The organism is Variovorax sp. MPBD4-3, assembly GCF_058809745.1.
In genome coordinates this window covers 1-54686 of the sequence record NZ_JBXASW010000037.1, presented here as the reverse complement: position 1 = coordinate 54686, position 54686 = coordinate 1, and the positions used below count along the sequence as shown (strand labels likewise).

56 protein-coding genes and 1 tRNA gene (1 of these 57 running past the window's edge) are annotated in these 54686 nt (G+C 67.4%); 32 read left to right on the top strand and 25 right to left on the bottom strand.

What is annotated here, in order from left to right; all coding sequences use genetic code 11:
- The 3 genes from fdxH to AC1RVW_RS20270 all read right to left on the bottom strand — a co-directional run.
- Positions 1-64, bottom strand: the 5' portion of a protein-coding gene (gene fdxH / locus AC1RVW_RS20280; protein WP_409196114.1) for a formate dehydrogenase subunit beta. The gene continues 896 nt to the left of window position 1, outside the view; only the first 64 of its 960 coding nucleotides appear in the window; its start codon is at positions 62-64; its stop codon lies beyond the left edge, outside the window.
- A 165-nt stretch (positions 65-229) separates the two neighbouring features.
- Positions 230-3307, bottom strand: coding sequence for a formate dehydrogenase-N subunit alpha (gene fdnG / locus AC1RVW_RS20275; protein WP_493202080.1), 3078 nt, complete (start codon positions 3305-3307; stop codon positions 230-232).
- A gap of 91 nt (positions 3308-3398) precedes the next feature.
- Positions 3399-3707, bottom strand: coding sequence for a hypothetical protein (locus tag AC1RVW_RS20270; RefSeq protein ID WP_081265942.1), 309 nt, complete (start codon positions 3705-3707; stop codon positions 3399-3401).
- Positions 3708-3907: 200 nt separating this feature from the next.
- Here AC1RVW_RS20270 and AC1RVW_RS20265 point away from each other — a divergent pair, with 200 nt between their 5' ends.
- Positions 3908-6424: an ABC transporter permease gene (locus AC1RVW_RS20265; RefSeq protein WP_493202078.1), complete on the top strand. Its 2517-nt coding sequence runs from the start codon at positions 3908-3910 to the stop codon at positions 6422-6424.
- Positions 6425-6515: 91 nt separating this feature from the next.
- Positions 6516-8120, top strand: a complete 1605-nt coding sequence (locus tag AC1RVW_RS20260; protein ID WP_493202076.1) for an AAA family ATPase — start codon at positions 6516-6518, stop codon at positions 8118-8120.
- A gap of 25 nt (positions 8121-8145) precedes the next feature.
- Here AC1RVW_RS20260 and AC1RVW_RS20255 read toward each other — a convergent pair whose 3' ends face one another.
- From AC1RVW_RS20255 to AC1RVW_RS20245, 3 genes are read right to left on the bottom strand one after another with little or no spacing between them, the layout of a single operon-like run.
- The gene (locus AC1RVW_RS20255; RefSeq protein ID WP_493202074.1) at positions 8146-8469 is read right to left on the bottom strand and encodes a type II toxin-antitoxin system RelE/ParE family toxin; all 324 of its coding nucleotides are present in this window, start codon (positions 8467-8469) and stop codon (positions 8146-8148) included.
- Positions 8466-8738: a type II toxin-antitoxin system Phd/YefM family antitoxin gene (locus AC1RVW_RS20250; protein WP_081265938.1), complete on the bottom strand. Its 273-nt coding sequence runs from the start codon at positions 8736-8738 to the stop codon at positions 8466-8468. The genes AC1RVW_RS20255 and AC1RVW_RS20250 overlap by 4 nt, the downstream gene beginning before the upstream one ends.
- Before the next feature lie 34 nt (positions 8739-8772).
- Positions 8773-9663 carry a LysR family transcriptional regulator gene (locus tag AC1RVW_RS20245; RefSeq protein WP_493202071.1) on the bottom strand — a complete coding sequence of 297 codons (891 nt, stop codon included), beginning with the start codon at positions 9661-9663 and terminating at the stop codon, positions 8773-8775.
- Positions 9664-9776: 113 nt separating this feature from the next.
- Here AC1RVW_RS20245 and AC1RVW_RS20240 point away from each other — a divergent pair, with 113 nt between their 5' ends.
- On the top strand, positions 9777-11288 hold the full coding sequence (locus tag AC1RVW_RS20240; RefSeq protein ID WP_493202069.1) for an MFS transporter: 1512 nt from the start codon (positions 9777-9779) through the stop codon (positions 11286-11288).
- Positions 11289-11527: 239 nt separating this feature from the next.
- The gene (locus AC1RVW_RS20235; protein WP_493202067.1) at positions 11528-11752 is read left to right on the top strand and encodes a SlyX family protein; all 225 of its coding nucleotides are present in this window, start codon (positions 11528-11530) and stop codon (positions 11750-11752) included.
- A 10-nt stretch (positions 11753-11762) separates the two neighbouring features.
- Here the strand turns inward: AC1RVW_RS20235 and trhA are convergent, their stop codons facing one another.
- The 8 genes from trhA to cyoA all read right to left on the bottom strand — a co-directional run bounded on the left by trhA (position 11763) and on the right by cyoA (position 19339).
- The gene (gene trhA, locus AC1RVW_RS20230; RefSeq protein ID WP_106937095.1) at positions 11763-12449 is read right to left on the bottom strand and encodes a PAQR family membrane homeostasis protein TrhA; all 687 of its coding nucleotides are present in this window, start codon (positions 12447-12449) and stop codon (positions 11763-11765) included.
- 69 nt (positions 12450-12518) lie between these two features.
- Positions 12519-13064, bottom strand: a complete 546-nt coding sequence (locus tag AC1RVW_RS20225) for a response regulator transcription factor (protein ID WP_493202065.1) — start codon at positions 13062-13064, stop codon at positions 12519-12521.
- Positions 13045-14469: an ATP-binding protein gene (locus tag AC1RVW_RS20220; protein WP_253819721.1), complete on the bottom strand. Its 1425-nt coding sequence runs from the start codon at positions 14467-14469 to the stop codon at positions 13045-13047. The genes AC1RVW_RS20225 and AC1RVW_RS20220 overlap by 20 nt, the downstream gene beginning before the upstream one ends.
- The gene (locus tag AC1RVW_RS20215) at positions 14453-15250 is read right to left on the bottom strand and encodes an SURF1 family protein (protein ID WP_493202063.1); all 798 of its coding nucleotides are present in this window, start codon (positions 15248-15250) and stop codon (positions 14453-14455) included. Before AC1RVW_RS20215 ends, AC1RVW_RS20220 begins: the two co-directional genes overlap by 17 nt.
- Positions 15250-15657 carry a cytochrome o ubiquinol oxidase subunit IV gene (gene cyoD, locus AC1RVW_RS20210; RefSeq protein WP_081265931.1) on the bottom strand — a complete coding sequence of 136 codons (408 nt, stop codon included), beginning with the start codon at positions 15655-15657 and terminating at the stop codon, positions 15250-15252. The genes AC1RVW_RS20215 and cyoD overlap by 1 nt, the downstream gene beginning before the upstream one ends.
- A complete protein-coding gene (cyoC, locus tag AC1RVW_RS20205; protein ID WP_081265930.1) occupies positions 15654-16316 on the bottom strand; it encodes a cytochrome o ubiquinol oxidase subunit III in 663 nt (220 codons plus the stop codon). Before cyoC ends, cyoD begins: the two co-directional genes overlap by 4 nt.
- Positions 16309-18312 carry a cytochrome o ubiquinol oxidase subunit I gene (gene cyoB, locus AC1RVW_RS20200; RefSeq protein ID WP_081265929.1) on the bottom strand — a complete coding sequence of 668 codons (2004 nt, stop codon included), beginning with the start codon at positions 18310-18312 and terminating at the stop codon, positions 16309-16311. The genes cyoC and cyoB overlap by 8 nt, the downstream gene beginning before the upstream one ends.
- 1 nt (position 18313) lies before the next feature.
- A complete protein-coding gene (gene cyoA, locus AC1RVW_RS20195; RefSeq protein WP_081265928.1) occupies positions 18314-19339 on the bottom strand; it encodes a ubiquinol oxidase subunit II in 1026 nt (341 codons plus the stop codon).
- 177 nt (positions 19340-19516) lie between these two features.
- Here cyoA and AC1RVW_RS20190 point away from each other — a divergent pair, with 177 nt between their 5' ends.
- The 3 genes from AC1RVW_RS20190 (at position 19517) to AC1RVW_RS20180 (ending at position 21952) form a co-directional block, all read left to right on the top strand.
- Positions 19517-20854: an MFS transporter gene (locus tag AC1RVW_RS20190; protein ID WP_081265927.1), complete on the top strand. Its 1338-nt coding sequence runs from the start codon at positions 19517-19519 to the stop codon at positions 20852-20854.
- Positions 20855-20936: 82 nt separating this feature from the next.
- Entirely contained in the window at positions 20937-21632 is a 696-nt protein-coding gene (locus tag AC1RVW_RS20185; protein ID WP_493202059.1) for an HAD family hydrolase, read from the top strand.
- Positions 21629-21952 carry a hypothetical protein gene (locus AC1RVW_RS20180; protein ID WP_285412792.1) on the top strand — a complete coding sequence of 108 codons (324 nt, stop codon included), beginning with the start codon at positions 21629-21631 and terminating at the stop codon, positions 21950-21952. Before AC1RVW_RS20185 ends, AC1RVW_RS20180 begins: the two co-directional genes overlap by 4 nt.
- Here AC1RVW_RS20180 and AC1RVW_RS20175 read toward each other — a convergent pair.
- The 5 genes from AC1RVW_RS20175 to AC1RVW_RS20155 all read right to left on the bottom strand — a co-directional run bounded on the left by AC1RVW_RS20175 (position 21895) and on the right by AC1RVW_RS20155 (position 26113).
- Positions 21895-22896, bottom strand: coding sequence for an isopenicillin N synthase family dioxygenase (locus AC1RVW_RS20175; protein WP_493202057.1), 1002 nt, complete (start codon positions 22894-22896; stop codon positions 21895-21897). The genes AC1RVW_RS20180 and AC1RVW_RS20175 overlap by 58 nt on opposite strands.
- Positions 22893-23636, bottom strand: a complete 744-nt coding sequence (locus AC1RVW_RS20170) for an amino acid ABC transporter ATP-binding protein (protein WP_409196105.1) — start codon at positions 23634-23636, stop codon at positions 22893-22895. The genes AC1RVW_RS20175 and AC1RVW_RS20170 overlap by 4 nt, the downstream gene beginning before the upstream one ends.
- Positions 23633-24343: an amino acid ABC transporter permease gene (locus AC1RVW_RS20165; RefSeq protein ID WP_081265922.1), complete on the bottom strand. Its 711-nt coding sequence runs from the start codon at positions 24341-24343 to the stop codon at positions 23633-23635. The genes AC1RVW_RS20170 and AC1RVW_RS20165 overlap by 4 nt, the downstream gene beginning before the upstream one ends.
- 157 nt (positions 24344-24500) lie before the next feature.
- Positions 24501-25196 (bottom strand): amino acid ABC transporter permease, encoded by a 696-nt coding sequence (locus AC1RVW_RS20160; RefSeq protein ID WP_081265921.1) that lies wholly within the window; start codon positions 25194-25196, stop codon positions 24501-24503.
- Between the two features lie 89 nt (positions 25197-25285).
- Positions 25286-26113, bottom strand: coding sequence for an ABC transporter substrate-binding protein (locus tag AC1RVW_RS20155; protein ID WP_106937103.1), 828 nt, complete (start codon positions 26111-26113; stop codon positions 25286-25288).
- A 258-nt stretch (positions 26114-26371) separates the two neighbouring features.
- On the opposite strand from AC1RVW_RS20155, the gene fabV reads away from it, so the two are divergent.
- From fabV to AC1RVW_RS20135, 4 genes are all read left to right on the top strand, one after another.
- Positions 26372-27568 carry an enoyl-ACP reductase FabV gene (fabV, locus tag AC1RVW_RS20150; protein ID WP_493202053.1) on the top strand — a complete coding sequence of 399 codons (1197 nt, stop codon included), beginning with the start codon at positions 26372-26374 and terminating at the stop codon, positions 27566-27568.
- A 27-nt stretch (positions 27569-27595) separates the two neighbouring features.
- The gene (locus AC1RVW_RS20145; RefSeq protein WP_007839268.1) at positions 27596-28015 is read left to right on the top strand and encodes a group II truncated hemoglobin; all 420 of its coding nucleotides are present in this window, start codon (positions 27596-27598) and stop codon (positions 28013-28015) included.
- A gap of 151 nt (positions 28016-28166) precedes the next feature.
- Positions 28167-29396, top strand: coding sequence for an NAD(P)/FAD-dependent oxidoreductase (locus AC1RVW_RS20140; protein WP_493202051.1), 1230 nt, complete (start codon positions 28167-28169; stop codon positions 29394-29396).
- A 130-nt stretch (positions 29397-29526) separates the two neighbouring features.
- Positions 29527-31593: a bifunctional 2',3'-cyclic-nucleotide 2'-phosphodiesterase/3'-nucleotidase gene (locus tag AC1RVW_RS20135; RefSeq protein WP_493202090.1), complete on the top strand. Its 2067-nt coding sequence runs from the start codon at positions 29527-29529 to the stop codon at positions 31591-31593.
- A 27-nt stretch (positions 31594-31620) separates the two neighbouring features.
- On the opposite strand, the gene AC1RVW_RS20130 is transcribed toward AC1RVW_RS20135, so the two are convergent.
- Positions 31621-32277: a Smr/MutS family protein gene (locus AC1RVW_RS20130; protein ID WP_081265916.1), complete on the bottom strand. Its 657-nt coding sequence runs from the start codon at positions 32275-32277 to the stop codon at positions 31621-31623.
- Positions 32277-32954 carry a RadC family protein gene (gene radC, locus AC1RVW_RS20125; protein WP_106937107.1) on the bottom strand — a complete coding sequence of 226 codons (678 nt, stop codon included), beginning with the start codon at positions 32952-32954 and terminating at the stop codon, positions 32277-32279. The genes AC1RVW_RS20130 and radC overlap by 1 nt, the downstream gene beginning before the upstream one ends.
- A 108-nt stretch (positions 32955-33062) precedes the next feature.
- Here radC and AC1RVW_RS20120 point away from each other — a divergent pair, with 108 nt between their 5' ends.
- The 5 genes from AC1RVW_RS20120 (at position 33063) to AC1RVW_RS20100 (ending at position 36937) form a co-directional block, all read left to right on the top strand.
- Positions 33063-33506 (top strand): FKBP-type peptidyl-prolyl cis-trans isomerase, encoded by a 444-nt coding sequence (locus tag AC1RVW_RS20120; RefSeq protein WP_081265914.1) that lies wholly within the window; start codon positions 33063-33065, stop codon positions 33504-33506.
- A complete protein-coding gene (gene ispH, locus AC1RVW_RS20115; RefSeq protein ID WP_081265913.1) occupies positions 33503-34471 on the top strand; it encodes a 4-hydroxy-3-methylbut-2-enyl diphosphate reductase in 969 nt (322 codons plus the stop codon). Before AC1RVW_RS20120 ends, ispH begins: the two co-directional genes overlap by 4 nt.
- The gene (locus AC1RVW_RS20110; protein ID WP_493202047.1) at positions 34468-35433 is read left to right on the top strand and encodes a threonine/serine dehydratase; all 966 of its coding nucleotides are present in this window, start codon (positions 34468-34470) and stop codon (positions 35431-35433) included. The genes ispH and AC1RVW_RS20110 overlap by 4 nt, the downstream gene beginning before the upstream one ends.
- A 24-nt stretch (positions 35434-35457) precedes the next feature.
- Positions 35458-36789, top strand: a complete 1332-nt coding sequence (gene serS / locus AC1RVW_RS20105; protein WP_493202045.1) for a serine--tRNA ligase — start codon at positions 35458-35460, stop codon at positions 36787-36789.
- A gap of 58 nt (positions 36790-36847) precedes the next feature.
- Positions 36848-36937: transfer RNA gene (locus AC1RVW_RS20100), tRNA-Ser, on the top strand.
- Between the two features lie 551 nt (positions 36938-37488).
- Here the strand turns inward: AC1RVW_RS20100 and AC1RVW_RS20095 are convergent.
- From AC1RVW_RS20095 to flgA, 4 genes are all read right to left on the bottom strand, one after another.
- On the bottom strand, positions 37489-38307 hold the full coding sequence (locus AC1RVW_RS20095) for a winged helix-turn-helix domain-containing protein (RefSeq protein WP_493202043.1): 819 nt from the start codon (positions 38305-38307) through the stop codon (positions 37489-37491).
- Positions 38308-38353: 46 nt separating this feature from the next.
- A complete protein-coding gene (locus tag AC1RVW_RS20090) occupies positions 38354-38818 on the bottom strand; it encodes a flagella synthesis protein FlgN (RefSeq protein ID WP_493202041.1) in 465 nt (154 codons plus the stop codon).
- Positions 38815-39123, bottom strand: coding sequence for a flagellar biosynthesis anti-sigma factor FlgM (gene flgM / locus AC1RVW_RS20085; RefSeq protein ID WP_493202039.1), 309 nt, complete (start codon positions 39121-39123; stop codon positions 38815-38817). Before flgM ends, AC1RVW_RS20090 begins: the two co-directional genes overlap by 4 nt.
- A gap of 90 nt (positions 39124-39213) precedes the next feature.
- A complete protein-coding gene (gene flgA, locus AC1RVW_RS20080; RefSeq protein WP_493202038.1) occupies positions 39214-39930 on the bottom strand; it encodes a flagellar basal body P-ring formation chaperone FlgA in 717 nt (238 codons plus the stop codon).
- A gap of 220 nt (positions 39931-40150) precedes the next feature.
- Between flgA and flgB the strand changes: the two genes are divergently transcribed.
- The 16 genes from flgB to AC1RVW_RS20000 form a co-directional block, all read left to right on the top strand.
- Positions 40151-40558, top strand: a complete 408-nt coding sequence (flgB, locus tag AC1RVW_RS20075; RefSeq protein WP_081266019.1) for a flagellar basal body rod protein FlgB — start codon at positions 40151-40153, stop codon at positions 40556-40558.
- Positions 40559-40561: 3 nt separating this feature from the next.
- Complete coding sequence (gene flgC / locus AC1RVW_RS20070; RefSeq protein WP_493202036.1) at positions 40562-40978, top strand: flagellar basal body rod protein FlgC; 417 nt, start codon at positions 40562-40564, stop codon at positions 40976-40978.
- A 22-nt stretch (positions 40979-41000) separates the two neighbouring features.
- On the top strand, positions 41001-41681 hold the full coding sequence (locus tag AC1RVW_RS20065; protein WP_081265903.1) for a flagellar hook assembly protein FlgD: 681 nt from the start codon (positions 41001-41003) through the stop codon (positions 41679-41681).
- Positions 41682-41740: 59 nt separating this feature from the next.
- Positions 41741-42961 carry a flagellar hook protein FlgE gene (flgE, locus tag AC1RVW_RS20060; protein ID WP_081265902.1) on the top strand — a complete coding sequence of 407 codons (1221 nt, stop codon included), beginning with the start codon at positions 41741-41743 and terminating at the stop codon, positions 42959-42961.
- A 46-nt stretch (positions 42962-43007) separates the two neighbouring features.
- Positions 43008-43754 (top strand): flagellar basal body rod protein FlgF, encoded by a 747-nt coding sequence (locus AC1RVW_RS20055; protein ID WP_081265901.1) that lies wholly within the window; start codon positions 43008-43010, stop codon positions 43752-43754.
- Between the two features lie 67 nt (positions 43755-43821).
- Positions 43822-44604, top strand: coding sequence for a flagellar basal-body rod protein FlgG (flgG, locus tag AC1RVW_RS20050; RefSeq protein ID WP_081265900.1), 783 nt, complete (start codon positions 43822-43824; stop codon positions 44602-44604).
- On the top strand, positions 44604-45311 hold the full coding sequence (locus AC1RVW_RS20045) for a flagellar basal body L-ring protein FlgH (protein WP_081265899.1): 708 nt from the start codon (positions 44604-44606) through the stop codon (positions 45309-45311). Before flgG ends, AC1RVW_RS20045 begins: the two co-directional genes overlap by 1 nt.
- Positions 45312-45430: 119 nt before the next feature.
- Positions 45431-46528, top strand: a complete 1098-nt coding sequence (locus AC1RVW_RS20040; protein ID WP_493202032.1) for a flagellar basal body P-ring protein FlgI — start codon at positions 45431-45433, stop codon at positions 46526-46528.
- 10 nt (positions 46529-46538) lie between these two features.
- Positions 46539-47555: a flagellar assembly peptidoglycan hydrolase FlgJ gene (gene flgJ / locus AC1RVW_RS20035; RefSeq protein ID WP_285412771.1), complete on the top strand. Its 1017-nt coding sequence runs from the start codon at positions 46539-46541 to the stop codon at positions 47553-47555.
- Positions 47556-47640: 85 nt separating this feature from the next.
- On the top strand, positions 47641-48156 hold the full coding sequence (locus tag AC1RVW_RS20030; RefSeq protein WP_234382378.1) for a chemotaxis protein CheW: 516 nt from the start codon (positions 47641-47643) through the stop codon (positions 48154-48156).
- Positions 48157-48214: 58 nt separating this feature from the next.
- Complete coding sequence (locus tag AC1RVW_RS20025; protein ID WP_493202030.1) at positions 48215-49780, top strand: methyl-accepting chemotaxis protein; 1566 nt, start codon at positions 48215-48217, stop codon at positions 49778-49780.
- A gap of 7 nt (positions 49781-49787) precedes the next feature.
- On the top strand, positions 49788-50072 hold the full coding sequence (locus AC1RVW_RS20020; RefSeq protein WP_081265897.1) for a hypothetical protein: 285 nt from the start codon (positions 49788-49790) through the stop codon (positions 50070-50072).
- A gap of 7 nt (positions 50073-50079) precedes the next feature.
- Entirely contained in the window at positions 50080-51648 is a 1569-nt protein-coding gene (locus tag AC1RVW_RS20015) for a methyl-accepting chemotaxis protein (protein WP_493202028.1), read from the top strand.
- 16 nt (positions 51649-51664) lie between these two features.
- A complete protein-coding gene (locus AC1RVW_RS20010; protein WP_493202026.1) occupies positions 51665-53269 on the top strand; it encodes a methyl-accepting chemotaxis protein in 1605 nt (534 codons plus the stop codon).
- Positions 53270-53289: 20 nt separating this feature from the next.
- Complete coding sequence (locus AC1RVW_RS20005) at positions 53290-53811, top strand: chemotaxis protein CheW (protein ID WP_493202024.1); 522 nt, start codon at positions 53290-53292, stop codon at positions 53809-53811.
- A 39-nt stretch (positions 53812-53850) separates the two neighbouring features.
- The coding region (locus AC1RVW_RS20000) for an MCP four helix bundle domain-containing protein (RefSeq protein WP_493202022.1) at positions 53851-54686 on the top strand (836 nt) is incomplete at its 3' end.

Below are 54686 nucleotides of genomic sequence, written 5' to 3'. Positions count from 1 at the left end.
TCTCGGGCGAGGGCGTGGTCGTGGCCGAGCGGGCGGCGATGTCCAGGGTTTGAAGGGAGGACATCAGTGGCTCCGGTCTTCTGTATTGCTCCTTCCCCTTCCGGGGGAAGGCTGGGATGGGGGCAGGCCTTCGGACAGGCGCCGCGCATGAGATGAGGCCGCTGTGCCCCCACCCCTGCCCTCCCCCGGAAGGGGAGGGAGAAAGTCGTCGAGTACGTGCTTCTTCATGTCACGCCTTCTCGATGTTCACGGTGAAGGACTTGTACTCCGGCGTCTGCGTGTTCGCATCCCCGACGAAAGGCGTGAGCGTGTTCACCAGATAGCCCGGCTTGGCCACGCCGACGAAGCCCCAGTGGTTCGGCAGCCCCACCGTGTGCACCGTGCGGCCATCGACCTGGAGCCCGACGATGCGCTTGGTCACCACGGCCACCGCCTTGATGAAGCCGCGCTTGCTCGACACCTTCACCATGTCGCCGTGGCCGATGCCCTTTTCCTTTGCCAGCTCTTCGCCGATCTCGACGAACTGCTGCGGCTGGATGATGGCCGAGGTGCGCACGTTCTTGGTCCAGTAGTGGAAGTGCTCGGTGAGCCGGTAGCTGGTTGCCACGTACGGGAAGTCCTTCGGCACGCCGAGCCGCTCGAGGTCGCCCTTGAAGATGCGTGCCGCAGGGTTGGCGCGCGCCTTCTCGTTGTTCGGGTGCATCAGGTTGTTGACCAGCGGCGACTCGAAGGGCTCGTAGTGCTCCGGCAGCGGCCCTTCGGCCATGCCCGTGGGCGCGAACAGCCGCGCCACGCCCTCGGCCGTCATGATGAACGGGCGCACCGCGTCGGCTTCCATCGGATTGGCGTCGGGCCGGATGTCGGGAATGTCCGAGCCGGTCCATTGCTTGCCGTTCCACGCGATGAGGCTGCGTTTGGCGATCCACGGCTTGCCGGTGGTGGGATCGGTGGAGGCGCCGTTGTAGAGGATGCGCCGGTTCGCGGGCCAGGCCCACGCCCAGTTCTGCACCATGCCGATGCCGTACGGGTCGGCGTTGTCGCGCCGCGCCATCTGGTTGCCGGCCTGCGTCCAGGCGCCGCTGTAGATCCAGCAGCCGCTGGCGGTGGTGCCGTCGTCGCGCAAGAGACCGAAGCCGGAGAGCTGTTCGCCCGCCTTGGCTGTCGGCGGCTTGCTCGGGTCCTTCGGATCGACCAGGTCGACCAGCGCGCGGCCGTTGTATTCCATCGCCAGTTCCTGCGCGGAAGGCGAGTGCGGAATCTTGTAGGGCCAGGTCAGCTTGACGATCGGGTCGGGGAAGGCGCCGCCGTCCTTGATGTAGGCCTGGCGCATTCGGTTGAAGATGCCCGCCACGATCTCGATGTCGCCCTTGGCCTCGCCCGGCGGCTCCGCGCCCTTCCAGTGCCACTGCAGCCAGCGGCTGGAGTTGGTGAGCGAGCCGTCTTCCTCCGCGAAGCAGGTGGAAGGCAGGCGAAACACCGTGGTCTGGATGTCGGTGGTCTTGACGTCGTTGAACTCGCCGAAGTTGCGCCAGAACTCGCTGGTCTCCGTCACCAGCGGATCGATGGTGACGAGGAACTTGAGCTTGGAGAGCCCGTCGACGATCTTCTTCTTGTCCGGGAACGAGCCCACCGGGTTGAAGCCCTGGCAGATGTAGCCGTTGAGCTTGCCCTGGTTCATGAGCTCGAAGGCCTGCAGCACGTCGTAGAGCTTGTCGATCTTGGGCAGGTAGTGGAAGCCCCACTCGTTGTCGGCCGTGGCCGCGTCGCCCCACCACGACTTCTGCATGCTGACGAAGAACTTCGGGTAGTTCTGCCAGTAGCTCATCTGGTTGGGCCGCAGCGGCTTCAGCGCGCGGGTCTTGTAGTAGTCCTCCAGCGTCTGCTCGCTGTCACGCGCGAGCGACATGTAGCCCGGCAGCGAGTTCGACAGCAGCCCCAGGTCGGTCAGGCCCTGGATGTTGCTGTGCCCGCGCAGCGCGTTCATGCCGCCGCCCGCCACGCCGATGTTGCCCAGCAGCAGCTGCACGATGGCGCCGGTGCGGATCATCTGCGAGCCCTGGCTGTGCTGCGTCCAGCCCAGCGCATACATGATGGTCATGGTGCGCGTGGACGTGCTGGTGCTCGCGATGTACTCGCACACTTTCAGGAACTTGTCCTGCGGCGTGCCGGTGATGCGGCTCACCATCTCCGGCGTGTAGCGCGAATAGTGCCGCTTCATGACCTGCAGCACGCATTGCGGGTCCTGCATGGTCATGTCGACCTTGGCCATGCCCTGCTCGTCGAGCGCGTAGTTCCACGACTTGGGGTCGTAGTTGCGCTTCTCGGCGTTGTAGCCGCTGAAGATGCCGTCCTCGAACTTGTAGTCGGGCCCGACGATGAACGGCGCGTTGGTGTAGTTGCGCACGTACTCCGTCTGGATCTTCTCGTTGCTCAGCAGGTAGTTGATGACCCCCGAGAGGAACGCGATGTCCGAGCCCGCGCGCACCGGGGCGTAGTAGTCGGCCATGGCGGCCGAGCGCGTGAAGCGCGGGTCGACCACGACCAGGCGCGCCTTGTTCTGCTTCTTGGCCTCGATGACCCACTTGAAGCCGCACGGATGCGCCTCCGCCGCGTTGCCGCCCATGATCAGCACGACATCCGCGTTCTGGATGTCCTGCCAGTGGTTGGTCATCGCGCCTCTGCCGAACGTCGGGGCCAGACTGGCCACCGTGGGTCCGTGTCAGACGCGTGCCTGGTTGTCGAACACCAGCATTCCGGTCGAGCGGAATGCCTTGTGCGTGATGTACCCGGTTTCGTTGGACGATGCCGAAGCGCAGAGCATGCCGCTGCTGGTCCAGCGGTTCACGGTCTTGCCGTCGGCGTTGGTGGTCTGGAAGTTGGCGTCGCGGTCGGCCTTCAGCAGCTTGGCGATGCGGTCGAGCGCGTCGTCCCAGCCGATGCGCTTCCACTCGGTGCTGCCGGCCTCGCGCACCTCGGGGTACTTCAGGCGGTTGGGGCTGTGCACGAAGTCGAGCAGGCCAGCGCCCTTGGGGCAGAGCGTGCCGCGGTTCACGGGGTGGTCGGCATCGCCCTCGATGTGGAGGATGTCGGACACCACGTTCTTCGCCTTGTCGCCCAGGCTGTACATGATGAGCCCGCATCCCACCGAGCAGTACGGGCAGGTGTTGCGGGTCTCGGTGGTGCGCGCGAGCTTGAAGTTGCGGGCCTCGGCCAGCGCGGCGGTCGGCGAGAAGCCGAGCGCCACGATGCTGGAGCCGACCAGCCCCGCGCTGCTCACGCGGAAGAATTGGCGGCGGTTCATGTCCATGACACGACCTCCTGCCTCGCTGAAGTGGGGTGTTTCATCGTGGGCTCTTCTTCTTTGCTTTGCGTGGGAAATCTGTTTCGGGCCGGCCGCGCTACTTGGGCGCGGAGCCGTCGCCGCCGCTCGGCGCGGGTGCCGCGCCGCCGGAAGTGCCGCCGCCGTTCGGGCCGCTCATGCCGCCGATGGCCGAGCCGCCCTCGGACGGGCCCTTGTGGGCGGCGGACTCTTCGACCTTGTCGCCGGAATCGGCGGGCTTGATGCCGCTCGGGCTCGCGCCGGAAGTGCCCGAGGCACCGGCAGACGGTGCGGCGGGGCTGGCCGAAGGCTTGGGATCGCAGGCACTCAACAGCATGCCGAGGGCCAGGCACAGGCCCAGGGTTTGCAGGCGCTGACATTGCAGCATTGACACTCCTTCGGGGGAAAGGACGGCCAGATAGTGGAATGTTTTTATTTCACCCGCCGCGACCCGCAATAAATGCCTGATCGGCGCGGTGGGGTGTTTGTCACATCATGCGACAGCGCAAAGACGCGGGCAAGTAGGCCAAAACCGGCAATAACCCTTGAATCCGGCCGTGCGCGGGCCTCTGGGCTATCGTCGCGGCCATGAATGCCTCCCTCCGCCTGGGTTGGCGCACGCTCTGGCGCGACCTGCGCGCCGGCGAGCTGCGCCTGTTGATCGTCGCCGTGCTGCTGGCCGTGGCCGCGCTCACCGCCGTCGGCTTCTTCGCCGACCGCCTGCAGGGCGGGCTGCAGCGCGATGCGCGCCAGCTGCTGGGCGGCGACGCCGTGGTGGTCAGCGACAACCCGACGCCCGAGGCCTTCGTGGCCCAGGCGAAATCGCTGGGCCTGGAGGGCACCGGCACCTACGGCTTCCCCACCATGGCCCGGGCCGAAGACGCACAGGGCGGCGCCAGCAAGCTGGTGGCGCTGAAGGCGGTGACGGCGGGCTACCCGCTGCGCGGCAGCCTGCAGACGTCGGCCACGCTGGACGGCCCGGGCGCCGTCACCCGCGACATCCCGCCGCCGGGCGAAGTCTGGGTCGATGCCTCGCTGCTCGACTCGCTGGGCCTGAAGATCGGCGACACCCTGCTGCTGGGCGACGCCGGCCTGCGCGTGGGCCGCGTCATCACGCTGGAGCCCGACCGCGGCGCCGGCTTCATGAGCTTTTCTCCGCGCGTCATGCTCAACCAGGCCGACGTGGCGCGCACCGCGCTCGTGCAGCCGGCCAGCCGCGTGGGCTACCGCTATGCCGTGGCGGGCGACGACGCGGCCGTCAAGCGCTTCACCGACTGGGCCGACGCCACGCTCAAGAAGGGCGAACTGCGCGGCGTGCGGCTCGATTCCTTCGAAAGCGGCCGGCCCGAGATGCGCCAGACGCTCGACCGCGCCGAGAAATTCCTGAGCCTGGTCGCGCTGCTCGCGGCGCTGCTGTCGGCGGTCGCCGTGGCGCTGGCTGCACGCGGATTCGCTGCCAGCCACCTCGACGACTGCGCCATGCTGCGGGTGCTGGGCCAGAGCCAGCGCACCATCGCGGCGGCCTATACCTTCGAGTTCGCGGTGATCGGCGTGGTCGCCAGCGGGCTGGGCGTGGCCATCGGCTTCGCGGTGCACTACGTGTTCGTGCTGCTGCTGTCGGGCCTGGTCGAGACCGCGCTGCCGGCCGCCACGCTGTGGCCCGTGGCCTTCGGCCTGGGCATGGGGCTCACGCTGCTGTTCGCCTTCGGCCTGCCGCCGGTGTTGCAGCTGGCCCGCGTGCCGCCGCTGCGCGTGATCCGGCGCGACGTGGGCGGGCTCAAGCCGGCCTCGCTGGCGGTGCTGGGCGTGGGCGTGGCCGGCTTCGCGGCGCTGCTCATGGCGGCCAGCAGCGACATCAAGCTGGGCCTGATCGCCGTCGGCGGCTTCGCGGGCGCGGTGGCGGTGTTCGCGCTGCTGAGCTGGCTTGCGGTGAAGGTGCTGCGCCGCAGCGTGAATGAAACCACCGCGCCGCGCTGGCTGGTGCTGGCCACGCGGCAGATTTCGGCGCGGCCGGCCTATGCGGTGGTGCAGGTCAGCGCGCTGGCCGTGGGCCTGCTGGCGCTGGTGCTGCTGGTGCTGCTGCGCACCGACCTGGTGGCGAGCTGGCGCCAGGCCACGCCGCCGGACGCGCCCAACCGCTTCGTCATCAACGTCATGCCCGACCAGAGCGAGGCCTTCCAGAAATCGCTGCGCGACGCGGGCGTGAGCAAGTTCGACTGGTACCCGATGATCCGCGGCCGCCTCGTGGCCATCAACGACAAGCCGGTCACGCCCGACGACTACGCCGAAGACCGCGCCAAGCGCCTCGTCGACCGCGAGTTCAACCTCAGCAACAGCGCGGAGGCGCCCGCGCACAACAGCATCACCGCCGGCAAGTGGACGCCCGGCGCGAAGAAGGAGGTGAGCGTGGAAGAGGGCCTGGCCGAGACGCTCGGCCTGAAGCTGGGCGACACGCTGCGCTTCGACATCGGCGGCATGCAGAACGACGCGCGCATCACCTCGCTGCGCAAGGTCGACTGGGGTTCGCTGCATGCCAACTTCTTCGTGATGTACACGGTGGCCTCGCTGGCCGACGTGCCCACCACCTACATGGGCGCCTTCCGCGCGCCCGAGACGCGCGGCTTCGACAACGCGCTGGTGCGCAGCTACCCCAACGTGACCAACGTCGACATGAGCGCCACCATCAACCAGGTGCAGCGCGTGCTCGACCAGGTGATCCGCGCGGTCGAGTTCCTGTTCGGTTTCACGCTGGCGGCCGGGCTGGTGGTGCTGTTCGCGGCCGTGACGGCCACGCGCGAGGAGCGTGCGCGCGAGTTCGCGGTGATGCGCGCGGTGGGCGCGCGGGCCAGCCTGCTGCGCCAGGTGCAGCGCGCCGAGCTGGCGGGCGTCGGGCTGCTCGCGGGTTTTCTCGCGAGCATCGTGGCCTCGGTGATCGGCTGGGCGCTGGCGCGCTACGTGTTCGAATTCAGCTGGACTGCTTCGCCGGTGGTCCCGCTCGCGGGCGCGCTGGCGGGCGCGGTGCTGGCGCTGGGCGCGGGATGGTGGGGCCTGCGCGACGTGCTGCGCCGCCCGGTGGTGGACACCCTGCGCCGCGCGGCCGAGTAGCAATCTTTTTCTTCGGCAGGGGGCCGGACGGGGCCGGGGAATGCAATACATTCCCCGGCCCCGTATTCAATTCCGAAGTGAACCCCCTTACATGCGCTTGGCGTCATTCCAGATCACCAACTTTCGCTCGATCAACGACAGCGGTTCCATCGACTCCACACAGATCACGGCGATCCTCGGTCGAAATGACAGCGGCAAATCGAATCTGCTGCGTGCGCTCCACAGCCTGAACCCGGCCGACGGCCTGGTCGAACTCAGCCCCATCAAGGACTTTCCGCGGCATCGCCGCTTGGAGGAGTGCAGCGGCGACACGCCCGTGGTCTCCACCCGCTGGGCGCTCGACGAGAGCGAGCAGGCGGACCTGGCCGAGATCCTGCCGCGCGCCGCGGGCGTGCGCCACGTCACCGCCGGCCGCGGCTATGCCGCCGTGCGCTGGGCCGGGCTCGAAGGCCTGAACGCGCTGTCGCTCGATGTCGGCGACATCAAGGCCAAGGTCCGCAAGATCGTGCCGGCGGTCAAGGCCGCCGCCGAGAAGGTGTCCGAAGAACAGCGCGCCCTGCTCGAGCAGGAGTCCGACACCTTCGACGCCGCGATGATCATGAGCCCCGACTACGTCAAGTGGTCGGAAGGCGCGGTGAAGGCCATGCAAGCGCTGCGCAAGGCACTGGCCGCGGCCGATGCCGAGCTCAGCGACAAGCAGGACCAGATGCTCGCCGAGCTGGAAGACATGGCACGCGCCATTGCCAACGACGAGCCCGCGCTGGCCCGCGCCCGCGCCTGGGTGCTGGAGAAGCTGCCGCGCTTCGTGTACGTGGACGAATACCCGGCGCTGCCGGGCCGCCAGAACATCGCCGAATACCTGGGCCGCGAGGGCTGGGGCCAGCTCACGCCCGAGCAGCAGAGCTTCGGCAAGCTGTGCAAGGTGGCGGGGCTCGATCCGCGCAAGCTGCAGGAACTGCTCGACAGGAACGACCAGGCCACGCGCAACCAGCTCGCCAACCGCGCCGGATCGGTGGTGACGGCCGAGATCCGCCGGCTCTGGAAAGACCGCCCGCTCAAGGTGCGCTTCAACCTCGACGGCCAGTACCTCGACACGCTGGTGTCCGACCCGAACGGCGCCTACGAAGTCGAGGTGAACCTGGAGGAGCGCAGCCGCGGCTTCCAGTGGTTCTTCTCGTTCTACATCGCCTTCTTCGCCGACACCCAGGGCGGCCGCGCGCAAGACGCCATCCTGCTGCTGGACGAACCCGGCCTGCACCTGCACGCCCATTCGCAGGCCGACCTGCTGGCGCACTTCGAGAAAGACTTCGGCAACCAGATCATCTACACCACGCATTCACCGTTCATGGTGCCCGTGCACCGGCTCGACGCCGTGCGCACGGCCAGCCTGGACGAGACCAGCGGCACCACGGTGAGCAACGCCGCCGAGGGCGACGAGCGCACGCTGTTCCCGCTGAATGCCGCGCTGGCGCTGAGCCGCATGGCGAGCGAACCGGTGAAGGTGGAGGCTGTGAAGCCGGTGGCTGCGAAGGCTGTGACCGGAGAGGTGACCAAGCCTGCCAAGGTGGCGAAGCCCGTGGATGCGGTGGTGGCTGTTGCGGCGGCACCTGCAGTTGCAGCCGAGGCTGCCGTGGAGCCGGCACCTGTCGGCGCTGTCGTCGGACCGGCGGACAGCGAACTGGCTCAAGCCGCCTGAGACCTGCGCCGGCGAACCACCCGGCTCATGCGGCACCGACCATGCGCCGCATGAGCAGGCCTTTGAGGTCTCTGCGCGTGTCGCAGACGAGGTGGATGTAGGCGGTGTCCGCCCGTACTTCGTAGATGACCCGATTCATGCCCGAAATGAGCTGGCGGTACTGGGCCGTGTTCAGGTTCTCGAGCTCATCGGGAACCCGTCCTGAATGAGGGTGTGCTTCGATCATCGCCACGGTTTCCTTGATCTTTCCGTAGCTGCCGGCCCAGGCCGCGGGGCCGACGTTCTTGATGATGTAGCGGCGCAGGTCCTTCAGGTCGGCTTCTGCAGACCGCAGGAACACGACCTTCATTGACCGTCTTCTTTGTCCAGGTCGGCGAACACATCCGTGGCGGAGCGGAAGTGGCCCTGTTCGATTTCACGATTGCCGAGCGCAAGAACCTTGAGCAGCGCTAGCGTGGCTTCGTGTTCCTCGTAGGACTGGACGTCCATCACCACGAGCTTGGCTTCGCCGTTCTGCGTGATGACCAGCGGTTCACGGGTCTCTGCAAGCGTCTTCACGATGTCCGCGGCGTGGCTCTTGAGATAGCTGATGGGCTTGACCTGCGTGGAGAAATTCATGCGTTCACCCTGAGGGAATCGGTTGTCGGACTGATTATGGTCTGAATTCGGTCTGAAACATCCGCGCGCTCGCGAAGTCCACGAACCCCCGCACCTTCGGCGACAGCTGCCGGCTCGACGGCCACAGCGCCGAGAACTGGCCCTGCCGCGCGACGTGTCCGGCCAGCACGCAGCGCAGCTCGCCGCGCCCCAGCGAGTCGCGCGCGAGGAAGTCGGGCATGTAGGCCACGCCCAGCCCGGCGACGGCCGCGCCGAGCATGGCTTCCATGTTGTTGCACAGCAGGGCGGCGGGCAGTTGCTCGGGCAGGCCGGGCAGGTCCCATTCCTCGATCTTTCCGCCGGTGACGAACTTGTAGCGCAGGCATGCATGCTGCGCGAGCTCGGCCGGCACGCGTGGTTCGCCGTGACGCGCCAGGTACGCGGGCGAGGCGACCAGCACGAACTGGAACGGCCCCAGCCGCCGCGCCACCAGCTGCGAATCGACCAGTTCGCCGCTGCGGATGGCGACATCGACGTCCTCGGCGATCACGTCGACCAGCCGGTCGTTGAAGTCGAGGTCGAGTTCGATCTCGGGGTAGGTGGCCTTGAACTCCGGCAGGATCGGCAGCAGGAAGCGATAGCCGATGGTCGGCAGGCTCACGCGCAGCCGGCCGCGCGGCGCGGCGACGGCGTCCTGCATCATGGCCCGCGCGTCGTCCAGTTCGTCGAGGATGCGCCGGCAGCGCTCGTGGAACAGCACGCCTTCCTGGGTGAGCCGCGTGTGGCGCGTGGTGCGGTTGAAGAGCCGCACGCCGAGCTGCTGTTCGAGCCGCGCCACGTTCTTGCCCACCGCCGAGGCCGAAATGCCGAGCAGGCGGCCGGCCTTGGCAAAGCTGAGCTGGTCCGCCGCCCGTACGAAAGATTCGAGCCCGCTGAAACTGTCCATCGATTGGCAACCTGTGGTTGGGAGTGATAGGACCAATGGTGCCATTTCCATTCCATTGGTTCCTTTCTATCTTCTCTTCATCGTCTTCCTTCGTGCGAAAGCACCTTTTTCCGATGTCTTCTTCGTCATCCTCCAGGAACTGGCTGCTGGCTGCCGTGTGCCTCGCGGCGCTTGGCATGCCGCTGAGCTTCACCGGCCCGGCGGTAGTGCTGCCCGCGATCCGCGACGCGCTCGGCGGCAGCCCGGTGCAGCTCAACTGGGTGACCAACGCCTTCATGCTGAGCTTCGGCGCGACGCTGATGGCGGCCGGTGCGCTGGCCGACGCGTATGGCCGCAAGCGCGTGTTCCTGCTGGGGCTTGCCGTCGTGGCGTCGAGCAGTTCGCTGCTCACGCTGGCGCCCGGCATCGTTTCGTTCGATCTGGCGCGTGCCCTGCAGGGGCTCGGCTCCGCCGCGGCCTTCGCGGCGGGCACGGCGGCGCTGGCGCAGGTGTTCGACGGCACGGCGCGCACGCGGGCCTTCAGCCTGATCGGCACTTCCTTCGGCGTGGGCCTGTCGTGCGGCGCGATTCTCTCGGGCTGGCTCGCGCAGGGCTTCGGCTGGCAGGCGGTGATGCTGAGCCCGGGCGCGGTGAGCCTGCTGGCCCTGTGCATCGCGTCGATGAGCATGCGCGAGTCGCGCAACCCGAACGCGATGGGCCTGGACATGCCGGGCACGCTCAGCTTCACCGCCGCGCTGAGCCTGCTCACGCTGGGTGTGCTGCAGGCGCCCGATAGCGGCTGGGGCAGCCCCTGGGTCATCGGTGCGCTGGCCGGCGCGGCGCTGATAGGCGCGGCCTTCGTCGCGATCGAGCGGCGCGTGGAGCATCCGATGCTCGACCTGTCGCTGTTCCGCTTTCCGCGTTTCGTCGGCGTGCAACTGCTGGCCGCGGCGCCGGCCTATGGGTTCGTGGTGCTGCTGGTGCTGCTGCCGATCCGCTTCGTGGGGCTCGAGGGGCGCGGCGCGGTCGAGGCCGGGGCCTTCATGTTCGCGCTTTCGGGGCCGATCCTTGTCGTGCCGACGCTGGCGGCATCGCTCTCGCACCGGTTCTCGGCGGGTGCAATCTCGGCCGTGGGGCTGCTGGTGTGCGCCGCGGGGCTTTTCTGGCTCAGCCGCAGCGTGCCGGGCACGCCGCTTGGCGTGATGGTGTGGCCGCTGCTGCTGATCGGCGGAGGCATCGGCCTGCCCTGGGGCCTGATGGACGGCCTTGCCGTGAGCGTGGTGCCGCGCGAAAGGGCGGGCATGGCCTCGGGCATCTTCAACACGGTGCGGGTGGCAGGCGAGGGCATTGCGCTGGCGCTGGTGGGCGCCGGGCTGACGGCATTGGTGGCGCTGCAGCTGGGATCGTCTTCGGGCGCGTCGCAGGCGGCGCAACGCGTGACGACGGGCGACCTGCCGCAGGCGCTGGCATTGTTGCCCGGCGTGGACCGTGCCGCGCTGTTGCGTGCGTACGGTGCGGCGTTCGGCACGCTGCTGTGCGTGCTGGCTGGGGTGACCGTGTTGACGGCGCTGGTGGTGTTTGTGTTCCTGCGCGGGCAGACGCATTCGGAGACAAGCGCGGCGGCGCTGGAGTCGCCGGCCTGCTGAAAGACCCTGTCTTGCTTCTTCCCCTTCCGGGGGAAGGTTGGGATGGGGGCAAGCTGCGATGGTTTTTGCACGCGGGGCTTGTCGAGCGCTGTCTGCCCCCACGCCGGCCCTCCCCCGGGAGGGGAGGGAGAAAGACCGCGATCAGGTTCGGCCTGCGCAGCCACCCGATGCCAGCGTCTGGCGCGGCTGAGCGCGGCGTCACAAAACTTCAGGCGGTCTTCCTGTCCAATAGCGGCACCATGGAAAACCAACCGAACGAACTCGAACCGCGCGTGACCGATCTCGAAATCAAGTCGAGCTACGCCGAAGACCTGCTGGACCAGCTGAACATGACGATCTACCGCCAACAGCAGCAGATCGACCGGCTGATCCTGCAGGTCACGCAACTCAGGGAGCAGAGCCAGAACGCGTCACAGGACGGCGCGGCCCGCAACCCGCGCGACGAACTGCCGCCGCATTACTGAGCCAGGCAGATCAGCCGTGCGAATGCCAGAGCACGGCGAAGAAGTGGCAGGTGCTGCCGGCCAGCACGAACAGATGCCAGACGGAGTGGGCGTAGCGCACCTTGTTGTCGAACAGGAACACTACTGCACCGGCGGTGTAGAAAAGTCCACCGGCTACCAGCCAGCCCAGGCCCGCCGCCGACATGCGCTCGTACAGCGGCACCGCCGCCATCAGCGCCATCCAGCCCATCGCCACATAGAGCCCCGTCGACCACAGCGGATGCCGCAGCCGGTTGAACAGCTTGGCGCTCACGCCCAGCGCGGCCGCAGCGCAGATCGCGCCGAACAGGGTCCAGCCCAGCGGCCCGCGCAGCACGCCGAACAGGAAGGGCATGTAGCTCCCCGCGATGAACAGGTAGATGGCCGCATGGTCCAGCCGGTTGAACCAGGCCTTGGCCCGGCCCATCGGCAGCGCGTGGTACAGGGTGGAAATCAGGTACAGCACGATGGCCGTGCCCGCGAACAGGCAGGCGCCGACGACGCCGGCCGCCTGGCCCTTCTGCGCAGCGCTGTAGACCAGGATGGGCAGCGCCGCGATGGCCAGCGCCAGGCCCAGGCCGTGGCTCAGGGCGTTGAAGAGTTCTTCCATCGCGGTCTGGTCGCGGGCCGCCAGCACCGAAGCGCGAGGCGAGGAACGGGTCTGTGCAGGTGCAGTCATCAGGAGCGGAACCTCATGAAAAATGGATTTGCGGCATCAAGCTTGCCAGAAGCGTGCCACGCGTTCCGGCTACTTGACCTGCTGCTTGCCCAGCTTGCGCGCCAGCGTGCGCCGGTGCATGCCGAGCCTGCGCGCGGTTTCTGAAATATTGAAGCCGGTCTCGGCCAGCGTCTCGTGGATGCGCTCCCATTCGAGCGTCTTGATCGAGGTAGAGCGGTTGGTCAGCTCGACCTCGGTGGTGCCGGCGGCGCGCCCGAAGGCGGCCTCGATGTCGTCGGTGTTCGACGGCTTGGCCAGGTAGTGGCAGGCGCCGAGCTTGATGGCCTCCACCGCGGTGGCAATGCTCGCAAAGCCCGTCAGCACCACGATCAGCATCTTGGCGTTGTGACGGTGCAGCATCTGCACGCAGGCCAGGCCCGAGGCCTCGCCGTTGAGCTTGAGGTCGACCACCGCATAGCCGGGCGACAGCGTTTCCAGCAGGGCGCCGGTCTCCTCGAGGTTGCTCGCGTGCGTGACCAAGTAGCCGCGTCGCTCGAACGAACGGCCGAGCGTGCGCGCGAAGGCATCGTCGTCCTCGACGATCAGCAACTGGCGCTCAGCTTCGGTTTCGGTCATGGCCTTGTGTTTCAGTGGTGCCGTGGTGTTCGAGGGCCGCGGGTTCCTGCTCGTCGTCCTCTTCCTCGTCTTCCTCTTCTTCCAGCACGATGGCTGCCAGGGGCAGCGTGATCTTCACGATCGCGCCGCCCTCGGGCCGGTTGCCCGCGGCGACCCGGCCGCCGACGGTGCGCGCCACGTTCACGACCAGGAACAGCCCCAGCCCGCCGCCCGGGCGGCCCTTGCTCGACTGGTAGGGTTTGCCGAACTCCTTCAGGATGGCCGGCAGGAAGCCGGGGCCCGCGTCCGTGACCGTGATCGTCAGCGCGTCGGCGTCGTGCGCCGCCTCCAGGCGCAGCCAGTGCGGCGACGCCTCCAGCGCATTGTCCAGCACGTTGCAGATCATCTGCTTGAGGGCCGAGTCGGAAACCATGGGCAGGTCCCGGCCAAAGTGGTTGTCGTACTCGAAGTCCTCGATGGGGCGCGTGGTGCGCCACTCTTCGATCAGGTCGTCCAGGAAGGTGCTGACGGTGGTTTCCTCGGACGACTCGCCGCGCGCCTCGCCGGCCGACAGCAGGATGCCGCTCACGATGCTCTTGCAGCGCTGGATCTGCAGCTCCATCTCGGCCACTTCGGTCAGCAGCTCGGGGTCGGAGCTGAAGTGCGGCAGCCGGCGCCAGTCGCCAAGAATCACCGCCAGCGTGGCCAGCGGCGTGCCCAGTTCGTGCGCCGCGCCCGAGGCCAGCAGGCCCATGCGCACGATGTGTTCTTCCTCCGAGGCGCGCTGGCGCAGGTCGGCCAGCCGGGCGTCGCGGGCGCGCAGGTTGCGGCTGATGCGGGTGATGAAGATCACCAGCAGCGCGGCGTTCAGCGCAAAGCACACCAGCATGCCCTGGATGTAGGGGCTCCAGAGGCCCCGGTTGTGGTCCAGCGGCAGCGCCAGCGGACGCGAGAACAGCGCCAGCCCGGCAAAGCAGATGCTGGTGATGACCACGATGGTCCAGGTCGACCAGGGTTTCAGCAGCACCGCGCCCAGCGTCACCTGCAGCAGGAACAGGAACACGAAGGGGTTGGTGGCGCCGCCGCTCAGGTAGAGCTGGGCCGTGAGCGTGGCCACGTCGACCAGCAGCGCGAGGAACAGCTCGCCGTTGGTCACGCGCCGGTGGCTGCGCGCGCGCAGCAGGCTCACCATGTTGAAGAGCGCCAGGCAGGTCAGCACCTGCAGCATGTGGTCCAGCGGCAGCCGGATGGCGAAGCCGTAGTGCACCACGAGGATGGTGACGACCTGCCCGACCACGGCAAACCAGCGCAGCTGGATCAGCTGCTGCATGTTCTGGTGGCCGGTGGCGTTGTCGAGGCTGGCGACGCCGGCGCGGGGGGCATGAAGCTCCCCCGCGACCGCGACGGCCTCAGTCGCGGCGGGCATCTTGTGGGGTGGAGCGGGCGTCGGCATCGGCCGCATTTTCGCTGCGGCGCACGAACCAGGCTGCGATCAGCACCATCAGCGCCAGGCCATACCAGGTCAGTGCGTAGACCAGGTGGCTGTTGGGGAAGGCGATGACGGTCAGGCCCGCGGCGGGCCAGGCGGGTGTTTGGTCGGCCGGCGTACCGGCCGGGGCGGGCGCGGCTTCGGCGTCGATGAAGTAGGGCGCCACGTCGGCCAGGCCGCGCGCGGCGGCAATGGCCTGCACGTCGCGCGAGAACCAGCGGTCGGCCGCCGGGTCGTTCGTGCGCAGGAAGCCGCCCTTGGGCTCGGTGAGGCGCAGCAGCCCGGCGACGGTGGTCTCGCCCTGGGGCTCGGCCGCGGTGCGGGCCGCGCGCTCGCGTGCCTCGGGCGGCACGAAGCCCCGGTTGACCAGCACCACGGTGCCGTCGGCCGCGCGCAGCGGGGTCAGCACCCAGAAGCCGGCGCCGAGCCGGGTGCTCGCCTGCACCAGGGTTTCCTTGTCGTGGAGGAAAGTGCCGGCGATGCGGATGTGCCGGTATTCGTCGTTGGCCGCGTTGACGGTGGGCCATTCGTTTCGCCCGGGGGCCGTGGTGGCCGGGGCATGCACGCGCTGGTCGACGCGGGCGATGAGATCGAGCTTCCAGGCCCTGCGCTCGACCTGCCAGGTGCCGAGCGCGAGAAAGCCGAAGAAGGCGATGGCGGCAAGGACCGCCAGCGCCACCCGTGCGGCGGTGGAGCGCTGGCGGACTGCCGGCGCCATCAGGGCATGTTCTTCATGTCGTGCATCGAGTGCGGCATCATGTTGGTGTTCATGTGGTACATGACCCACAGCGAACCGGCCAGCGTGATGACCACGACGACGAGCGTGAAGATCAGCGCCAGCATGTTCCAGCCGCCTTCGGACTTGGCGTCCATGTGCAGGAAATAGACCATGTGCACCACGATCTGCACCACGGCGAAGGCCAGGATGACGAGGGCGGTGGTGTTCGGCTTGTCGAACACCTTGGCCATCACCAGCCAGAACGGAATGGCGGTGAGGATCACGGCCAGCACGAAGCCGGTCATGTAGCCCTTGAAGGTGCTGTGGCTCACCGGACCATCGTCGTGGTGGTCATGGCTGTCGTGGCCATGTGCGCCATGGCCGGCGGTTTCGATATGCGCGCTCATTGCAGCGATCCCATCAGGTACACGAAGGTGAAGACGCCGATCCAGACCACGTCCAGAAAGTGCCAGAACATCGACAGGCACATCAGGCGGCGGCGGTTGGCGGCGGTGAAGCCGTGCTTGGGCAGCTGGAACATCAGCACGATGAGCCAGACGATGCCGAAGGTCACGTGCAGGCCGTGGGTGCCCACCAGCGCGAAGAACGACGACAGGAACGCGCTGCGCTGCGGGCCGGCGCCTTCGTGGATCAGGTGCGCGAATTCATACAGCTCGAGGCCGATGAAGCCCGCGCCCAGCAGGCCGGTGATGGCCAGCCACACCAGCACGCCGCCCATGCGGCGCTGCTGCATCTGCAGCATGGCGAAGCCGTAGGTGATGGACGACAGCAGCAGCAGCGAGGTGTTGATCGCCACCAGCGGCAGGTCGAACAGGTCGGCGCCCGAGGGGCCGGCCGCGTAGCTGCGGCCCAGCACGCCGTACACCGCGAACAGGCAGGCGAAGATCAGGCAGTCGCTCATCAGGTAGAGCCAGAACCCCAGCAGGGTCCCGTTCTCCGGATGATGGTCTTCGTTGCGGACGTTGAACAGCTCGAAGGTGGGCACGCTCGCGGCGTTGCCCACGGTGTTCGCGTGGCTGGGGGAGAGGGCGGAACTGTTAGACATTGGCTGCCAGCAGGCGCGTGCGCGCTTCTTCGGTGCGGACGACTTCTTCCGTGGGGATGTGGTAGTCGCGCTTGTAGTTGAAGGTATGGATGATCGTGGCGGCGAGCATGGCGACGAAGCCGATGCCGGCCACGAGCCACATTTGCCAGATCAGCGCGAAGCCGCACGCCGCTGCCAGCGCAGCGATGATGAAGCCGGCGGCCGTGTTCTTGGGCATGTGGATCGGGCTGAAGCCTTCCAGCGGGCGCTCGTAGCCGCGCGCCTTCATGTCGGACCAAGCGTCGTTGTCGTGCACGCGCGGCGTGAACGCGAAGTTGTAGGCCGGCGGGGGCGACGAGGTCGACCATTCCAGCGTGCGGCCGTTCCACGGGTCGCCCGTGGTGTCGCGCAACGATTCGCGACGGATGAAGCTCACCACCAGCTGGATGATGAACGAGGCGATGCCCAGCGCGATCAGCACGGCGCCGAAGGCGGCGATCTGGAACCAGATCTGCAGCGACATGTCCTGGAAGTGGCTCATGCGGCGGGTCACGCCCATCAGGCCCAGGATGTACAGCGGCATGAAGGCGAACCAGAAGCCGACGATCCAGAACCAGAACGAGCACTTGCCCCAGAACGGGTCGAGCTTGTAGCCGAAGGCCTTCGGGAACCAGTAGGTGATGCCCGCCAGCATGCCGAACAGCACGCCGCCGATGATCACGTTGTGGAAGTGGGCGATCAGGAACAGGCTGTTGTGCAGCACGAAGTCGGCCGGGGGAACGGCCAGCAGCACGCCGGTCATGCCGCCGATCACGAAGGTGATCATGAAGCCGATGGTCCACATCATGGGCAGCTCGAAACGGATGCGGCCGCGGTACATGGTGAAGAGCCAGTTGAAGATCTTCGCCCCCGTCGGGATCGAGATGATCATCGTCGTGATGCCGAAGAACGAGTTCACGCTGGCGCCGGAGCCCATGGTGAAGAAGTGGTGCAGCCAGACGAGGTAGGACAGGATGGTGATCACGACCGTGGCGTACACCATGGAGGCGTAGCCGAACAGGCGCTTGCCGGAGAAGGTGGAGACCACTTCCGAGAAGATGCCGAAGGCCGGCAGGATCAGGATGTACACCTCGGGGTGGCCCCAGATCCAGATCAGGTTCACGTACATCATGGCGTTGCCGCCCATGTCGTTCGTGAAGAAGTTGGTGCCGACGTAGCGGTCGAGCGACAGCAGGGCCAGCACGGCGGTCAGCACCGGGAAGGCGGCGACGATCAGCACGTTGGTGCACAGGGCGGTCCAGGTGAAGACGGGCATCTTCATCATGGTCATGCCGGGCGCGCGCATCTTCACGATGGTCGCCAGCAGGTTCACGCCGGACAGCAACGTGCCCACCCCCGCTATCTGCAACGACCATATGTAGTAGTCGACCCCCACGTCGGGGCTGTAGAGAATGCCCGACAGCGGCGGATAGGCCAGCCAGCCGGTCTTGGCGAACTCACCGACGAACAGCGACGCCATCACGAGGCCGGCGCCGAAGGTGGTCATCCAGAAGCTGAAGTTGTTCAGGAACGGGAAGGCCACGTCGCGCGCGCCGATCTGCAGAGGCACCACGAAGTTCATGAGGCCGGTGACCAGCGGCATCGCCACGAAGAAGATCATGATCACGCCGTGGGCGGTGAAGACCTGGTCGTAGTGGTGCGGCGGCAGGAAGCCGGCGTTGTCGCCGAAGGACATGGCCTGCTGGGCCCGCATCATCAGGGCGTCGGCGAAGCCGCGCAGCAGCATCACCAGGCCCAGGATGATGTACATGATGCCGATCTTCTTGTGGTCGATGCTGGTGATCCAGTCGCGCCACAGCATGCCCCACAGCTTGAAGTAGGTGATCGCGCCGAGGACGGCGATGCCGCCCAGCACCACGCCCGCGAAGGTCGCGAGCAGGATGGGCTCGTGGTAGGGAATCGCCTCCCAGGTGAGGCGGCCGAAGACGAGCTTCGTCAGGTCTAGGTTCTGCAACATCTTATTCTTCGGTGGTGCACATCGCGGTGACGTACTTGCGCTTGGGCGTGTCGAGGGAATCGGTCAGCCAGGCTTGCTTGGTGGCAACGTTGAAGGCGCCGGGCTTGCCCATGCCGCCGTCGGCGTCGATGGCCATCATTTCCTTCATGCACATCTTGTTGCGGTCGACGCACAGGTTCAGGATGGCGTCGTACAGGGCGGGGTCCACGGCGGCGTAGTGGCGCACGGGCTCGCGCTCGCTGGGAGCCTCGAGCTTCTTGTAGAGCTCGCGCGTGAGTTCGCCGTCCTTGCCGGCCTTGACCTTCTGGACCCACTGGTCGAAGTCGCCGTCGCTCAGGCCGTGGAACTTGAAGCGCATGCCCGAGAAGCCGGCGCCGCTGTAGTTGGCGGAGAAGCCGTCGAACTCGCCGGGCTTGTTGATCACCGCGTGCAGCTTGGTCTCCATGCCCGGCATGGCATAGATCTGGCCGGCCAGCGCGGGAATGAAGAAGGAGTTCATGACCGAGGAGGCCGTGATCTTGAAGCTGATCGGGCGGTCGACCGGCGCGGCCAGTTCGTTCACCGTGGCGATGCCCTGCTCGGGGTAGATGAACAGCCACTTCCAGTCGAGCGCCACCACTTCGACCACCAGCGGCTTGGTGTCCGCGGGGATCGGGCGCTGGGCGTCGAGGCGACGCAGCGGCTGGTAGGGGTCGAGCACGTGGGTGCTGATCCAGGTGATCGCGCCCAGCGCGATGATGATGAGCAGCGGCGCCGCCCAGATCGCCAGCTCGAGCTGGGTGGAGTGGTCCCAGTCGGGGCTGTAGGTGGCCTCCTTGTTCGACTGGCGGTATCGCCAGGCGAAAAAGATGGTCAGGGCGATCACCGGGATGATGATGATCAGCATCAGCACGGTGGAGACGACGATGAGCCGTCCCTGCTGGTGGGCGATGTCGCCGGATGGGTTCATCAGCACCGTGTTGCAGCCCGCCAGGAGGACGGCGGGAAGCAGCAGGAGCGATCGGCGAAAGTTCTTGAGGATGTGCATGCCGGGGGAAAAGAGGTGCGGGGGCGACGCAAAAAGACCCCACAATCTACGCCCGAAGACGGGTTTCGCCTATTGGACGTTTTGTCCTATGGCGGTAAATGTGTTTCGGTGAGACGCTATAGGTTGTCCATGATCCCATGTGTCACTTCCTGAGGTGACACCCGAATTACAGAAGCAATGACGACGTCCAGCATCAGTCCGCAAGGCGCCCATCCGCTGCCGAACTCGCCCGAAGCCGGCGCCCGGCAGGGTGACGACCACTCGCACATCGCCCCCGGCGAGATCGCGGTTGGCGTGATCATCGGCCGCGCATCCGAATATTTCGACTTTTTCGTCTACGGCATCGCCTCGGTGCTGGTGTTTCCTGCGGTCTTCTTCCCGTTCGAGCAACATCTTGAAGGCGTTCTCTACTCTTTCCTGATTTTCTCGTTCGCCTTCATTGCGCGTCCGTTCGGAACGGTCATCTCGATGGCCATCCAGCGACGTTTCGGGCGGGAAGCCAAGCTGACCCTGGCGCTTTTCGTGCTCGGCACGTCCACCGCCGGCATTGCCTTCCTGCCGGGCTACGCCAGCCTGGGCTTCACGGCCATCGTGCTGCTGTCGGTGTTCCGGTTCGGCCAGGGCCTGGCGCTGGGCGGCTCGTGGGACGGCCTGCCGTCGCTGCTCGCGCTGAACGCGCCGGCCAACCGCCGCGGCTGGTACGCCATGCTGGGCCAGCTGGGCGCTCCCATCGGCTTCTTCATCGCCAGCGCGCTGTTCGCGTACCTGTATTCCAGCCTGCCGTCGGAAGACTTCCTCGACTGGGGCTGGCGCTACAGCTTCTACGTGGCCTTCGCGATCAACGTGGTGGCGCTGTTCGCCCGCCTGCGCCTTGTGGCCACCGACGAATACTCGCGCCTGCTCGAAGAGCGCGAACTGGAACCCACCAGCGTGACCGAACTGGTCGGCTCGCAAGGCTCGAACGTCCTGATCGGCGCGTTCGCCGCGCTGGCCAGCTATGCGCTGTTCCACCTGATCACCGTTTTCCCGCTGTCCTGGATCACGCTGTATTCCGACCAGTCCGTCACCGAGTTCCTGGTCGTGCAGATGATCGGCGCTGTGCTCGGCGCCGCCGGCATCGTGGCCTCGGGCCTGCTGGCCGACCGCATCGGCCGCCGCTTCACGCTGGGCGGCCTGGCTGCCGTGATCGCCGCGTTCAGCGGCTTCGCGCCCACGCTGCTCGACGGCGGACGCATCGGCCAGGACATCTTCATCTTGGTGGGCTTCGTGATCCTGGGCCTGTCGTACGGCCAGGCAGCCGGCGCCGTGACCTCGAACTTCGCGCCCAAATACCGCTACGTGGGTGCCGCCCTGACGGCCGACGTGGCATGGCTGGTCGGCGCTGCGTTCGCACCGCTGGTCGCGCTGGGCCTGTCGGCACACTTCGGCCTGGCCTATGTGAGCGTATACCTGCTGTCGGGTGCCGTCGCCACGCTGGCCGCGCTGGGGCTGAACCGGGCGCTGGCGCGCGACTGACCAGGCTGCCGAACCGCAGCGCGCGCAGCGGTTGTTTCTTCCAAAGGGGCCGTTTCGGCCCCTTTTTCATTAGGATGCCCCGATGTTCGCCGCCGCAATTTTCGACATGGACGGGCTGCTGATCGATTCGGAGCGCCCCATCATGGCTGCCTGGATCGAGGCCGCCCGCACGCTCGACATCGAGCTTTCGCACAGCCAGTACCTGCAGGTGGTGGGGCTTGCCATGACCGAGTCGCAGCACATCCTGGCGTCGCTGCTGGGCGGGCCGGACGCCTACGACCACGCCGCGGCCCATGTGCGCCAGCGCCTGCAGCTTGAGCGCTCCGACGGCACGCCGTTGTTTCCCGTCAAGCCCGGCGCGGCCGAGTTCCTGGCTGCGCTGCGTGAGCGCGGCACGCGCTGCGCCGTGGCTTCGTCGTCGACCAGCGGGCAGATCCAGGCCTGCCTCGGCAGCCTGGGCCTGCTGCACCATTTCTCGGCCTTCGCGGGCGGCGACGAGGTGGCGCGCGCCAAGCCCGATCCGGCGCTCTACCTGCTGGCAGCCGAGCGGCTGGGCGTGGATCCGGCGGAGTGCATCGCCTTCGAGGACAGCGAGAACGGCGCCAAGGCGGCGCTGGCGGCGGGGCTGCGGGTCGTGGTGGTGCCCGACCTCAAGCATCCGCCCGAGGCCATCACCGGCCGGGCGTTCCATGTGCTCAAGTCGCTGCACGACGCGGTGCCGCACCTGCCGCGCTGGTTTCCGTCGCCGGCCGGGACGCAGGGAAAGCAACCCGCATGATCAAGATCGGCACGCTCTGCCATGTGGTCGACAGCTGCCTGGCGTCGCCCTTCACCGAGCGTGCGGTGGGCCGGATCGTGGAAGTGGTCTCGCCGCCCTACGAAGCGCCGAGCGAGCGCTACCTGCCCGGCACCTACTACGACGTGCTGTTCGAGGGCTGGACCTTCTATTGCCGCAGCGACAAGCTCGTGCCGATTTCCGACCCCGACGCCGACATCGAGCGCTGGGAAGACGCCTTCCTCGACGAGCCGTCGCCGGCCGTTCAGAGCACTTCGTCGCGCAGCTGCGGGAACACCTTCGACACCTTCGCCAGCAGGTAGTCGCCGTAGCGCCCGCTGAAGGCGTGCACGTTGGCGCGGTCCCAGCGCTCGGCGCTGTCGTCGCGTGCCTCGGCGCCCGCCAGGCCCTCGATGCGCTGCACGCGCGCCTCGAAGTTCGGGTCGAAGAACAGCGGAAACGACAGCCGGTCGTGCCCCGAGGTGTTGCGCTTCACGCGGTGCGGCGTCGACTTGTAGAGCCCGCCGGTCATGCGGTCGAGCATGTCGCCGATGTTGCAGACGAACGAGCCCGCAACCGGCGGCGCGTCGATCCAGCCGCCGGGCGTATGCACCGCGAGGCCGCCGATGTGGTCCTGGTGCAGGATCGTGAGCAGCCCGTAGTCGGTGTGCTCGCCCACGCCCCATTGCACGTCCAGGCCTTCGGGCACTGGCTGCGACGGATAGTTGAACAGGCGGAACAGGATCAGCGGATCGCCCGTGTAGCGCTCGGCGAAGTAGCCGGCCGGCAGGCCCAGGCTCAGCGCGATGCCTTCCATCAGCCGGTGGCCGAGTTGCGTGACGGCCGCCATGTAGTCGAGGATGGTTTCGCGAAAACCCGGCACGTCGGGGAACAGGTTGGGCCCGTGCACCGGCGTCTTCGCCAGCACCAGCGGGTGCGTGGCGGGCAGCTCGGTGCCCAGGTAGAGGCCTTCCTTCCAGTCGGGCCGGCCGGAGGTCAGCTCGCCCCCCAGCGGAAAGTAGCCGCGCCATGCGCGACCGCCCAGGGCCATGCGCCACTTCATCTTGGTTTCCTCGGGCAGGTCGAAGAAGCGGTGGCTCAGGTCTTCGAGCCGCCGCACCAGCGCGGGGTCGACGCCGTGGCCGGTCACGTAGAAGAAGCCGTGCGCGCGGCAGGCGGCGCCGATCTGCGAGGCGACGGCCTCGCGCCCGACGGAGCCGGCAACGAGCGCCGAAACGTCGATGAGGGGGAGTGATGCGTCGGTCATGCGTCTCTCGAGAAAGGGGATCGGATGTCGGACAGGAACTGCTGCGCGCGCGGATGCTGCGGGCGGTTGAAGAAGTCGTCGGGCGTGGCGCGTTCCAGCACCTTGCCTTCGTCCATGAACAGCACGCGATCGGCCACCTCGCGCGCGAAGCCCATCTCGTGCGTCACGCAGACCATCGTCATGCCGTCGCGCGTGAGGTCGCGCATCACCAGCAGCACCTCGCCGACCATCTCGGGGTCGAGCGCGCTGGTGGGCTCATCGAACAGCATCAGCGGCGGCTGCATGGCCAGCGCGCGCGCAATGGCCACGCGCTGCTGCTGGCCGCCGGAAAGCTCGCTCGGCCATGCGTCGGCCTTGTTCGACAGGCCCACGCGGTGCAGCAGCGCCATCGCGCGCTCGTCGGCTTCCTTGCGCGTGAGGCCGCGCAGCTGCATGGGCGCCATCGTGCAGTTCTGCAGCACCGTGAGATGCGGGAACAGGTTGAACTGCTGAAAGACGAAGCCGATGCGCGAGCGGAAGGCGTTCACGTCCAGGCCCGGCGCATGGATGTCCTGCCCGTCGACCACGATGCGGCCCGACTGGATCGGCTCCAGCCGGTTGAAGGTGCGTATCAGCGTCGACTTGCCCGAGCCCGACGGCCCGCACACCACGACGACTTCGCCCTTGCGGATGGTCTCGGTCACGTCGACCAGCGCGTGGTAGCTGCCGTACCACTTGTTGACTTTTTCGAGTTCGATCATGCGGACACCTTGGCGGTGGCTGTGGAGATGCCGCGGCGCGCGAGCCGGCGTTCGAGCCAGTAGGCGAAGCGCGACAGGCCGAAGCAGAGAATGAAATACGTCCCGCCCAATATCAGGTAGATCTGCGCGGGCTTGGTGAACACCTGCGTGTTGATCTGCGTCGCGATGAACGACACCTCGGCCAGCCCGATGATGTAGCCCAGCGAGGTCTCCTTGATGGTCGAGACGAACTGGTTCACCAGCGAAGGCAGCATGCTGCGCAGCGCCTGCGGCAGCACCACCAGCCGCATCGCGCGGCCGTAGCCCAGGCCGAGCGCGCGGGCGGTTTCCATCTGCCCGCGCGGCAGGCCCTGGATGCCGGCGCGCACGATCTCGGCGAGATAGGCGGCATCGAACACCACCAGCGCGATCAGCATGGTGGTGAACTGGTCGGTCTTCACGCCGGTGACGCTGGGCAGGAAGAAGTAGGCCCAGAAGATCACCATCAGGAGCGGCAGCCCGCGCACCACGAACACGAAGCCCGTGACCGGCCAGCGCAGCCAGCGCCACGGGCTCACGCGCGCCAGGCCCAGCACGATGCCCAGCGGCAGCGCGAGCACCAGCCCGCAGGAGGCCAGCAGCAGCGTGAGCACCAGCCCGCCGAGCGGGCCGTTCGGGTACTGCCCGATGAGGAAGTAGACCCAGTAGTCGTTGATGATCTGAAGCATCAGCGCTCAGCTCCCGCTTCACATGGCTCGCGATGCACGGAACCGGCATGGCCGAGGCCGAAAACACCGCGGAACCGGCTTTGCCGGGCCGCCGGTGTTGCCCCCGGCGAGGGGGGAGGAGAAGCGACACGAAGTGCGCGCAGCCTGGGGGAGTGCTTCATATCGTCCGCACCGGGTAGCGGTGGTGGTACCAAGTTGCCAGCCCGGTGATGGCCAGCGACACGGTGAGGTACGCCGCGCTCGCGAACGCGAAGGACTCGAAGCTGCGGAAGGTCGCGCTCTCGACCTGCCCGGCCTGGTACATCAGCTCGGCCACGCCGATCACGGTGGCGATGGAAGTGTTCTTCCAAAGGCTCAGCGTCTGCGAGATGAGCGGCGGAACAGTCACGCGCAGCGCCTGCGGCAGCACCACGCGGCGCATGGTGGCCAGGTAGCTGAAGCCCATCGCGCGCCCGGCTTCGAACTGCACCAACGGAATCGCGCGGATGCCGCTGCGGATGTCCTCGGCCATGAAGGCCGCCGTGTACAGGGCCAGCGCGATCACCGCGCTGAAGGCCTCGATGTGCCCCGCATAGAGCCATTGCTTGATGCCCTCGGGCAGCAGCTCGGGCGCGCCGAAGTACCAGAACAGCATGTGCGCGAGCAGCGGGATGTTGCGGATCGACTCCACGTACGCAAAGCCGAGCCAGCGCAGCGGCGCGAAGGGCGACAGCCGCAGCAGCGCCACCACCAGCGCGATGGGCAGGGCCAGCACCAGCGCGGCCGCGAGCAGCTGCAGCGACAGCAGCAGGCCCGCGACCAGCATGTCGTGGTACTTGCCGGTGAGCAGCAAGGAATAGTCGAACAGGGGCATGAGGGGCGACAGTATCACCGTCGCGAGGGGGCGGGGGCCACGCGCCCCCATCCCGGCCTTCCTCCGGCGGGGGAAGGAGAAAGACAGGCTCAGTCGATCTTGTCGCTGTCGAGCTTGAAGTCGCGCGTCTGGAAGCCCGACGCTGTGTTCGGGCCATACCACTTGATGAAGATCTTCTCGGCCTCGCCGGACTTCTCGAGCTCGCGCAGCGTGTCGTCCACCACCGCCTTCAGGCCGGCCTCGCCCTTCTTGATGCCGATGGCCAGTGCCTCGGTGCTCAGGTTCTGCTTGAGCACCACGTACTGCGCCTTCTGCGGGCCCAGCTTGGCGTAGCTGCGCAGCAGCGCGGCTTCGTCGTCCACATAGCCCACGCCCTTGCCCTGCTGCAGCGCCTGGAAGGCCTGCTGGCTGGTGTCGAAGGTGACCACCTCGACATTGGGCACGGCCTTGCGGATGTTCGGCTCCTGCGTGCCGCCGCGGATGGTCAGCACCTTCTTGCCGGCGAGCTGCGGCACGTCGGTGATGCCGCTGTCCTTCTTCACGATGGCCTTCTGGCCGGTGACGAAGGTGGTGAGCGAGAAGTCGATCTGCGCCTCGCGCTCCTTGTTGTGCGTGAGGCCTGCGGCCACCAGGTCGACGTGCCCCTGCTGCAGTTCCGGAATGCGCGCGGCCACCGCGATCTGCTTGAGCACCGGCTTCACGCCGATCTTCTTTGCGATGGCGTTCACCAGGTCGACCTCGTAGCCGACGATCTGGCGCGTCTTCGGATCGATGAAGGTCGCGGGCTCGTCGGTGCCGAGCACGCCGACGACCAGTTCGCCTTTCTTCTTGATGTCGGCCAACTGGTCGGCGTGTGCGACGGTGCCGAGCAGCAGGGCGGAGGCGGCAACTGCCGCGGCAATCAGGTTCAAGCGCATGTTCTTCTCCTTCAGGGAAAGCAGGGCGAGACCATATCAATAAAACCTCGGATCATTAAATGGTCAATTCATATATCGACATGTGCGCGGGGCTATGTGTGGCACGCCGGCCTGTGCATGCCTGTGGGGCTGCTGAAGGTGCGGCTTTCGCGCTGGGTTAAATTCACGTCGCCGACCGGCCGGTTGCGAACGAAAGCGTGCTCTCCCCCAGGCATGCCCCGGCCGCTCTTTCCAGATATCCCATCCAGCGAGTTCTCCATGATCATCAAACCGCGTGTGCGCGGCTTCATCTGCGTGACGACCCATCCGACGGGTTGCGAAGCCAACGTCCGGCAACAGATCGACTACGTCAAGGCCCGGCCTCCCATCGCGGGCGGCCCGAAGAAGGTGCTGGTCATCGGCGCGTCCACCGGCTATGGCCTGGCCGCGCGCATCACCGCCGCCTTCGGCTGCGGCGCCGACACGCTCGGCGTGTTCTTCGAGCGCGCGGGCAGCGAGAACCGCCCAGGCTCGCCCGGCTGGTACAACACCGCCGCCTTCCATCGCGCCGCCGAGGCCGAGGGCCGCTATGCGAAGAGCATCAACGGCGACGGCTTCTCCGACGAGGTGAAGCAGCTGACCATCGACGCCATCCGTGCCGATCTGGGGCAGGTCGACCTCGTGGTCTACAGCCTGGCCGCGCCGCGCCGCACGCATCCGAAGACCGGCCAGGTCTTCAACTCGGTGCTCAAGCCCATCGGCAAGCCGGTGACCCTGCGCGGGCTCGACACCGACAGCGGCACCGTGAAGGAATCGGTGCTCGAGCCCGCGACACAGGAAGAGATCGACAACACCGTGGCCGTGATGGGCGGTGAAGACTGGCAGATGTGGATCGACGCCCTGCAGCAGGCCGGCGTGCTGGCCGACGGCGCCAGGACCACTGCCTTCACCTACCTGGGCGAGCAGATCACGCACGACATCTACTGGAACGGCTCCATCGGCGCGGCCAAGAAAGACCTCGACCAGAAGGTGCTGGGCATTCGCGAGACGCTGGCCTCGAAGGGCGGCGACGCGCGCGTGTCGGTGCTGAAGGCGGTCGTCACCCAGGCCAGCTCGGCGATTCCGATGATGCCGCTGTACCTGTCGCTGCTGTTCAAGGTGATGAAGGCGCAGGGCACGCACGAGGGCTGTATCGAGCAGGTGCACGGCCTCTACGCCGACAGCCTCTACGGCAGCGCACCGCACATCGACGACGAAGGCCGCCTGCGCGCCGACTACAAGGAACTGGCGCCGCAGGTGCAGGCCCGCGTGCTCGAACTCTGGCCGCAGGTTACCGACGAGAACCTGAACACCATCAGCGATTTCGCGGGCTACAAGGCCGAGTTCCTGCGGCTTTTCGGCTTCGGGGTGGAAGGCGTCGACTACGAGGCCGACGTGAACCCCGACGTGGGCATTCCGAACCTCGTGCAGGCCTGAGCACCTGCGGCACGGATACTTGCGCCCATGCAGATTCAAGAAAAGCCGCCCGCCGGCACGCCGTTCGACTGGATCGGCGGCGAGCCGAAGGTGGAGGCGCTGGTCGAGCGCTTCTACGACCTGATGGACCTCGAGCCCGCCTACGCGCAGCTGCGCGCGGTGCACGGCACCAGCCTCGACAACGCACGCCAGCGCCTGTTCTGGTTCCTGTGCGGATGGCTCGGCGGCCCGCAGCACTACACCGACCGCTTCGGCCACCCGATGCTGCGCGCGCGCCACCTGCCGCAGAGCATCGGCGGCCACACCATCGGCATCAAGGAACGCGACCAGTGGCTGGCCTGCATGGACCAGGCCATGGGCGAGACGGGCGTGCCGGAAGACCTGCGCGCCCGCCTTCGCGATTCCTTCTTCAAGACCGCCGACTGGATGCGCAACCGTGGGGAATAGGGCTCGCCCCCAGGCTTCGCGCACTTCGTGTCGCTTCGCCAACCCCCTGCCGGGGGCAACACCGGAGGCCCGGCAAAGCCGGTTCCTCGGTGTTCCTTGAAGAGACAGCAACGGCCGTACGACATAACACCGAATCGAAAGAAATCACTTCATGAACTCCATCGTCATCATCGGCGGCGGCCACGCCGCGGCCCAGCTCTGTGCCGGCCTGGCTGAAGCGGGGCAGGGCGCGCGCGTGCACCTGGTCTGCGAAGAGGCCTGCGAGCCCTATCACCGTCCGCCGCTGTCCAAGGCCTTCCTCAAGAGCGCCGAGGAAACCACGCAGCCGCACAAGGCTGCCGACTGGTACCGCGAAGCGGGCATCACGCTGCACCTGGGCGACGCGGCCGTGGCCATCGACCGCGAGGCGCACACCGTCACGCTGCGTTCGGGCGCCGTGCTGCCTTGGGAGCGGCTGGTGCTGGCCACCGGCACGCGCGCGCGCCAGATGCCCGACCTGAAGCCGGGCCTGGAGAACGTCGCCAGCCTGCGCGCCGCGGACGAGGCGCATCGCCTGCGCACCCGGCTCGCATCGGCCGACACGGTCACGGTGCTGGGCGGCGGTTTCATCGGGCTCGAAGTGGCGGCAACGGCCAAGGCGCTGGGCAAGTCGGTGCAGGTGATCGAGAGCGCGCCGCGCCTGCTGGGCCGCGCGGTGTCGCCCGAGCTGTCGGCACACGTGCTGGCCACGCATCGTGCGGCAGGCATCGACATCGTGCTCGGTGCGCAGACGGGCGCGTTCGAGGTCGAAGGCGACCGGCTGGTGTCGGTGCAGGTCAACGGCGTGAAGCAGCCGGTCGACCTGCTGCTGCTGGGCATCGGCGCCGTGCCCGAGACCGCGCTCGCGCAGGCGGCCGGCATCGAGTGCGCCGACGGCATCGTGGTCGACGCACAGATGCAGACCAGCGCCGCCGGCGTGCTGGCCGTGGGTGACTGCACGCGCTTCCCCGATCGCCGCGCGGGCCGCGCATTGCGGCTCGAGTCGGTGCAGAACGCGAACGACCAGGCGCGCACGGCAGTCGCCACGCTGACCGGCGCGGCACGCGACCACGACGCGGTGGCGTGGTTCTGGTCCGACCAGGGCAGCATGCGGCTGCAGATGGTGGGCCTGATGCCGGCAGAGGGCACGGCGGGCCTGACCAGCGTGCGCCGTCCCGGCCCGGGAGCGAACCCCAATGCGTTCTCGCTCTTCCACTATGTCGATGGGCATCTGGTGTGCGTCGAATCGGTGAACGCACCGGTCGACCACATGATGAGCCGCAAGCTGCTCGAAGCGGGCCGCAGCCCCGATCCGGCTGTCATTGCCGATGCTTCGATTCCCCTGAAAAACCACCTGTCGTAATTGCGCCGCAAGTCAGGCCGGGTTCACCAGCCTGTCATTGCGCTTTCAGAGACTGCTTCCTTCTCCAATACTGCAGAGGGAGTTCTCGATGAAAAACGCAGCGGCCGCGTCGCTATTGCGCCTTGCCCCCATGTCCACCTGTGCCGCCGTGATCGCCGCCGTGCTGACCGCCTGTGGCGGCGGCAGCGGTGGTGGCGGCACCGTGTTTCCCCCGGTCGCGTCCACACCCGCGACCGACACCACGCCGGCACCCGTTGCCAAGGGCACGCGCGCCACGGTCGCCTTGCTGGAGACCACCGACCTGCACGCCAACGTGCGCAGCTACGACTACTTCAAGCTCGCCGAAGACAAGTCGTACGGCTACGAGCGCACCGCCACGCTGATCAACGCGGCGCGCAAGGAATTCCCGAACACGATGCTGTTCGACAACGGCGACACCATCCAGGGCACGGCGCTGGCCGACTACGAAGCCCTGGTGAGCCGCGTTCCGTGCACGCAGCCGCTGTCGATCTACAAGGCCATGAACGCCACCGGCTACGACGCCGGCACGCTGGGCAACCACGAGTTCAACTACGGCCTCGATTTCCTCAACCAGGTGATCGGCGGCGGCCTCGACGTCGACGGCGTGGACGGCAGCAAGAAGTGCGCAGGCCCGACCTTCCCCATGGTGCTGGCCAATGTGCAGAGCGTGAAGAGCGGCAAGCCGCTGCTCGCGCCGTACACCATCGTGACCAGGCAGTTCACCGCCACGGCGCCCGACGGCAAGACCGTGACGGTGCCGGTGAAGGTCGGCGTGATCGGCTTCACCACGCCCGGCATCCTGAACTGGGACAAGCGCTTCCTCGAAGGCAAGGTGCGCACCGAAGGCGCCGTCGAAGCCGCCACCAAATACGTCCCCGAACTGCGCGCCAAGGGCGCCGACATCGTGGTCGCGCTGCAGCACGGCGGCCTCGATGCATCGCCATACTCGCCGACGATGGAAAGCCCCGGCCTCTACCTGTCGAAGGTGGCGGGCATCGACGCGCTGATGATGGGCCACCAGCACGGCACGTTCCCCGATCGCGGCACGAAGCCGGGCTACACGCAGGCCGGCGTGGACAACGCAGCCGGCACCGTCAACGGCGTGCCGGCCGTGATGGCCAGCTCGTGGGGCAAGGCGCTGGGCCTGATCAGGCTCGACCTGGTGTACGACGGCAAGGCATGGGGCGTGGACAAGACCAGGACCTTCGTCGAGGCGCGTTCCACGCAGACCGGCAAGGACGGCGCGGGCAAGGCGATCTACGCCGATGCCGACCCGAGCGTCGCGCCGCTGGTCGAAACGCAGCACCAGGCCACCATCGCCTATGTGAAGACGCCCATCGGCACCACCGACTTCCAGATGAGCACCTACTTCGCGGACGTGGGCGACCCCGGCGCGATCCAGATCGTGAACCAGGCGCAGGCCGACTACGTGAAGAACTACATCGCGGCCAACCTGCCGCAGTACGCGAGCCTGCCGGTGCTGTCGGTGAGCGCGCCCTTCAAGTCTGGCTATGAAGGCGCCCGCGACTACACGGACGTGGCCGCCGGCAACGTGGCGATCAACAACGCGGCCGACCTGTACCTCTACCCCAACACGGTGTACGCGGTGAAGGTGACGGGCGCCGAGATCAAGGGCTGGCTCGAAGCCGCCGCCAAGCGCTTCAACAGGATCGATCCGGCAGTGGCGACGGACCAGCAGCTGATCAGCACCTTCCCGGGCTACAACTTCGACATGTTCACCACGCCGGATGTGCAGTACGAGATCGACGTGACCCAGGCGGTGGGCAGCCGCATCAAGAACCTGATGTACATGGGCGCGCCGATGGACCCGGCGAAGGACTTCGTCATCGCCACGAACAACTACCGTGCGACCAGCGGCGCGAGCTTCATTCCCGCGCTGGACGGCCGCGCGACGATCTACCCGTCGCCCGACGCGAACCGCGACGTGCTGATCGCCTACATCAAGGCCAAGAAGACGATCACGCGCGCAGCCAACGGTTCAGCGCGCAGCTGGACCTTCACCAAGGTCGCGACGGCGGGCAACGTGGTGTTCTCTTCGGCGCCGAATCAGCTGGGCGCGGCCACGGCCGCGGGACTGGCCAACATCTCGCTGCTGGCCGCGGACGACGGCGGCGGCAAGGGTCAATCGCGCTACAAGCTCGACCTGAACAACTGACCGAAACCGGGCCGGTGCCCGCGTGGCTCAGCGCCGCGCGGGCGCCAGCAGCACCACCAGCGCCCCGGCGCCGCCCTCCGCGGGCTTCGCCTGCACGAAGGCGATCACTTCGTTCTTCTGGATCAGCCAGCGCTGCGTCTTGGTCTTGAGCACGGGCTGCCTGCCCGGCGAGCCCAGGCCCTTGCCGTGCACCACGCGCACGCAGCGCAGACCCTGCTTGTGGGCATTGCGGATGAAGCCGCCGAGCGCTTCGCGCGCCTCGTCGCTGCGCAGGCCGTGCAGATCGACCTGGGCCTGGATGGACCAGTCGCCCTTGCGCAGCCGCGCCGTCACGTCGGTGCCGATGCCGGGACGGCGAAAGCTCATGGCGTCGTCCACGTCGAGCAGCGTGGTCACGTCGAACTCGTCGGACAGCGATTCGCGCAGCACGCGCTGCTCGTCGAGCTGGTGCTGCACCGGGATGGGGGCCGGCGGTTCCGGCGCGAGCGGCACTGCCGCCTTGCGGCGCAGTGGTTCGGTGGCACCGATGGCGCGGGCGAACAGGTCTTTCTCGGCGGCGCGCTTGCGTTCGGCGGCGGCCTTCGCGGCCGCCTCGGCTGCTTCGCGCTCGCGGGTTTCGGCGAGCACGCGCTGCACCTGCTTGAGGTCGGCGAGGTTCTTGAGCGCGGTTGAACGCTGGGGCATCAGAGCAGTCCTTTCTCGGCCATCGAGAAGCTCTGGCCGGGGCTCACGATGACGTGGTCGAGCACGCGCACGTCGACCAGCGCGAGCGCGGCGCGCAGCGTCTGCGTGAGCGATTCGTCGGCGCGCGACGGCTCGATGGCGCCGCTGGGATGGTTGTGGGCCAGCACCACGGCCGCGGCCTGGTGGTGGATGGCGCGCGTGACCACTTCGCGCGGGTAGACGCTGGTCTGCGTGAGCGTGCCGCGGAACATTTCTTCCAGCATGATGAGGCGGTGCTGCACGTCGAGGAAGACGACCACGAACACTTCGTGCGGGCGCGAGCCGATGTGCAGCTGCAGGTATTGCTTGACCGCCTCGGGCGAGTCGAACACCGTGCGCTCCTTGAGCTTCTCGCCCATGGCGCGCCGCGCCAGCTCGAGCACCGCGATCAGCTCGGAGCGCTTGGCGGTGCCGCCCATGCCCTTGACGGCCTTGAGGTCGTCGGGGCCGGTGTGCAGCAGGCCCGACAGGCCGCCGAAGCGCTCGAGCAGTTGCTGGGCCAGTTGCAGCACGTTCTTGCCCGCCACGCCGGTGCGCAGCAGCAGGGCCAGCAACTCGGCATCCGCCAGCGCGGCGGCGCCTCGCGAGATGAGCTTTTCGCGTGGACGGGCGTCGAGAGGGAGATCCTTGAATGCCATGAAACCCTGGGTGAAACCTTGGCGGAGCCGGGTGGAAGCCCCGGTCCTTAAAATGAGGTCCAGTTTATCGGGACACCCACCTTGTCTTTGCCCACCTCCGCCGCTCCCATGTCCCAAGTCGTGACTTTCGGCTCCTTCCTGACCTTGCACTACCGGCTGGCCGGTCCGGCAGGCGACATCATCAACACTTTCGCCGACAAGCCGGCGACCCTGTCGCTGGGCACCGGCGAGCTTTCGCCCGCCATGGAGCAGCGCCTGATGGGCCTGGAAGAGGGCACCCACGCCACCTTCGAGCTCCCCGCCGGCGAGGCCTTCGGCGAGCGCAATCCCGACATGCAGCAGTGGGTGGCGCGCAAGCTGCTCGCCCAGATGGGCGACCCCGACGAGCAGTACGCCGTGGGCGACGTGGTGCAGTTCCCCACGCCCGACGGCACCGGCAGCTACGCCGGCGCGGTGATCGAATCGAACGAGACCGGCGTGCGCTTCGACTTCAACCATCCGCTGGCCGGCCAGCCCGTGACCTTCGAAGTGAAGCTCATCGGCGTGCTATGAATACAGGCATCTCCGAAGTCATCCTGGCCGAGCCGCGCGGCTTCTGCGCGGGCGTGGACCGTGCCATCGAGATCGTCGAGCGCGCCATCGCCAAGTTCGGCGCGCCGATCTACGTGCGCCACGAGATCGTGCACAACACCTACGTGGTGAACGAGCTCAAGGCCAAGGGCGCGATCTTCATCGAGGAACTGTCCGACGTGCCTCCCGGCGCCACGCTGGTCTTCAGCGCGCACGGCGTGAGCAAGGCCGTGGAGCAGGAGGCGCGCGACCGCGGCTTCGAGATCTTCGACGCCACCTGCCCGCTGGTGACCAAGGTGCACGTCGAGGTGGCCAAGCTCGCGAAAGAGGGCTACGAGTTCATCATGATCGGCCACAAGGGGCACCCCGAGGTCGAGGGCACGATGGGCCAGCTGTCCAGCGGCATCCACCTGGTGGAAGACGTGGAAGACGTGGCCAGGGTCTCGCCGGGGCAGACCGACAAGCTCGCGGTCGTCACGCAGACCACGCTGAGCGTGGACGACGCCGCCGAGATCGCGGCCGCGGTGCGCGCGCGCTTTCCGGCCGTGCGCGAGCCCAAGCAGCAGGACATCTGCTACGCCACGCAGAACCGCCAGGACGCGGTCAAGATCATGAGCCCGCAGGTCGACCTGGTGATCGTGGTCGGCAGCCCCACCAGCTCCAACAGCAACCGGCTGCGCGAACTGGCGCAGCGCCTGGGCACCGAGAGCTACATGGTCGACTCCGCCGAAGAGCTCAAGCCCGAGTGGTTCGAGGGCAAGACGCGCATCGGCCTCACCGCCGGCGCCTCGGCCCCCGAGGTGCTGGTGCGCGAGGTGATCGACCGCGTGCGCGCTTTCGGCGCGGTGTCCGTGCGCAAGATGGACGGCATCGAGGAAACCATCAAGTTTCCGCTTCCCAAGGGCCTCAAGCTCGACGACATCCCCCCTCCCGGACACATCTCTTGAACGACAAGAACACGAACCGCTGGCGCTCCGAAATCGAGAGCGCCGCCGCCAGGCTGGACGAGCGCGCCGGTCATTTCCTGCGCCAGACGCCGCTGTGGAAGCTGCCGGCGGCCGCCTTCGGCGTCACGGCGCCGGGCGCCGAGGTCTGGCTCAAGCTGGAGCACATGCAGGTCAGCGGCAGCTTCAAGGCGCGCGGCATGATGAACCGGCTGCTGGCCAACGACATTCCCGAAAGCGGCGTGGTCGTGGCTTCGGGCGGCAATGCTGGCATCGCCACCGCCGCCGCGGCGCAGGCGCTGGGCGTGCCTTGCCAGGTTTTCCTGCCGGGTGTCTCGCCGGAAGCCAAGCGTGCGCGCCTGCGCGCGTTGGGCGCCGAAGTGGTCGTCGTCGGCCAGCTCTATCCCGATGCGCTGGCGGCCTGCCTCACGCGCCAGAAGGAGTCCGGCGCCTTGCTCACGCACGCCTACGACCAGCCCGAGGTGGTGGCCGGCGCAGGTACGCTGGGCCGTGAAATCGAAGCGCAGGGCGGCCTGCCCGACGCGGTGCTCGTGAGCGTTGGCGGGGGCGGCCTGATCGGCGGCCTCGCCGGCTGGTTCGAGAAGCGCGCCCGCGTGGTGGCGTTGGAACCCGAGAAGGCGCCGACCCTGTTGCGCGCCCGCGAAGCCGGCGAGCCGGTCGACGTCGAAGTGGGCGGCATCGCGGCCGACTCGCTCGGCGCGCGCCGCATCGGCGCCATCGCCTGGGAAATCACGCAGCAGCAGGTCGCGCAGGCGCTGCTGCTGTCCGACGAATCCATCCGCGCCGCGCAGCAGTGGCTGTGGAAGGAGCTCAAGCTCGCCGTGGAGCCGGCCGCCGCGCTGCCGCTGGCCGCGCTGCAAACGGGCGCCTATGTGCCGCGCGAAGGCGAGAAGGTGTGCCTGATCGTCTGCGGCGCCAACGTCGACCCCGCCACCGTCGCCTGACAAGCCGCCCTCTAAAATCGACCGATGCTCGACATCACCCTGCTCCGCAAAGACCTGGCCTCCGCCGTGGCCGGCCTTGAAAAACGCAAGAAAAACCAGCCTTACCTCGACGTGTCGGCGTTCACCGCGCTCGAGGCCGAGCGCAAGACGCTGCAAACCCGCACCGAGGAAATCCAGGCGCGCCGCAATTCGCTGAACAAGCAGATCGGCCCGCTCAAGGCCAAGGGCGAGTCGGTGGATGCGCTGATGGCCGAAGTCAACGCGCTCAAGGCCGAGCAGGAATCGCAGTCCAGACGCCTGGAAGAAATCCAGCCCGAGCTGCAGGCCCTGCTGCTCGCCGTGCCCAACCTGCCGCACGCCAGCGTACCGCTGGGCGAAGACGAGAGCGGCAACGTCGAAATGCGCCGCTGGGCGCCGCAGGGCGGCGCCGGCGCCAACGCCAAGCCGCTGGGCTTTGCCGCCAGGGACCATGTCGACCTGGGCGCGCCGCTGGGCCTCGATTTCGAGATGGGCGCCAAGCTCGCGGGCTCGCGCTTCACCGTGATGAAGGGCCCGATCGCCCGCCTGCACCGCGCGCTCGCGCAGTTCATGCTCGACATGCAGACCGAGAAGCACGGCTACACCGAGTGCTACGTGCCCTACATCGTCAATGCCGCCACGCTCAGCGGTACCGGCCAGTTGCCCAAGTTCGAGGGCGACCTGTTCGCCGCGAAGAAGGGCGGCCAGGACGGCGAGCCGGCGCCCGACCATTCGGCGCTGTACCTCATTCCCACCAGCGAAGTGCCGCTGACCAACTTCGTGCGCGACGAGGTGGTGGCCGAGTCGCAACTGCCGATCAAGGTCACGGCCCACACGCCGTGCTTCCGCTCCGAAGCCGGCAGCGCCGGCCGCGACACGCGCGGCATGATCCGCCAGCACCAGTTCGACAAGGTCGAGATGGTGCAGATCGTGCACCCGGAAAAGAGCTACGACGCGCTCGAAGAGATGACGGGGCACGCCGAAGCCGTGCTGCAGGCCTTGGAGCTGCCGTACCGTGTAGTGCTGTTGTGCACGGGTGACATGGGCTTCGGCTCCACCAAGACCTACGACCTGGAAGTTTGGCTGCCGGCGCAGGACACCTACCGCGAGATCAGCTCGGTCTCCAATTGCGAAGCCTTCCAGGCGCGGCGCCTGCAGGCCCGCTTCAAGAACGCGCAGGGCAAGAACGAACTCGTGCACACGCTCAACGGCTCCGGCTTGGCCGTGGGCCGCGCGCTGGTGGCCGTGCTGGAGAACCACCAGAACGAAGACGGCTCGATCAACGTGCCGGCCGCGTTGCGGCCGTACATCGGCGGCGCCGAAGTTTTGCGCGCCTGAGGCGCAGGGCTTCAAATAGCGGAAATTTCTCCGCTATAATCAGAGGCTCGACAGCACCGGAGAGGTGGCAGAGTGGTCGAATGTACCTGACTCGAAATCAGGCGTACTAGCGATAGTACCGAGGGTTCGAATCCCTCCCTCTCCTCCAAGAATGGCCCCGCAAGGGGCTATTTTTTTGCCTGTTCCATCCCGGGGAAAAGCCGCTTTCAGATTCAGGTCGGCTTAAGTCTCACCGCCGATACTGCAGAGGACGGTCTTCTGGCGTTGGTAGAGGTCGCTTCGGCACCCGCCTTCACGGCGGTTCCTCGAGGCTGGAGGTCGTCATTTCCTTTGTCTGGCCGAGGGCGCATGTCGCTCGTTCGGCCGGCTGTCGAAAAGCCCTTGCGGCACATGGCCCGGCATTGAGCGCCTGCCTTCGGAGAACTATTTCTTCGAACCGACATGACCCTGAACGCGTGCGCTCACGGGTGAAATATTTTCTCGAAGAATGCCTGAGCCGCGCTCAAGACGGCGCTCATCGGGTGTAGGAAAAGCGCCGTTTCCCGGCCCGAACGGCAAAGTTTTCCACGCTGCCCATTTCGCAGGCACCGTGTTGCAGGCCACGCCAGACAACGATTCCGCGCGCAATCCCCTTGGTTTTCCCCAAAGTTGTCCCCAGTCGTCGGGGAAAACCCAAGGACGCCTTTTCAGGCCCCGCGCTTACGCCCGCGCCCGCTCTGCTTCCTCGAGCCAGGTGGGCTCGTTGGAGGTGTCCGGAAAGCCGCTGTCGGCCATGGCCGGCAACCCTGCCGATCCCGGCACGTGCCGCAGCTCATACCCCCGTCCATAGACCGAGTGCAGGACGAACTCGCTTTCCTTGTGCAGCGACAGCTTGCGGCGGATGTTCGCCACGCAGCAGTCGAGCACGCGGCTCTTGCGTTCGATCCGCGAATCGACCCACAGCGAGGCCAGCAGCCATTCACGTTCCAGCAGCCGTCCCGCGTTGCGGAACAGCAGCAGCGCCAGTTCGAACTCGCGCGGCTTCAGCCGGATCTCGCTGCCGTGGTGCACCACCACCTTGCGGCTGCCGAGGAAGTGGTAGCTGCCGAACAGCGCGCTCACCGAGAGTGGGTGCAGCAGGGTTTCATTGCGGCGCAGCGCTTCGCGCACGCGCAGTTCCACCTCGAAATCGTCGACCGGCAGCACCGCGAAGTCGATGCCGGTGCCGGGGGAGTCGTTGCCGGTCACCGCCAGCACCTCGTTCAGCAGGTCGCGCTGCAGTGCATTGACCACCAGGAAGATGGGAATGCGCAGCGCCTTGCACATGGCGGTGAGCACCGGCCAGGCGCCTTCGTCCTTGAGCACGACCAGCAGCAGGTCGAATGGCGCGCCGTTGGTCACGGCGCTCAGGAAATCGGCGCTGGAGTCGAATGGCGCCGATGTGCAGCCGATCTGCTGCAGGCGCTGGCCCCAGGCCTTCGCCTGGGCCTTGTCGCAGCCCACCATGGCCACGTGGCGCGAGCCTTGAGCGTTGTTCATGTCCATAGTTCGATGCGGTTTGGAGGGCAGGGCGGCTCGGGGCCGCTCAACCCACTGCCAGGCGGCTTCCGCCGCCGGATTGCGTCTTGCGGATGCCGTCCGGGCCGTAGAAGAGCTGTGCGCTGGCCTGCAGGAAATGCAGCGCCTGCTGGGTGAAATCGAGATGCGCGTAGACCATCGAGCCGTTGCGCAGGTTGTGGCTGCGCGCCTGCACCGCCAGCACCAGCAGCTCGGCCCAGGCCTGTTGCAGCTCGGGGCCGCCGCCCGCCGCAGCGGCGTCCGCGCCCGCGCGGCCCGGCTCGTAGCCCATGGCCGCCTGCATGGCTTCGCGCTCGCGGTCGAGCTCGGCCATGCGGTCGAGCAGGCGGGTCTTCTCGATGGCGATGGCCGCGAGATCGGTGAAAACGCCGGCCGACATGGCCTTGGCCTCCCGGTCCAGCACGGCCAGGAATTCCCCGATGCAGGCCGCTTCCGTGCGCAGCCTGGCCAGCAGAGCCTGGGCGTCGTTCATTGACCGTCCTTCTTGCCGTCGAGCAGGTCGCGCACGCTGGCCAGCAGGCCGTCGGCGATGCGCTCCGGGCGCACCTGGTAGCGGCCCGCGCGGATGTCCTCGCGGATCGCCGCCACGCGGGCCGCGTCGAAATCGCTGCCATCCGTGGCCGCGGGCAGCGCATGGACGTGCGCGGAGGCCTGCCGCGCAGCTTCCTTGGCTTCCTTGGAGCGCTCGGGCGCGTCGGCGCCGGTCATCGGGGCCGCGCCCGTGGCGGGCGAGCGATGGAGGGGCGTGGCCGAAGGGGCGGGTTGATCGATTTTCAAGGTGATTCCTCAGGGGCTGACCGGTATATCGGCAGCCCTGGCAAGAACTTTAGGAATTGCGTGCACGAAGGTTGAAACGGGCGCCAGCGGCTACTGCGCGAGCTGGATCTGCCCCTCCTCGTCCGCCACGCCGCTGACCAGCCGGCCCTCCCGGGTCTTGGCCTGCACCACCGCGCCGACCCTCGCCCCGCTCAGGGCCTTGCCCTCGGTGCTGACCACGAATCCTTCGCCCTGGGCCACCAGCTTCACCGCCTGGCCCTGCTGGATGACCGTCACCCCGCGCACCGATTCCTTGCGCAGCGGCGCGCCCGGGCCGATGCGGTTGGCCGCCACCACCCCGACCAGTTCGGCCGCGCTGGTGATGACGGAGCGCGGCAGCCGCGTGAGGTCGCCGGTGCGCTCGGTGACATCGGCCGCGCCCAGCGGGCGGCCGGTCTCGATGGCGCGCGCGGCCACGAAATAGCTGCCTTCCACCGATACGTGCGCCTGCACGAAGCGCGTCCAGGGCCGCTCCGTCTGGCAGCGCACGCCGACCGATACCCGGCCCCACGGTGTGGCGCCCGGCGGCAGGAAGGCCTCGGGCGCCTCGCAGGGCGGCAGCGCCTCGGTGCCGCGGCCTTCCAGGCTGATCGTGACCTTGCCCGGCAGGCCGGCGGTCTGCACCTGCAGGTATTTCTGGATGGCCGTGCCGGCGGCATCGGCCGCGGGTGCCGAGGAAGCCCACGCTGGAGCCACGCACGCGGCCATCGCCAGCAGTGTCGGCAGCAAGGTGCGCAGCAGGCGGGTCCGGAGCTGTAGGAGGTTCATCGGCAGCGTGAGGAAAGGGCAAAAAAACAGGTGGCGCCGGAGTCGACGCAGACACGCCGACGCCGGGCAATTCTAGAAATCCGGTGCCGGATCGAAGGTGCGAGCAGCAGGCGAAAACCCCCTTTGTTCGGACGATTGCAAACGCGATGCATGCATAGACTCGCTTTCCATCTGTCGCTGCGCCTCGTGCATCGGCGACGCCACAACGGATGGAAAAAAGATGATCGACAAGCTGGATGCGGCGCTTCGCTTCAATCGCGAAGCCCTCAACCTCCGGGCCGAGCGCCAGGAGGTGCTCGCGGCCAATATCGCGCATGCCGACACGCCCAACTACAAGGCGCGCGACTTCGACTTCGGCAGCCGCCTGAGCGAAGCCGTCGAGCGCGGCCGCGCGTCGCAGTCGATGTCGCTGGCCACCACCTCGGCGCGCCATCTCGCGGGCCAGGCGCAGGCCATGCCCGACAAGGACCTGCTCTACCGCACGCCCAACCAGTCGAGCCTGGACGGCAACACCGTCGAGATGGACGTCGAGCGCATCGCCTTCGCAGACAACGCGCTGCGCTACGAGTCCAACCTCACCGTCATCAACGCCAAGATCAAGTCGCTGCTCTCCGCGGCGCAGCAGTAAGCCATGCCGTTCCCAAGCAGTTCCATGAACATCTTCAACGTGGCGGGCTCGGCCATGACCGCGCAATCGCAGCGCATGAACGTGACCGCGAGCAACCTGGCCAACGCCGAAAGCGTGGCCGGCCCCGACGGCATGCCCTACCGCGCCAAGCAGGTGGTGTTCGAGGTCGCGCCTTCGGGCCACCAGGACATCGGCGGCGTGAAGGTGTCGGGCGTGATCGAAGACCCGTCGCCGCCCAGGATGGTGTTCGACCCCAAGAGCCCGCATGCCAACGGCGAAGGCTACGTCGCGATGCCCAACGTCAACGTGGTCGAGGAGATGACCAACATGATCTCGGCCTCGCGCAGCTACCAGGCCAACGTCGAAGTGCTCAACACGGCCAAGACGCTGATGGTCAAGACGCTGACCATCGGCCAGTAAACCCCCTCATACCCAACACGCCATGGCCATCTCCGACACATCTTCCATCTCCGGTCAGAATGCATCGACCGCGACCGGCAACACCGTCTCCAGCCAGGACAACGAGCAGCGCTTCCTGAAGCTGCTGGTCACGCAGCTCAACAACCAGGACCCGCTCAACCCGATGCAGAACGCCGAGCTCACCTCGCAGCTCGCGCAGATGAGCACCGTGACCGGCATCGAGAAGCTCAACACCACGCTCTCGGGCCTGGTGAACCAGACCGGCGCCAACCAGCTGCTGCAGGCGACCTCCCTCATCGGCTACAACGTGCTGTCGCCGGGAGACGTGCTCACCACCAAGAAGCCCGAGGAGGGCAAGGACCCCGCCACGCAGGCCTTCGGCGTGCAGCTGCCGGGCACCGCCGCGGACGTCACGATCAAGATCCTCGACGACAAGGGCAACGTGGTTCGCACCCTCGACGCCGGCCCCATGAAGGAAGGCGTCAACGCCGTCACCTGGGACGGCAAGGACGAGGCCGGCAACGCGGTCGCCGAAGGCGCCTACCGCTTCACCGTCGATGCCAAGAACGGCACCTCCGCCGTGACCTCCACCGCGCTGACCTTCTCGCAGGTGGCGGCCGTCAAGCAGGGCGCCGGCGGCGTCACGCTCGAACTGGGCTCGGGCGCCAGCATCGGCCTGTCCGACGTGCGCCTGTTCCTGTGAGGCGTGTGCCTCCTCTCTCATCCATCGCAGCACTGAACGCATTGAAGTAAGGAACCATCATGAGCTTTTCCCAGGGCATCAGCGGTCTCGGCGTGGCCGCGGCCAACCTCGACGTCATCGGCAACAACATCGCCAACTCGGGCACCGTGGGCTACAAATCCGCAGCCGCCACCTTCCAGGACGTGTATGCCGGCTCGCGCGTCGGCCTCGGTGCCTCGGTGTCGGGCGTGGTGCAGAACTTCACGCAGGGCGTGACGCAGTCGAGCAGCCGTCCGCTGGACGTGGCCATCCTGAACGGCGACGGCTTCTTCCGCCTGAGCAGCGCCACCGGCGAGGTCGCGTATTCGCGCAACGGCCAGTTCACGCGCGACAAGGACGGCTACATCGTCAATGCATCCGGCCTGCGCCTGACGGGCTACGGCGTGAACGCCAGCGGCGGCATCAACGGCGGCACGCCGTCGGCCATCCAGATCCCGACCGCGTCGATGACGCCCAGCGCCACCGGCAACGTCAATGCCGAGTTCAACCTCGACGCGCGCCTCGGCGTACCCGCCAAGACGCCGTTCAACCCGGCCGACTCCGGCACCTTCAACTACTCGAACGCCCTCGGCCCGGTGTACGACTCGCTCGGCAATCCGCATGACCTGTCCGTGTACTTCGTGAAGAGCGCCACGCCGGCCAACACCTGGAACGTGTACGGCACCGCCGACGGCGCGCCGCTGAACGCGGGCGCCGCGCTCACCACGCTCACGTTCGACAGCAAGGGCGTGATGACCGCGCCGGCCGGCGGCAAGCTGAGCACCGGCGCCATCACCTTCACCAACGGCGCGGCCCCGCTGACCGCGTCGATCGACCTGTCGGGCACCACCCAGTTCGGCGCCGCCAACGGCATGAGCAAGCTGAGCCAGGACGGCTACCGTTCGGGCGAACTGACTTCGTTCTCCATCAACCCCGACGGCACCATCACCGGCAAGTTCTCCAACGAGCAGACCAAGCTGCTGGGCCAGGTCGTGCTGTCGTCCTTCGCCAACCCGAACGGCCTGGAGCCCAAGGGCAACAACGTGTGGGGCGAGACGCTGGCTTCGGGCAACGCGCTCACCGGCACGCCCGGCGAGGGCACCAAGCTCGGCTCGCTGAAGTCGGGCGCGCTGGAGTCGTCCAACGTCGACCTGACCTCCGAACTCGTCAACCTCATCGTCGCGCAGCGCAACTACCAGGCCAACGCGCAGACCGTGAAGACGCAGGACCAGGTCATGCAGACGCTGATGAACATCCGCTGACGCGGCACCACCACCACTACCGAACGACCGGCACCAGGAGCACCCAGTGGATCGAATGTTGTATGTCGCGATGAGCGGCGCCAAGCAGGCCATGGATCAGCAGGCCACCGTGGCCAACAACATGGCGAACGTCTCTACGCCGGGCTTCCGCGCGCAGATCGCCAACTTCCGCGCGGTGCCCGTGGTCGGCCAGGAGGCGCCCACGCGGGCCTTCGTGGCCGCGACCACGCCCGGTGCGGACTTCACGCACGGCCCGCTCACCGAGACCGGCCGCGCGCTCGACGTGGCCGTCAGCGGCCAGGGCTGGCTGGTGGTGCAGACGCCCGACGGCGGCGAGGCCTACACCCGCGTGGGCAACCTGCAGATCGGCGCCGACGGCCAGATCACCACCATGGGCGGACGCGCCGTGATGGGCGACAACGGCGCCATGACCGTGCCGCCCGGCTCGGCCGTGGCCATCGCGCCCAACGGCCTGGTCGGCGCGCGCGACCCCGCCTCGGGCACGCTCACCGGCATTGCCGAGGTGGGCCGCCTGAAGCTGGTCAACCCGCCCACCACCGACCTCGTGCGCGGCGACGACGGGCTCTTCCGCATGCGCGAAGGCCTGCCGCCGGCCCAGGCCGACGAGGCCGTCACGGTCGTCACCGGCGCGGTCGAGGGCAGCAACGTGAACCCGGTCGAGGCCATGGTCGCCATGCTGGCCAATGCACGCAGCTTCGAGATGCAGATGAAGTCGCTGCAGACCGCCGACACCAACGCGCAGGCGGCCAACAAGCTGCTGGCCTACGGCTGATCGGCCGCAAGCGCCGCATCCCGGCCATCACGCGCCCCGCACGCAACACACGCAGGATTTTCAAGAAATGATTCGTTCCCTCTACATCGCCAAGACCGGCCTCGATGCGCAGCAGACGCAGCTCGACGTCGTGTCGAACAACCTGGCCAACGTCGGCACCACCGGCTTCAAGCGCAGCCGCGCCGTGTTCGAAGACCTGGTCTACCAGAACCTGCGCCAGAGCGGCGCCCAGTCGTCCGACCAGACCCGCCTGCCTTCGGGCCTGCAGGTCGGCACCGGCGTGCACGTGGTCGCCACCGAGCGCATCCACTCGCAGGGCAACCTCACCAAGACCGACAAGCCGACCGACGTGGCCATCAGCGGCGGCGGCTTCTTCCAGGTGCTGATGCCCGACGGCACCACCTCGTACACGCGCGACGGCTCGTTCCAGAAAGACCGCGACGGCCAGCTCGTGACCGCCAGCGGCTTCCCGGTGCAGCCCGCCATCACCATCCCGGCCAACGCCACCAGCATCACGGTGGGCCGCGACGGCATCGTGTCGGTGGTGCAGGCAGGGAGCACGAACACCGTGCAGATCGGCCAGCTGCAGCTCGCGACCTTCGTCAACCCGACGGGCCTGGAAAGCCGTGGCGAGAACCTGTATGCCGAAACCGACGCCTCGGGCGCGCCCAACCAGGTGAACCCCGGCGTCGACGGCGCGGGCACGCTGAGCCAGGGCTACGTGGAGGCTTCGAACGTGAACGTGGTGGAAGAGCTGGTCAACATGATCGCCACCCAGCGTTCGTACGAAATCAACAGCAAGGCGGTCCAGACTTCGGACCAGATGCTGCAGCGCCTGGCCCAGCTGTGATGCAGGGTGCGCGTCTTCTTCGTCGGGGCGGCGCCGCCAGGGTGCTGCCGGCGATGCTCGTCGCCGCGCTGGCCGCGGGCTGCGCGCAATTGCCGCGCGAGCCGCTGGTGCACCAGCCGATGACGGCGCGCGCCGAGAGCTATGCGCAGCTGCAGCCGCGGCGCTCGCCCGGCGCGATCTTCCAGGACGGTCCGGGCGCCAACGCGCTGTTCGAGGACCGGCGCCCGCGCAACATCGGCGACATCCTGACCATCGTGATCAACGAGAAGGTCAATGCCACCAAGAACTCGGGCGCGAACGCCAGCCGCGCGGGCAGCACCACGAGCGTGTTCGCGGCGATTCCGAAACTCATCGGCGGCCTGCTCGACGGGCAGGACACCAAGCTCAGCGGCACCAACTCGCTCACCGCCAAGGGCGGCGCCAATGCCAACAACACCTTCAGCGGCGTGATCACGGTCACGGTGGTGGACGTGATGGGCAACGGCAACCTGCTGGTGAGCGGCGAGAAGCAGATGGGCATCAACCAGGGCACGGAGTTCATCCGCTTCTCCGGCGTGGTGAACCCGCGCACCGTGTCGGGCAACAACACCGTGCCTTCGACGCTGGTGGCCGACGCACGCATCGAGTACTCGGCCAAGGGCTACATCGACGAGGCCCAGACCATGGGTTGGATGCAGCGCATCTTCCTCAACGTCATGCCATTTTGACTATGAAAAACCCCCAGGCTTCGCGCACTTCGTGTCGCTTCTCCTTCCCCCTTGCAGGGGGCGATGCCTGCGGCCCGGCAAAGCCGGTTCCGCGGCATCTCACGAACTTTCTGGCTCGCTTGCGCATCGCCTCGGCGGTGGTGGTGGCGCTGGGTGTCTTCGGGTTTGCGCCCGCGCATGCGGAGCGCCTCAAGGAGCTGGCGAGCATCCAGGGGGTGCGGGACAACCCGTTGATCGGCTATGGGCTCATGGTGGGCCTGGACGGTACGGGCGACCAGACGATGCAGACGCCGTTCACGACGCAGAGCCTGAACAACATGCTGCAGCAGCTGGGCATCACGATTCCGCAGGGCGTGAACATGCAGCTGAAGAACGTGGCGGCGGTCATGGTGACGGCCACGCTGCCTTCGTTCGCGCGGCCGGGGCAGAACATCGACGTGACGGTGTCGTCCATGGGCAATGCGAAGAGCCTGCGCGGCGGCACGCTGCTGATGACGCCGCTGAAGGGCGTCGACGGCGCGACCTATGCGGTGGCGCAGGGCAACATGGTGGTCGGCGGCGCGGGCGCGTCGGCCAATGGCAGCAAGGTGCAGGTCAACCAGCTGAGCTCGGGCCGCATTCCGGGCGGGGCGCTGGTCGAACGCACGGTCGAGGCGCCGGTGGGGGGCGAGGGCACCTTCACGCTCGAACTCAACCGCTCCGACTTCGGCACCACGCAGCGCGCGGTCGATGCCATCAACCGGCAGTTCGGCGCGGGCTCGGCCGAGGCGATCGATGCGCGCGTGATCCGCGTGCGGGCGCCCGAGCCGCAGCAACGCGTGGGTTTCCTCGCGAAGCTCGAAGACCTGGAAGTGACGCCGACGCAGGCCGGCGCGCGCGTGGTGGTCAATGCGCGCACCGGCTCGGTGGTCATGAACCAGGCGGTGAGGGTGAAGGACTGCGCCATCGCGCACGGCAACCTGTCGGTGGTCATCAACACCGAGCCCGTCATCAGCCAGCCGGGTGCGCTCTCGGGCGGCACCACGGTGGCGGCGCAGACCTCGCAGATTTCAGTGAACCAGGGCGGCGGCGCCATGCAGATGGTGCGCGGCGGTGCCTCGCTGTCGGACGTGGTCAAGGGGCTCAATGCCCTGGGCGCGAATCCGCAGGACCTGGTGTCGATCCTGCAGGCCATGAAATCGGCCGGCGCGCTGAGCGCCGAGCTGGAAATCATCTGAGGTCGCACGCATGACCGTCTCGAACATGAGCGCCGGCGCGGGCGCATGGAACACCTCCGATGTGGCCAGCCGCGCCGGCGCGCTCGACCAGCGCTTTGCGCTGGACGTGCAGGGCGTCGATGCGCTGCGCCGCACCGTGCGCGCGTCGCCGGAAGAAGGGCTGCAGCAGGTCTCGCGCCAGTTCGAGGCCATGTTCATGAACATGGTGCTCAAGAGCATGCGCGAAGCCACGCCTTCCAGCGGCATGCTCGACAGCCAGAGCCAGAAGGTCTACCAGTCGATGTTCGACCAGCAGCTCGCGCAGAACCTCTCGGGGCGCGGCGTGGGGCTGGCCGAGGCCATGCTCGAGCAACTGCGCCGCACCTTGCCTTCGGGTCCGCCCGATGCGGAGGCCGACGCCGAGATCGGCATCCGGCCGATGCTGCTCGAGCCGCGTGCCAGCGGCCTGCCGTTGTCTCCGCGCGCGGGCATTCCCATCGGCTCCGCACCCACCGGGCGTGTCTCCACGGCGGCCGACCTGGGCGTGTACCAGTACAGCGGCGAGCGCCGTGCGCCGGCAGCGAATGCTTCGCTGCAGGGCCAGGTCGACGAGTTCGTGGGCCGCATGGGCGCTTCCGCGCAGGTGGCCAGCACGGCCAGCGGCGTGCCCGCGCCGCTGATCCTGGCGCAGGCCGCGCTGGAGTCGGGCTGGGGCAAGCGCGAGATCCGCGCGGACGACGGCACGCAGAGCTTCAACCTCTTCGGCATCAAGGCCGACCGCAGCTGGAAGGGCCCGACGGTCGAGACCACCACCACCGAATACGTCGACGGCGAGCCGCAGAAGGTGCGCGCCAAGTTCCGCGCCTACGCCTCGTACGACGAAGCCTTCACCGACTACGCGCGCTTCATCACGCGCAACCCGCGCTACGCGAACGTGCTGGCCACCGACGACCCGCACGAAGCGGCGCACGGCCTGCAGCGCGCGGGCTACGCCACCGATCCGAAGTACGGCGAGAAGCTGGTTCGCATCATGCAGAAATTCGGCTGAGCCCCACGCGGCGCAGCCTTGCCCGGTAACGGCCGCCGCAGGCGCGGCACGCCTTTCCCCAACACTGGAATACACAGGAATTCCCATGGCAGAGATCGCAAGCATCCAGCAACGGCAACAGCAGCAGCCCGGCGCTTCCACAGGCGCGGGCCGCCTGGAGGTGGTGACGTTCAAGCTGGGCGAAGAGGAATACGGGATCGACATCCAGAAGGTGCAGGAGCTGCGCGGCTACGACGCGGTGACGCGGATCGCGAACGCGCCGGAGTACATCAAGGGGGTGGTGAACCTGCGCGGGATCATCGTCCCGATCATCGACATGCGCATCAAGTTCAAGCTGGGCGACCCGACGTACGACCAGTTCACGGTGGTGATCGTGCTGAACATCGGCGGTCGCGTGGTGGGGATGGTGGTGGACAGCGTGTCGGACGTGATCACGCTGTCGGCCGAGCAGATCAAGCCGGCGCCGGAGATGGGTTCGGTGCTGGACGCGGACTACCTGATCGGGCTGGGCACGCTGGAAGAGCGGATGCTGATCCTGGTGGACATCGACCGGCTCATGTCGAGCCAGGAAATGGGCCTCATCGAGAAGATGGCGGCCTGAGCTTTCTCCGGGCACCGCATAAAGAAGACACCAGAGGGTCCGACAGGAGACAAGCCACATGAAGAATTGGAATACGAGCCGGCGCCTGGGCGCCGGATTCGCGGTCGTGCTCGCGCTGGTGGTGCTGATCGCCGGCCTGGGCGTGCTTCGTCTGCAGGCCGTGGGCGAGGCCACGAAGGAACTGGCCCGGCAGTCGCTGGTGAAGGAGCGCCTGGCCTCGGCCTGGCACCTGGGCACCACCTCCAACGGCGTGCGCACCATCTCGCTGCTCAAGAGCACCGACGCCACGGTGCAGGACTACCTGAAAAAAGGCATTGCCGTCACCAGCGCCGGAATTTCCGAGACACAGAAGAAGCTCGAGGACATGCTGGTGTCCCCCGTGGAGCTGGCGCTGAGCGCCGACATCAAGAAAAAGCGCGGCGACTACGTCGAGCTGCGCAACAAGCTGCTCAAGCTGAAGGCCGACGGCCAGCCGGAAGAGGCCGCGAAGCTCACCGACACGCAACTGCTGCCCGTGCTCGAGACCTACGATGCCAGCATCCGCGCGATGGCCGCGCTGCAGCAGCAGCAGATCGACAGCACGGCCAGCGACATCGAAGCCCGGTACCAGTCGGGCCGCGTCTACCTCGTCGTGCTGGCGGCGCTTGCCCTGGCGCTGGGTTCGGTCATTGCATGGCTGCTGACGCGCGGGATCGTGCAGCCGATCGGCGAGGCGCTGCTCATTGCCGAGACCGTGGCGTCCGGCGACCTGAGCCAGGAATTCGAGACCGATCGCGGCGGCGACTTCGGCCGGCTGCTGCGCGGCATGGGCGACATGGAAGACACGCTGACCGACCTGGTGACGCGCATCAAGGCGTCGACCGACGCGATTGCGGTGGCGTCCCGGCAGATCGCGGCGGGCAACGAAGACCTGTCGTCGCGCACCGAACAGCAGGCCAGTTCGCTGGAGCAGACGGCTGCCTCGATGGAAGAGCTTACCTCCACGGTGAAGCAGAACGCGGACAACGCGCGCCAGGCGAACCAGCTGGCCGTGTCGGCCTCGGAAGTTGCCGTAAAGGGCGGCAGCGTCGTCTCTCAAGTGGTCGACACCATGGGCTCGATCAATGCGTCGTCCAAGAAGATCGTCGACATCATCGGCGTGATCGACGGCATCGCGTTCCAGACCAACATCCTCGCCTTGAACGCGGCGGTGGAAGCCGCACGCGCCGGCGAGCAGGGCAAGGGCTTTGCCGTGGTGGCTTCCGAAGTGCGCAACCTCGCGCAGCGCTCGGCATCGGCGGCCAAGGAAATCAAGACCCTCATCGGCAACTCCGTGGAGAAAGTCGAGGAAGGCAGCAAGCAAGTCAGCGAAGCCGGCCGCACGATGGAAGAGATCGTCGGCAGCGTGCGCCGCGTGACCGACATCATGGGCGAGATCACGGCAGCGAGCCAGGAGCAGACCTCCGGCATCGAGCAGATCAACCAGGCCATCACGCAGATGGACCAGGTCACGCAGCAGAACGCCGCGCTGGTCGAGCAGGCCTCGGCCGCCGCCCAGTCGCTGCAGGAACAGGCCGACAACCTCGTCAGGGCTGTGAGCACCTTCAAGATCGACGCCGACGAGGCCGTTGCCGTGGCGGTCTGACGAGGTGTTGTCCCACGCCCGCCTTTCTCCGAAGTTCGCCCTGCGCCTGGGCGCCGGCATTGCCGTGTTCTTCCTGCTGCTTGCGGCGGCGCTCGGCGTCGGTTTCCAGGCTGGCGCCGGCCTGGCGTGGGCCCGCAGCGCGATGCTGGCGATGGGCGCCGCATCGCTGCTTGCCGGAATTGTCATTGCGTGGTTCATCGCGCGCTCCTTCCACCGTTCCAGCCACAACGCGCTGAAGACCGCTGAAAGGCTGGACCGGGTTCTTCAAAACGTCAACGCAAGAGATTCCTGAAACACCCATGCGCTCATTTCTCAATCTACGGATCGGCACCCGCCTGGGTGCCGGCTTTGCCGCCGTTCTTCTGATGCTGGCCGGGGCCATCGGCCTCGGGCTACAGGCCATGGGCGACGTGCAGTCGCGGCTCGAAGGCATCGTCGAGGGCAACAACGTCAGGATGGCCGCGGTCAACACGATGTCGGACGCCGTTCGCGAGATCGCCATCCTCGACGGCAACCTGATCCTGCTGACCGAAGAAGCCGCCATGCGCGAGGAGTCGAAGAAGATCGCCAGCGCCCGCGAACGCTACACGGAAGCCCACAACACCTTGGAGAAGACGCTGACCGGGCCGGAAGGCAAGGCCCTGCTGGCCAGGGCCGACGAGAAGGCTGCGCTGCTCCTGCCGCTGAATTCCCAGCTGTCCGAGCTGGCGCTGCAGAACAAGAACGAGGAAGCGACGCAGGTCTTCATCACGAAGTTCCAGCCGGCCGTGCGGGGCGTGCTGGCCGAGCTCGATGCCATGGACGCCAGCGAAAACAGGCAGGCCCGGGCCGCCAACCGGGAAGCCGCCGAAGGCTATGCCTGGTCGCGCAACCTGATGCTCGCGCTGGGCGGCTTCGCCATACTGTTCGGCGCGGCCATCGCGTGGTTCACCACGCGATCGATCACGCGTCCGATCGGCGAGGCCGTTCAGGTGGCCGAGAAGGTGGCCGCGGGCGACATCACGTCGCGCATCGAAGTGCACTCGAAGGACGAGACCGGCCGGCTGATGGCCGCGCTGAAGGCGATGAACGAGAGCCTGGTTCGCATCGTGCGCGACGTGCGCATGGGAACGGACACGATCGCCACGGCGTCCAGCCAGATCGCTTCGGGCAACCAGGACCTGTCGTCGCGCACGGAGCAGCAGGCCAGCTCGCTGGAGCAGACCGCTGCCTCGATGGAACAGCTCACGAGCACGGTGAAGCAGAACGCGGACAACGCACGGCAAGCCAACCAGTTGGCCGTGTCAGCTTCCGAAGTGGCGGTGAAGGGCGGAAGCGTCGTGTCGCAGGTGGTCGGAACGATGGGCTCGATCGACGCGTCTTCCAAGAAGATCGTCGACATCATCGGCGTGATCGACGGCATCGCGTTCCAGACCAACATCCTGGCGCTGAATGCGGCTGTGGAAGCCGCCCGGGCCGGCGAGCAGGGTCGCGGTTTCGCGGTCGTCGCTTCCGAAGTCCGCAGCCTCGCGCAGCGCTCTGCAGCGGCAGCCAAGGAAATAAAGACCCTGATCGGCGACTCGGTGGAGAAAGTCGAAGAGGGCAGCAAGCAGGTGGAAGAAGCCGGCCGCACGATGGACGAGATCGTCGGCAGCGTGAAGCGCGTGACGGACATCATGGGCGAGATCACCGCAGCGAGCCAGGAGCAGACCTCGGGCATCGAGCAGATCAACCAGGCCATCACGCAGATGGACCAGGTGACGCAGCAGAACGCCGCGCTGGTCGAAGAAGCCTCGGCCGCCGCCCAGTCGCTGCAGGAGCAGGCAGGCAGCCTGTCGCAAGTCGTCGGCGTGTTCCAGCTCGGCCGCAATCAACTGGCCCTGGCCTGAAAGCGAGGCTCGGATCATGCGTGTCAATCTGCCGGTCACCGGCATCGAATACGAACTCCCGAAGGACGCCGCCCTGGTGTCCCGCACCGACCTCAAGGGTCGCATCACGTACGTCAACCCGGCCTTCGTCGAGGCCAGCGGCTTTGCCGTGGACGAGCTCATGGGCAAGGCGCACAACATCGTCCGCCATCCCGACGTGCCGCCCGAAGCCTTTGCCGACCTGTGGCAGACGCTGGGGCAGGGCCTGCCCTGGACCGGCCTCATCAAGAACCGGCGCAGCAACGGCGACTTCTACTGGGTGCTCGCCAATGTCACGCCGATCCGGCGCGATGGCCGCGTACAGGGCTACATGTCGGTGCGCAGCCGGCCCGACCGCGCCGACGTGGCCGAGGCCGATGCGCTCTACCGCCGCCTGCGCGAAGGCGGCGCCAAGGGCATCACGCTGCACCAGGGGCAGGTGGTCCAGCGCGGCTGGATGAACCCGCTGGCGCAGCTGCGGCGCATACCGGTGCGCCAGCGCGTGTTCGGCGTGACCACGGTGGCCGCGCTGCTGTCGCTCGGTTCGGGCATCGCGGGCTGGATGGAAGCGGGCCGGCTGGTCGCTTCCGCCGGTGCGCACAGCTGGCTGCCCGGTGCCGTGGCGGCCGGCGGCGTGGCCTTTGCGCTCGCATGGCTGGGGCTCGGGCAGTTCCTGGGCCGTACCGTTTTCCGTCCGCTCGACGAGGCCCTGCATGTGGCGCGGGCCATTGCCGGCGGCGATCTTGCCAAGTTCGAGATCCGTCGCGGCGACGAGATCACGGGGCTGCTGCGCGCGCTGAACCAGATGAGCGCGAACCTGTTCGCGATCGTTGCGGACGTCGGCACCAACGTGGCGGGCGTGATGTCGGCCTCGAGCCAGATCGCCTCGGGCAACCAGGACCTGTCGTCGCGCACCGAGCAGCAGGCCAGCTCGCTGGAGCAGACGGCGGCCTCGATGGAAGAGCTCACGAGCACGGTGAAGCAGAACGCGGACAACGCGCGCCAGGCGAACCAGCTGGCCGTATCGGCGTCGGAAGTGGCGGTGAAGGGCGGCAGCGTGGTGTCGCAGGTGGTCGACACCATGGGATCGATCAATGCGTCGTCCCGCAAGATCGTGGACATCATCGGCGTGATCGACGGCATCGCCTTCCAGACCAACATCCTGGCGCTGAATGCCGCGGTGGAAGCCGCACGCGCCGGCGAGCAGGGCAAGGGCTTTGCGGTGGTGGCAGCCGAGGTGCGCAGCCTCGCGCAGCGCTCTGCGGCAGCAGCCAAGGAAATCAAGACGCTGATCGGCGATTCCGTCGAGAAGGTCGAAGCCGGCAGCAAGCAGGTCGCGGAAGCGGGCCGCACGATGGAGGAGATCGTGGGCAGCGTGCGCCGCGTGACCGACATCATGGGCGAGATCACCACCGCGAGCCAGGAGCAGACCTCCGGCATCGAGCAGATCAACCAGGCCATCGCGCAGATGGACCAGGTCACGCAACAGAACGCCGCACTGGTCGAGGAGGCTTCGGCCACGGCGCAGTCGCTGCAGGAGCAGGCCGACGGCCTGGTCAGGGCCGTGCGCGTGTTCAGGGCCGAAGTGGCCGAGACCCATTAATTTCAAACCGGAGAGAACAGATGCTGACCAAGGCAAAAGACCCCTTGCAACAAGCCGCCTCGGCGCCGTCGCCTTCCACGGGCAGCAGCCGCCTGGAGGTGGTGACGTTCAAGCTGGGCGAAGAGGAATACGGGATCGACATCCAGAAGGTGCAGGAGCTGCGCGGCTACGACGCGGTGACGCGGATCGCGAACGCGCCGGATTACATCAAGGGGGTGGTGAACCTGCGCGGGATCATCGTCCCGATCATCGACATGCGCATCAAGTTCAAGCTGGGGGATCCGACGTACGACCAGTTCACGGTGGTGATCGTGCTGAACATCGGCGGTCGCGTGGTGGGGATGGTGGTGGACAGCGTGTCGGACGTGATCACGCTGTCGGCCGAGCAGATCAAGCCGGCGCCGGAGATGGGTTCGGTGCTGGACGCGGACTACCTGATCGGGCTGGGCACGCTGGAAGAGCGGATGCTGATCCTGGTGGACATCGACCGGCTCATGTCGAGCCAGGAAATGGGCCTCATCGAAGCCGCGGCCACCGCCTGATTTCTTGGCGCCCCGCCTTCTCCATCCAACGCCCGCACCATGAACTTCTTCTCGAACCTGCGCATCGGCACGCGGCTTGCCGCGGCCTTTGCCGTCGTCCTCGGACTGGTGGTGCTTTCCACCGCCTTCGCGCTTTTCTCCGCGCGCAGCAACGCGGAAGCCACGCGGGTGATGATGGAAAGCCCGCTGGCGAAGGAGCGGCTGATTGCCGACTGGTATGTGCTGACCTACTCGGCCATCGCACGCACGTCGATGATCGCGCGCACCACCGACGAGAGCTTGCCCGTCGTCTTCGCCGACGTCATCTCCGACAGCGTGAAGAAGGGGTCGCAGACCATCGCCAAGGTCGAGAAGCTGCTGGTGACGGACGAGGAGAAGGCCACCTTCAAGTCGATCATCGAGCTGCGCGCCAAGTACCAGGCGGCCAAGGAGGAAGTGGGCAAGGCCAAGGCGGGCGGCGACACGGTGGAAACCGCGCGCGTCTTCAAGGAGAGCTTCCAGCCCGCAGCCAAGGCCTATGAAAACCGGGTGCTCGAGCTGTTGGCGATCGAGCGCAAGGCCATCGACGACATGAGCGCCAGGATCGACGCGGCGAATACGCGCAGCTTCAACCTGCGGCTGTTCCTGACGCTGGCGACCGTGGTGATCGGCGCGATCCTCGCGTTCCTTATCTCGCGCAGCATCGTGCGGCCGCTGGCGCGCGCCGTCGAGGTGGCTGAAACCGTGGCGGCCGGCGACCTGAGCGTCGAAATCCGCGTGGAAAGCCGCGACGAGACGGGCCAGCTGATGCAGGCGCTCAAGAACATGAACGAGAGCCTGGCGAAGGTGGTGGGCGAAGTGCGTACCGGCACGGAGACGATCGCGACGGCTTCGGG

What these genes read in the sequence shown, in the direction of transcription:
- AC1RVW_RS20005 (WP_493202024.1), top strand. Translation starts at nt 53,290, where the DNA reads ATGCTGACCAAGGCAAAAGACCCCTTGCAACAAGCCGCCTCGGCGCCG.
- AC1RVW_RS20015 (WP_493202028.1), top strand. Translation starts at nt 50,080, where the DNA reads ATGCGCTCATTTCTCAATCTACGGATCGGCACCCGCCTGGGTGCCGGC.
- AC1RVW_RS20250 (WP_081265938.1), bottom strand. Translation starts at nt 8,738, where the DNA reads ATGAATTTCTCCACGCAGGTCAAGCCCATCAGCTATCTCAAGAGCCAC.
- flgC (WP_493202036.1), top strand. Translation starts at nt 40,562, where the DNA reads ATGCCGTTCCCAAGCAGTTCCATGAACATCTTCAACGTGGCGGGCTCG.
- AC1RVW_RS20220 (WP_253819721.1), bottom strand. Translation starts at nt 14,469, where the DNA reads ATGCCCGCCGCGACTGAGGCCGTCGCGGTCGCGGGGGAGCTTCATGCC.
- AC1RVW_RS20240 (WP_493202069.1), top strand. Translation starts at nt 9,777, where the DNA reads ATGTCTTCTTCGTCATCCTCCAGGAACTGGCTGCTGGCTGCCGTGTGC.
- AC1RVW_RS20225 (WP_493202065.1), bottom strand. Translation starts at nt 13,064, where the DNA reads ATGACCGAAACCGAAGCTGAGCGCCAGTTGCTGATCGTCGAGGACGAC.
- AC1RVW_RS20255 (WP_493202074.1), bottom strand. Translation starts at nt 8,469, where the DNA reads ATGAAGGTCGTGTTCCTGCGGTCTGCAGAAGCCGACCTGAAGGACCTG.
- AC1RVW_RS20185 (WP_493202059.1), top strand. Translation starts at nt 20,937, where the DNA reads ATGTTCGCCGCCGCAATTTTCGACATGGACGGGCTGCTGATCGATTCG.
- AC1RVW_RS20130 (WP_081265916.1), bottom strand. Translation starts at nt 32,277, where the DNA reads ATGCCCCAGCGTTCAACCGCGCTCAAGAACCTCGCCGACCTCAAGCAG.
- AC1RVW_RS20135 (WP_493202090.1), top strand. Translation starts at nt 29,527, where the DNA reads ATGTCCACCTGTGCCGCCGTGATCGCCGCCGTGCTGACCGCCTGTGGC.
- AC1RVW_RS20170 (WP_409196105.1), bottom strand. Translation starts at nt 23,636, where the DNA reads ATGATCGAACTCGAAAAAGTCAACAAGTGGTACGGCAGCTACCACGCG.
- AC1RVW_RS20180 (WP_285412792.1), top strand. Translation starts at nt 21,629, where the DNA reads ATGATCAAGATCGGCACGCTCTGCCATGTGGTCGACAGCTGCCTGGCG.
- radC (WP_106937107.1), bottom strand. Translation starts at nt 32,954, where the DNA reads ATGGCATTCAAGGATCTCCCTCTCGACGCCCGTCCACGCGAAAAGCTC.
- AC1RVW_RS20190 (WP_081265927.1), top strand. Translation starts at nt 19,517, where the DNA reads ATGACGACGTCCAGCATCAGTCCGCAAGGCGCCCATCCGCTGCCGAAC.
- flgG (WP_081265900.1), top strand. Translation starts at nt 43,822, where the DNA reads ATGATTCGTTCCCTCTACATCGCCAAGACCGGCCTCGATGCGCAGCAG.
- AC1RVW_RS20010 (WP_493202026.1), top strand. Translation starts at nt 51,665, where the DNA reads ATGCGTGTCAATCTGCCGGTCACCGGCATCGAATACGAACTCCCGAAG.
- flgA (WP_493202038.1), bottom strand. Translation starts at nt 39,930, where the DNA reads ATGAACCTCCTACAGCTCCGGACCCGCCTGCTGCGCACCTTGCTGCCG.
- AC1RVW_RS20175 (WP_493202057.1), bottom strand. Translation starts at nt 22,896, where the DNA reads ATGACCGACGCATCACTCCCCCTCATCGACGTTTCGGCGCTCGTTGCC.
- flgJ (WP_285412771.1), top strand. Translation starts at nt 46,539, where the DNA reads ATGACCGTCTCGAACATGAGCGCCGGCGCGGGCGCATGGAACACCTCC.
- AC1RVW_RS20140 (WP_493202051.1), top strand. Translation starts at nt 28,167, where the DNA reads ATGAACTCCATCGTCATCATCGGCGGCGGCCACGCCGCGGCCCAGCTC.
- AC1RVW_RS20260 (WP_493202076.1), top strand. Translation starts at nt 6,516, where the DNA reads ATGCGCTTGGCGTCATTCCAGATCACCAACTTTCGCTCGATCAACGAC.
- cyoA (WP_081265928.1), bottom strand. Translation starts at nt 19,339, where the DNA reads ATGCACATCCTCAAGAACTTTCGCCGATCGCTCCTGCTGCTTCCCGCC.
- AC1RVW_RS20120 (WP_081265914.1), top strand. Translation starts at nt 33,063, where the DNA reads ATGTCCCAAGTCGTGACTTTCGGCTCCTTCCTGACCTTGCACTACCGG.
- AC1RVW_RS20045 (WP_081265899.1), top strand. Translation starts at nt 44,604, where the DNA reads ATGCAGGGTGCGCGTCTTCTTCGTCGGGGCGGCGCCGCCAGGGTGCTG.
- flgB (WP_081266019.1), top strand. Translation starts at nt 40,151, where the DNA reads ATGATCGACAAGCTGGATGCGGCGCTTCGCTTCAATCGCGAAGCCCTC.
- serS (WP_493202045.1), top strand. Translation starts at nt 35,458, where the DNA reads ATGCTCGACATCACCCTGCTCCGCAAAGACCTGGCCTCCGCCGTGGCC.
- cyoC (WP_081265930.1), bottom strand. Translation starts at nt 16,316, where the DNA reads ATGTCTAACAGTTCCGCCCTCTCCCCCAGCCACGCGAACACCGTGGGC.
- AC1RVW_RS20145 (WP_007839268.1), top strand. Translation starts at nt 27,596, where the DNA reads ATGCAGATTCAAGAAAAGCCGCCCGCCGGCACGCCGTTCGACTGGATC.
- fabV (WP_493202053.1), top strand. Translation starts at nt 26,372, where the DNA reads ATGATCATCAAACCGCGTGTGCGCGGCTTCATCTGCGTGACGACCCAT.
- AC1RVW_RS20095 (WP_493202043.1), bottom strand. Translation starts at nt 38,307, where the DNA reads ATGAACAACGCTCAAGGCTCGCGCCACGTGGCCATGGTGGGCTGCGAC.
- AC1RVW_RS20030 (WP_234382378.1), top strand. Translation starts at nt 47,641, where the DNA reads ATGGCAGAGATCGCAAGCATCCAGCAACGGCAACAGCAGCAGCCCGGC.
- AC1RVW_RS20235 (WP_493202067.1), top strand. Translation starts at nt 11,528, where the DNA reads ATGGAAAACCAACCGAACGAACTCGAACCGCGCGTGACCGATCTCGAA.
- cyoB (WP_081265929.1), bottom strand. Translation starts at nt 18,312, where the DNA reads ATGTTGCAGAACCTAGACCTGACGAAGCTCGTCTTCGGCCGCCTCACC.
- cyoD (WP_081265931.1), bottom strand. Translation starts at nt 15,657, where the DNA reads ATGAGCGCGCATATCGAAACCGCCGGCCATGGCGCACATGGCCACGAC.
- AC1RVW_RS20165 (WP_081265922.1), bottom strand. Translation starts at nt 24,343, where the DNA reads ATGCTTCAGATCATCAACGACTACTGGGTCTACTTCCTCATCGGGCAG.
- AC1RVW_RS20245 (WP_493202071.1), bottom strand. Translation starts at nt 9,663, where the DNA reads ATGGACAGTTTCAGCGGGCTCGAATCTTTCGTACGGGCGGCGGACCAG.
- AC1RVW_RS20065 (WP_081265903.1), top strand. Translation starts at nt 41,001, where the DNA reads ATGGCCATCTCCGACACATCTTCCATCTCCGGTCAGAATGCATCGACC.
- flgE (WP_081265902.1), top strand. Translation starts at nt 41,741, where the DNA reads ATGAGCTTTTCCCAGGGCATCAGCGGTCTCGGCGTGGCCGCGGCCAAC.
- AC1RVW_RS20025 (WP_493202030.1), top strand. Translation starts at nt 48,215, where the DNA reads ATGAAGAATTGGAATACGAGCCGGCGCCTGGGCGCCGGATTCGCGGTC.
- AC1RVW_RS20265 (WP_493202078.1), top strand. Translation starts at nt 3,908, where the DNA reads ATGAATGCCTCCCTCCGCCTGGGTTGGCGCACGCTCTGGCGCGACCTG.
- AC1RVW_RS20270 (WP_081265942.1), bottom strand. Translation starts at nt 3,707, where the DNA reads ATGCTGCAATGTCAGCGCCTGCAAACCCTGGGCCTGTGCCTGGCCCTC.
- trhA (WP_106937095.1), bottom strand. Translation starts at nt 12,449, where the DNA reads ATGACTGCACCTGCACAGACCCGTTCCTCGCCTCGCGCTTCGGTGCTG.
- AC1RVW_RS20160 (WP_081265921.1), bottom strand. Translation starts at nt 25,196, where the DNA reads ATGCCCCTGTTCGACTATTCCTTGCTGCTCACCGGCAAGTACCACGAC.
- AC1RVW_RS20215 (WP_493202063.1), bottom strand. Translation starts at nt 15,250, where the DNA reads ATGGCGCCGGCAGTCCGCCAGCGCTCCACCGCCGCACGGGTGGCGCTG.
- AC1RVW_RS20090 (WP_493202041.1), bottom strand. Translation starts at nt 38,818, where the DNA reads ATGAACGACGCCCAGGCTCTGCTGGCCAGGCTGCGCACGGAAGCGGCC.
- AC1RVW_RS20155 (WP_106937103.1), bottom strand. Translation starts at nt 26,113, where the DNA reads ATGCGCTTGAACCTGATTGCCGCGGCAGTTGCCGCCTCCGCCCTGCTG.
- ispH (WP_081265913.1), top strand. Translation starts at nt 33,503, where the DNA reads ATGAATACAGGCATCTCCGAAGTCATCCTGGCCGAGCCGCGCGGCTTC.